The 57671-nt window shown below is 56.4% G+C and carries 44 protein-coding genes (1 of these 44 cut by a window edge); 27 read left to right on the top strand and 17 right to left on the bottom strand.

Going from position 1 to position 57671, the window contains the following annotated elements; all coding sequences use genetic code 11:
• A protein-coding gene (locus IB226_RS14105) for an NAD(P)-dependent alcohol dehydrogenase (protein ID WP_110868156.1) crosses the window boundary here: on the bottom strand, window positions 1-533 show its 5' portion. The gene continues 532 nt to the left of window position 1, outside the view; 533 of the gene's 1065 nt are visible here — the first part of the coding sequence; the start codon lies at window positions 531-533; its stop codon lies beyond the left edge, outside the window.
• 219 nt (window positions 534-752) lie between these two features.
• The gene (gene uvrA / locus IB226_RS14100; RefSeq protein ID WP_110868157.1) at window positions 753-3581 is read right to left on the bottom strand and encodes an excinuclease ABC subunit UvrA; all 2829 of its coding nucleotides are present in this window, start codon (window positions 3579-3581) and stop codon (window positions 753-755) included.
• A gap of 222 nt (window positions 3582-3803) precedes the next feature.
• Here uvrA and ssb1 point away from each other — a divergent pair, with 222 nt between their 5' ends.
• Window positions 3804-4358, top strand: a complete 555-nt coding sequence (gene ssb1 / locus IB226_RS14095) for a single-stranded DNA-binding protein SSB1 (protein ID WP_192236001.1) — start codon at window positions 3804-3806, stop codon at window positions 4356-4358.
• A 99-nt stretch (window positions 4359-4457) separates the two neighbouring features.
• On the opposite strand, the gene IB226_RS14090 is transcribed toward ssb1, so the two are convergent.
• Complete coding sequence (locus IB226_RS14090; protein ID WP_192235999.1) at window positions 4458-4985, bottom strand: isochorismatase family protein; 528 nt, start codon at window positions 4983-4985, stop codon at window positions 4458-4460.
• 121 nt (window positions 4986-5106) lie between these two features.
• Between IB226_RS14090 and IB226_RS14085 the strand changes: the two genes are divergently transcribed.
• Window positions 5107-5937: an AraC family transcriptional regulator gene (locus IB226_RS14085; protein WP_192235997.1), complete on the top strand. Its 831-nt coding sequence runs from the start codon at window positions 5107-5109 to the stop codon at window positions 5935-5937.
• Window positions 5938-6009: 72 nt separating this feature from the next.
• The gene (locus IB226_RS14080) at window positions 6010-6963 is read left to right on the top strand and encodes a DMT family transporter (RefSeq protein WP_192235995.1); all 954 of its coding nucleotides are present in this window, start codon (window positions 6010-6012) and stop codon (window positions 6961-6963) included.
• Between the two features lie 934 nt (window positions 6964-7897).
• On the opposite strand, the gene IB226_RS14075 is transcribed toward IB226_RS14080, so the two are convergent.
• Complete coding sequence (locus IB226_RS14075; protein ID WP_008109970.1) at window positions 7898-8293, bottom strand: IS3 family transposase; 396 nt, start codon at window positions 8291-8293, stop codon at window positions 7898-7900.
• A 526-nt stretch (window positions 8294-8819) separates the two neighbouring features.
• Between IB226_RS14075 and IB226_RS14070 the strand changes: the two genes are divergently transcribed.
• Both IB226_RS14070 and IB226_RS14065 read left to right on the top strand, forming a co-directional pair.
• Window positions 8820-10076, top strand: a complete 1257-nt coding sequence (locus IB226_RS14070; protein WP_101763052.1) for a polysaccharide biosynthesis C-terminal domain-containing protein — start codon at window positions 8820-8822, stop codon at window positions 10074-10076.
• Window positions 10077-10084: 8 nt separating this feature from the next.
• Entirely contained in the window at window positions 10085-11035 is a 951-nt protein-coding gene (locus IB226_RS14065) for an ATP-grasp fold amidoligase family protein (RefSeq protein WP_101763051.1), read from the top strand.
• Between the two features lie 55 nt (window positions 11036-11090).
• Here the strand turns inward: IB226_RS14065 and IB226_RS14060 are convergent, their stop codons facing one another.
• Both IB226_RS14060 and soxS read right to left on the bottom strand, forming a co-directional pair.
• Entirely contained in the window at window positions 11091-11372 is a 282-nt protein-coding gene (locus IB226_RS14060; protein ID WP_008109973.1) for a YjcB family protein, read from the bottom strand.
• Between the two features lie 253 nt (window positions 11373-11625).
• Window positions 11626-12057 carry a superoxide response transcriptional regulator SoxS gene (gene soxS, locus IB226_RS14055; RefSeq protein WP_036649992.1) on the bottom strand — a complete coding sequence of 144 codons (432 nt, stop codon included), beginning with the start codon at window positions 12055-12057 and terminating at the stop codon, window positions 11626-11628.
• 98 nt (window positions 12058-12155) lie between these two features.
• Here soxS and soxR point away from each other — a divergent pair, with 98 nt between their 5' ends.
• The 4 genes from soxR (at window position 12156) to IB226_RS14035 (ending at window position 16838) form a co-directional block, all read left to right on the top strand.
• Window positions 12156-12632: a redox-sensitive transcriptional activator SoxR gene (soxR, locus tag IB226_RS14050; RefSeq protein ID WP_101763050.1), complete on the top strand. Its 477-nt coding sequence runs from the start codon at window positions 12156-12158 to the stop codon at window positions 12630-12632.
• Window positions 12633-12675: 43 nt separating this feature from the next.
• A complete protein-coding gene (locus tag IB226_RS14045) occupies window positions 12676-13341 on the top strand; it encodes a glutathione S-transferase family protein (protein ID WP_101763049.1) in 666 nt (221 codons plus the stop codon).
• 358 nt (window positions 13342-13699) lie between these two features.
• Window positions 13700-15049 (top strand): NCS2 family permease, encoded by a 1350-nt coding sequence (locus tag IB226_RS14040; protein WP_101763048.1) that lies wholly within the window; start codon window positions 13700-13702, stop codon window positions 15047-15049.
• Window positions 15050-15188: 139 nt separating this feature from the next.
• Window positions 15189-16838, top strand: coding sequence for a Na+/H+ antiporter (locus IB226_RS14035; RefSeq protein WP_101763047.1), 1650 nt, complete (start codon window positions 15189-15191; stop codon window positions 16836-16838).
• 71 nt (window positions 16839-16909) lie between these two features.
• Here the strand turns inward: IB226_RS14035 and IB226_RS14030 are convergent, their stop codons facing one another.
• Window positions 16910-17812 carry a LysR family transcriptional regulator gene (locus tag IB226_RS14030; protein ID WP_192235993.1) on the bottom strand — a complete coding sequence of 301 codons (903 nt, stop codon included), beginning with the start codon at window positions 17810-17812 and terminating at the stop codon, window positions 16910-16912.
• Between the two features lie 104 nt (window positions 17813-17916).
• Between IB226_RS14030 and IB226_RS14025 the strand changes: the two genes are divergently transcribed.
• The 4 genes from IB226_RS14025 (at window position 17917) to IB226_RS14010 (ending at window position 20340) form a co-directional block, all read left to right on the top strand.
• Complete coding sequence (locus tag IB226_RS14025) at window positions 17917-18339, top strand: CidA/LrgA family protein (RefSeq protein WP_008109984.1); 423 nt, start codon at window positions 17917-17919, stop codon at window positions 18337-18339.
• Complete coding sequence (locus IB226_RS14020; protein WP_101763044.1) at window positions 18332-19027, top strand: LrgB family protein; 696 nt, start codon at window positions 18332-18334, stop codon at window positions 19025-19027. Before IB226_RS14025 ends, IB226_RS14020 begins: the two co-directional genes overlap by 8 nt.
• 153 nt (window positions 19028-19180) lie before the next feature.
• A complete protein-coding gene (locus tag IB226_RS14015) occupies window positions 19181-19654 on the top strand; it encodes a YfaZ family outer membrane protein (RefSeq protein WP_370579764.1) in 474 nt (157 codons plus the stop codon).
• 140 nt (window positions 19655-19794) lie between these two features.
• Window positions 19795-20340 carry a YfaZ family outer membrane protein gene (locus IB226_RS14010; RefSeq protein WP_008109987.1) on the top strand — a complete coding sequence of 182 codons (546 nt, stop codon included), beginning with the start codon at window positions 19795-19797 and terminating at the stop codon, window positions 20338-20340.
• A gap of 174 nt (window positions 20341-20514) precedes the next feature.
• Here the strand turns inward: IB226_RS14010 and actP are convergent, their stop codons facing one another.
• From actP to acs, 3 genes are all read right to left on the bottom strand, one after another.
• Window positions 20515-22167, bottom strand: a complete 1653-nt coding sequence (gene actP / locus IB226_RS14005) for a cation/acetate symporter ActP (RefSeq protein ID WP_101763042.1) — start codon at window positions 22165-22167, stop codon at window positions 20515-20517.
• On the bottom strand, window positions 22164-22490 hold the full coding sequence (locus IB226_RS14000) for a DUF485 domain-containing protein (RefSeq protein WP_008109989.1): 327 nt from the start codon (window positions 22488-22490) through the stop codon (window positions 22164-22166). The genes actP and IB226_RS14000 overlap by 4 nt, the downstream gene beginning before the upstream one ends.
• Window positions 22491-22636: 146 nt before the next feature.
• On the bottom strand, window positions 22637-24592 hold the full coding sequence (gene acs, locus IB226_RS13995) for an acetate--CoA ligase (protein ID WP_192235989.1): 1956 nt from the start codon (window positions 24590-24592) through the stop codon (window positions 22637-22639).
• A gap of 581 nt (window positions 24593-25173) precedes the next feature.
• Here acs and gltP point away from each other — a divergent pair.
• From gltP to IB226_RS13970, 5 genes are all read left to right on the top strand, one after another.
• A complete protein-coding gene (gene gltP / locus IB226_RS13990) occupies window positions 25174-26475 on the top strand; it encodes a glutamate/aspartate:proton symporter GltP (protein ID WP_007888562.1) in 1302 nt (433 codons plus the stop codon).
• A 197-nt stretch (window positions 26476-26672) separates the two neighbouring features.
• A complete protein-coding gene (gene murQ / locus IB226_RS13985) occupies window positions 26673-27584 on the top strand; it encodes an N-acetylmuramic acid 6-phosphate etherase (protein ID WP_192235987.1) in 912 nt (303 codons plus the stop codon).
• Window positions 27584-29014: a PTS N-acetylmuramic acid transporter subunit IIBC gene (gene murP / locus IB226_RS13980; RefSeq protein WP_192235985.1), complete on the top strand. Its 1431-nt coding sequence runs from the start codon at window positions 27584-27586 to the stop codon at window positions 29012-29014. Before murQ ends, murP begins: the two co-directional genes overlap by 1 nt.
• A 489-nt stretch (window positions 29015-29503) precedes the next feature.
• The gene (locus IB226_RS13975; RefSeq protein ID WP_192235983.1) at window positions 29504-35575 is read left to right on the top strand and encodes an autotransporter outer membrane beta-barrel domain-containing protein; all 6072 of its coding nucleotides are present in this window, start codon (window positions 29504-29506) and stop codon (window positions 35573-35575) included.
• A 372-nt stretch (window positions 35576-35947) separates the two neighbouring features.
• Window positions 35948-37492, top strand: a complete 1545-nt coding sequence (locus IB226_RS13970; protein WP_192235981.1) for a PAS domain-containing methyl-accepting chemotaxis protein — start codon at window positions 35948-35950, stop codon at window positions 37490-37492.
• Here the strand turns inward: IB226_RS13970 and IB226_RS13965 are convergent.
• Entirely contained in the window at window positions 37489-38439 is a 951-nt protein-coding gene (locus IB226_RS13965; protein ID WP_101763127.1) for an AraC family transcriptional regulator, read from the bottom strand. The genes IB226_RS13970 and IB226_RS13965 overlap by 4 nt on opposite strands.
• 104 nt (window positions 38440-38543) lie before the next feature.
• Here IB226_RS13965 and IB226_RS13960 point away from each other — a divergent pair, with 104 nt between their 5' ends.
• The 4 genes from IB226_RS13960 (at window position 38544) to IB226_RS13945 (ending at window position 43239) form a co-directional block, all read left to right on the top strand.
• Complete coding sequence (locus tag IB226_RS13960) at window positions 38544-39731, top strand: MFS transporter (protein WP_101763035.1); 1188 nt, start codon at window positions 38544-38546, stop codon at window positions 39729-39731.
• A 268-nt stretch (window positions 39732-39999) separates the two neighbouring features.
• Complete coding sequence (locus IB226_RS13955; RefSeq protein ID WP_101763034.1) at window positions 40000-40209, top strand: DUF1471 domain-containing protein; 210 nt, start codon at window positions 40000-40002, stop codon at window positions 40207-40209.
• Between the two features lie 214 nt (window positions 40210-40423).
• Window positions 40424-41476: a YncE family protein gene (locus tag IB226_RS13950; protein WP_192235979.1), complete on the top strand. Its 1053-nt coding sequence runs from the start codon at window positions 40424-40426 to the stop codon at window positions 41474-41476.
• Window positions 41477-41598: 122 nt separating this feature from the next.
• Window positions 41599-43239, top strand: a complete 1641-nt coding sequence (locus tag IB226_RS13945; RefSeq protein WP_192235977.1) for a dihydroxyacetone kinase subunit DhaK — start codon at window positions 41599-41601, stop codon at window positions 43237-43239.
• 147 nt (window positions 43240-43386) lie between these two features.
• Here the strand turns inward: IB226_RS13945 and sbmA are convergent, their stop codons facing one another.
• On the bottom strand, window positions 43387-44622 hold the full coding sequence (sbmA, locus tag IB226_RS13940) for a peptide antibiotic transporter SbmA (RefSeq protein ID WP_192235975.1): 1236 nt from the start codon (window positions 44620-44622) through the stop codon (window positions 43387-43389).
• Between the two features lie 296 nt (window positions 44623-44918).
• On the opposite strand from sbmA, the gene IB226_RS13935 reads away from it, so the two are divergent.
• The 3 genes from IB226_RS13935 to IB226_RS13925 are packed head-to-tail and all read left to right on the top strand — an operon-like array spanning window position 44919 to window position 48771.
• Window positions 44919-45653, top strand: a complete 735-nt coding sequence (locus IB226_RS13935; protein ID WP_101762365.1) for a gluconate 2-dehydrogenase subunit 3 family protein — start codon at window positions 44919-44921, stop codon at window positions 45651-45653.
• 2 nt (window positions 45654-45655) lie between these two features.
• Window positions 45656-47440 carry a GMC family oxidoreductase gene (locus tag IB226_RS13930; protein ID WP_101762364.1) on the top strand — a complete coding sequence of 595 codons (1785 nt, stop codon included), beginning with the start codon at window positions 45656-45658 and terminating at the stop codon, window positions 47438-47440.
• Between the two features lie 11 nt (window positions 47441-47451).
• Entirely contained in the window at window positions 47452-48771 is a 1320-nt protein-coding gene (locus IB226_RS13925) for a cytochrome c (RefSeq protein ID WP_192235973.1), read from the top strand.
• A 215-nt stretch (window positions 48772-48986) separates the two neighbouring features.
• Here the strand turns inward: IB226_RS13925 and IB226_RS13920 are convergent, their stop codons facing one another.
• From IB226_RS13920 to IB226_RS13905, 4 genes are all read right to left on the bottom strand, one after another.
• Entirely contained in the window at window positions 48987-50375 is a 1389-nt protein-coding gene (locus IB226_RS13920; RefSeq protein WP_225608298.1) for an MFS transporter, read from the bottom strand.
• A 229-nt stretch (window positions 50376-50604) separates the two neighbouring features.
• Window positions 50605-52125 (bottom strand): p-aminobenzoyl-glutamate transporter, encoded by a 1521-nt coding sequence (abgT, locus tag IB226_RS13915; protein WP_192235968.1) that lies wholly within the window; start codon window positions 52123-52125, stop codon window positions 50605-50607.
• 187 nt (window positions 52126-52312) lie between these two features.
• Window positions 52313-53758, bottom strand: a complete 1446-nt coding sequence (locus tag IB226_RS13910) for a M20 family metallopeptidase (protein WP_192235965.1) — start codon at window positions 53756-53758, stop codon at window positions 52313-52315.
• A complete protein-coding gene (locus tag IB226_RS13905; protein ID WP_192235963.1) occupies window positions 53755-55068 on the bottom strand; it encodes an amidohydrolase in 1314 nt (437 codons plus the stop codon). The genes IB226_RS13910 and IB226_RS13905 overlap by 4 nt, the downstream gene beginning before the upstream one ends.
• 113 nt (window positions 55069-55181) lie before the next feature.
• Here IB226_RS13905 and IB226_RS13900 point away from each other — a divergent pair, with 113 nt between their 5' ends.
• The gene (locus IB226_RS13900) at window positions 55182-56084 is read left to right on the top strand and encodes a LysR family transcriptional regulator (protein ID WP_192235961.1); all 903 of its coding nucleotides are present in this window, start codon (window positions 55182-55184) and stop codon (window positions 56082-56084) included.
• Between the two features lie 78 nt (window positions 56085-56162).
• Entirely contained in the window at window positions 56163-56594 is a 432-nt protein-coding gene (gene yjdN, locus IB226_RS13895; protein ID WP_192235959.1) for a VOC family metalloprotein YjdN, read from the top strand.
• A 124-nt stretch (window positions 56595-56718) separates the two neighbouring features.
• Here the strand turns inward: yjdN and IB226_RS13890 are convergent, their stop codons facing one another.
• Window positions 56719-57585, bottom strand: coding sequence for a nucleoside-specific channel-forming protein Tsx (locus tag IB226_RS13890; RefSeq protein WP_101762354.1), 867 nt, complete (start codon window positions 57583-57585; stop codon window positions 56719-56721).
• Window positions 57586-57671 lie beyond the last annotated feature (86 nt).

Raw genomic sequence — 57671 nt, 5'->3', positions numbered from 1 at the left:
TTTTTACCCGGACCGACATTCCAGTGGCGCAGCGGTGAGTAAGTGGTGATACCGGCACACAGCAGTGGCGCAACGCCCGCCAGATCGAGATTTTCTGGTACGCGCAGCACGAAGCTTTCATCTACTACCATGCTGGTGGAGTAACCGCCGTAAGTGATTGCGCCGGTTTCACGGTCTTCGCCGTTATAGGTGCCAACGAAGCCATTTTCGCAATACTGCTCCAGCCCTTCCTGACAGCTTGGACAGCTGCGGCAGGAATCAACCATACAACCAACACCGACCAAATCGCCCACTTTGTAGTTGTGGGTGTGAGCGCCAACGGCCGTCACGCGACCGACAATCTCATGGCCAGGCACCACAGGAAAAATGGTGTTGCGCCATTCGTTGCGCGCGGTATGCAGGTCCGAGTGGCAGACGCCGCAGTACAACACTTCAATCTGCACATCATGAGCGCGCAGTTCGCGTGGCTTAAAATCGAACGGGGCGAGTTTTGCTTTCGCGTCCTGTGCGGCATAGGCATGCGTAATATTCATGGTGTCTCCAGTAGGATGTGTCGTGATTTCTATGCGGGATCCCGTTCAGCGTACTGAAGGGATAAAGGGCGTAAGGGACGCCAAAAGGAACGTTGTAAGGATAGTCAGCAGGGGGTAATGCGTATATGCCTGAAGTTGTCTGATTCTTGCCTGTTCCTGCATTTCGTTGCGGAATCCGACAGAAAAAAACAGGCCCGCATTTGCGGGCCTGAGAGAAGTTTACTTCTTCAACATTGGCTTAAGGAAACGCGCCGTGTGTGATTTTTCACACTCCGCCACCGTTTCTGGCGTGCCGGACACCAGGATTTCACCGCCGCCGCTGCCGCCTTCCGGGCCGAGATCGACAATCCAGTCTGCAGTTTTCACCACGTCGAGGTTGTGCTCAATCACCACGATGGTGTTGCCCTGATCGCGCAGCTGATGCAGCACTTCCAGTAACTGCTGAATATCCGCAAAGTGCAGGCCGGTGGTCGGCTCATCGAGGATATAGAGCGTCTGGCCTGTGCCGCGTTTTGACAGCTCACGCGCCAGCTTGACGCGCTGCGCTTCACCACCAGAAAGCGTGGTAGCTGACTGGCCCAGACGGATATACGACAGGCCGACATCGACCAGCGTTTGCAGCTTACGCGCCAGCGCCGGCACCGCATCAAAAAATTCGCGGGCTTCTTCGATGGTCATATCCAGCACTTCGTGGATGCTCTTGCCTTTGTATTTAATCTCCAGCGTTTCACGGTTATAGCGTTTGCCTTTGCACTGGTCGCACGGCACGTAGATGTCGGGCAGAAAGTGCATCTCTACCTTGATCACGCCGTCACCCTGACAGGCTTCGCAGCGTCCGCCGCGCACGTTGAAGCTGAAGCGCCCCGGATTGTAGCCGCGTGAACGCGCTTCCGGCACGCCGGCGAACAGTTCACGCACCGGAGTGAAAATGCCGGTGTAGGTCGCGGGATTCGAACGCGGTGTGCGACCGATCGGGCTCTGATCGATATCGATCACTTTATCGAAATGCTCCAGACCGGCGATTTCACGATAAGGCGCGGCTTCGATGGTGGTCGCGCCGTTGAGCTGGCGCTGCGCAATCGGGAACAGCGTATCGTTGATCAGCGTCGATTTACCCGATCCGGACACGCCGGTGATGCAGGTAAATAAGCCGACCGGAATCGTCAGCGTGACATCTTTGAGGTTGTTACCGCGCGCACCGGTGAGTTTCAGCACTTTGGCTGGATCGCCTTTAACGCGCTCTTGAGGGATCGCAATCTCACGTTTGCCGCTAAGGAACTGGCCGGTCAGGGAATTTTCATTCGCCATGATCGCGTGCACATCACCTTCGGCAACCACCTGACCACCGTGCACGCCCGCGCCTGGGCCGATATCGATCACATGGTCAGCGGCACGAATCGCATCCTCGTCGTGCTCCACCACAATCACCGTGTTACCGAGATCGCGCAGGTGAATCAGCGTGCCAAGCAGGCGTTCGTTGTCGCGCTGGTGAAGGCCGATTGAGGGTTCATCCAACACGTACATCACGCCGACCAAACCGGCACCAATCTGGCTGGCCAAACGAATACGCTGCGCTTCACCGCCGGAGAGCGTTTCCGCCGAGCGTGACATCGACAGGTAATTCAGGCCGACGTTCACCAGGAAGCTCAGGCGATCGCCAATCTCCTTCAGGATTTTTTCCGCAATCTGCGCACGCTGGCCGCTCAGCTTCATGTTGGCGAAGAAATCCATCGCATGACCGATGCTCATTTCTGAGATGGTCGGCAGGTTGGTGTCTTCAACAAAAACATGACGCGCTTCACGACGCAGACGCGTACCTTCACAGCTGGCGCAGGCACGGTTGCTGATAAATTTCGCCAGCTCTTCGCGCACCGCGTTGGATTCCGTCTCTTTATAACGGCGCTCCATGTTGTGCAGCACGCCTTCAAACGGATGGCGGCGCACTGAGGTGTCACCGCGATCGTTGATGTATTTGAATTCGATATTCTCTTTGCCGGAACCGTACAGAATCACTTCGCGCGCTTTGTCGCTTAGGCTGTTAAACGGAGCTTCGACATCGAATTGCAGATGCTCTGCCAGCGAGCGCAGCATCTGGAAGTAGTAGAAGTTACGGCGATCCCAGCCGCGGATGGCGCCTCCGGCCAGCGACAGCTCGGGGTTCTGCACCACTCTATCGGGATCGAAATATTGCTGCACGCCCAGGCCATCGCAGGTCGGGCAGGCGCCAGCCGGGTTGTTGAACGAGAACAGGCGCGGTTCGAGTTCACGCATGCTGTAGCCACAGATTGGGCAGGCAAAGTTGGCCGAGAATAGCATCTCTTCGGCGCTGGGATCGTCCATATCGGCGACGATCGCGGTGCCACCGCTCAGTTCCAGCGTGGTCTCAAAGGATTCGGCCAGACGCGTTGCCAGATCCTCGCGCACGCGGAAGCGGTCAATCACCACTTCAATGGTGTGCTTCTTCTGCAACTCAAGCTTCGGCGGATCCGACAGATCGCACACTTCGCCATCAATACGCGCACGGATATAGCCCTGCGCAGCGAGGTTTTCCAGCGTTTTGGTGTGTTCGCCTTTGCGATCTTTCACCACCGGTGCCAGCAGCATCAGACGACGGCCTTCTTCCTGCGACAGCACCTGATCGACCATCTGACTCACGGTTTGCGCTGCCAGAGGAACGTCATGATCCGGACAGCGCGGTTCACCCACGCGCGCGAACAGCAGGCGCAGGTAGTCGTGAATTTCGGTAATGGTGCCGACAGTGGAACGCGGGTTATGCGAAGTCGATTTCTGCTCAATGGAGATGGCGGGCGAAAGACCTTCAATATGGTCAACGTCCGGTTTCTCCATTAATGAAAGAAACTGGCGCGCATAGGCCGAAAGCGACTCGACATAGCGACGCTGGCCTTCCGCATACAGCGTATCAAACGCCAGCGAAGACTTACCGGAACCTGACAGACCGGTGACCACAATGAGCTTATCGCGAGGGATGATCAGGTTGATGTTCTTCAAATTATGGGTGCGAGCACCGCGGACTTCGATCTTATCCATTCACCTTTCCCGGATTGAACAACACTCGCCATGCCTTGCCAGCACGACCAGCAGAAACGGTCCATTATGGCACAAAAAATAAACTGAATAAATATCCAGTGTTTTTGCTATTCTGTCCGCCGATAAATTTTGGAATCCCGCTCTAAAGTGGGCACACGCCAATGTGACGTGATACAATTTTTCGCTTAGACTTTTAGCATCAACTCATCGGGAGACAGCAACATGGCCAGTCGTGGCGTAAACAAAGTGATTCTAGTCGGGAATCTGGGTCAGGATCCGGAAGTGCGCTACATGCCAAATGGTGGCGCGGTAGCCAACATTACGCTGGCCACGTCAGAAAGCTGGCGCGATAAGACAACCGGTGAAAACAAAGAGATCACGGAATGGCACCGCGTTGTGCTGTTCGGCAAGCTGGCGGAAGTGGCTGGCGAATACCTGCGTAAAGGTTCTCAGGTTTACATCGAAGGTCAGCTGCGTACCCGCAAATGGACCGATCAGGCCGGCCAGGATAAATACACCACTGAAGTGGTGGTTAACGTTGGCGGCACCATGCAGATGCTGGGCGGACGTCAGCAGGGCGCGAACGCAGGTGGCGCACCAGCGGGCGGCCAGGGCGGCGGCAATAACAATGGTTGGGGCCAGCCACAGCAGCCACAACAGCAGCCGCAGGGCGGTGGCAACCAGTTCAGCGGCGGTGCGCAGCAGCGTCCACAGCAGCAGAGCGCGCCAGCCAACAACGAACCGCCAATGGATTTTGACGACGATATTCCGTTCTGATAACTCGCCTGAGCTATCTCAGGCCGGACGTTGTCGAATCCAGAAATGCCATTCCGTGAGGAGTGGCATTTTTTTTCTCAAGCCAAACAAGGTGCAGCCTTAATGCGGTCGCCATTCCCGCAATAACGCTTCCGTCTCACGTACCAGCACCGGGTTGCCCGGCATAATCAAATCGGCCCACACTTCGTTGTGCTGATTGATCTGCTGCTGCGCGGAAACATACGTGCGGTCGGCGGTGGTATGCGCATCGGCGGCGACGGTGATGTGATAGCCGAGGCTGGCGCCGACTTTGATGGTGGTATCGACACAGTAATCAGTCGCGCAGCCGCAAATAACGAAGCTTTTAATACCGCGTTGGTCGAGCTGAGCGGCGAGATCGGTTTGCCAGAAACTGTCGCAGGCGGTTTTATTGACAAAGATGGCGTTGGCCGGCTGCTGCAACTCGGGGACGATGGCCCAGCCTGCTGAATTGACCTCTAAACCTGGGCCAACGTGCTGGATGAAGATCACCTGATCGGCCGCAGCGGTTAACTGATTGATCCGCTCGCAGCGTCCGGCACGATCAAAACGCGGCGATGCCAGCACGCCGTTTTGCATATCCACTACCACAACCACACGATTAGCCATTTTTATCTCCTGTTAAGTCTTGTCAGTGTCCGGTGAACTTGCAACGAGGTAAAGCAAATCCGCTTTGCATTTATCGCCACTGCCGCGCATGCTTATAAGCGATTTATTCCGGAGGTGTGTCGTGAAGGTGGTTCCTGAAATCTTTCCTTGTGAGCAAGATCGTGCGCAGTTTCAGCATTTCGCTGAGCTGCCGGGCATCGAGCTGTATCAGGCGCACATCTCCCGCTACGCTTTTGAACCGCATACCCATGAAGCCTTTGGCATCGGCACTATCGAATCGGGCGCCCAGCGCTTTCGCTATCGCGGCGCCAGTTACACCGCGCCGCAGCATTCGCTGGTGATGATGAATCCTGACGAGCTGCACACCGGTGAATCTGCCTGCGACGAAGGCTGGCGTTATCGCATGATCTATATCGATCCGCAGGAGATGGATCGTCTCTCCGGCGATCGTCATTGGTGGTTCACCGATGCTCTGCGCACCGATGCGCGTCTGGCGCAGCCGTTTTCTCAATTGCTGGCGCAGATGTGGCAGGCGGAAACCCCGCTGGAGCGTGAAAGCATTTTGCTCGAACTGCTGGAGTTAATGCGTCCGCTGGCGCGTCAGGGACAGCAGCGACCTGTCGAAGGTGCACATCGCTTTGATGCGGTAAGAGACTATTTGCGTGAAAATCTCGCCGAACCGGTGCGCCTCGAAGAACTTGCGGCGCTGGCATCACTGTCGCCGTGGCATTTCCTGCGCAGTTTTAAACAACACTTCCACGTCACGCCGCATCAAATGCTGATGGCTTTTCGTCTGTTCGCAGCAAAACAGCAGCTGGCACGCGGCGACAGTGCGGCAACCGTCGCGGCATCGGTTGGTCTTACCGATCAGGCTCATCTCACCCGCGCCTTCGCGCATCGCTACGGCATCACGCCGGGCCGCTATCAAAAACAAGTGTTCCCTTCACGCTAACCGCAATCTGCTACAAGCCTTTAGCCCCCGCCTGCGTCACACTGCAGCGGAATGCATATAAAGGAAGAGTTTATGTTTGCTGGAATACTGTTTGCGCTGGCGGCGGGACTGATGTGGGGATTGATCTTTGTGGGCCCGCTGTTAATACCGGATTATCCCGGCACCTTGCAATCGGCCGGGCGCTACGTCGCCTTTGGTTTGGTGGTGTTGCCGCTCGCCTGGCTGGATCGCCGTCGTTTGCGTCAGCTGGCGCGCAAAGACTGGATTGAAGCGCTGAAGCTGTCGCTGATTGGCAATTTGCTCTATTACGCGTTTCTCGCCAGCGCGATTCAACGCACCGGCGCGCCCATTTCTACCATGATTATCGGCACCTTGCCGGTGGTGATTACCGTGACGGCCAATCTCTGTTATGGCCATCTTGAAGGGCGCTTGCCGTGGCGTAAATTGACGCCAGCGTTGCTGATTATTGCTGTGGGCCTGGCTTGCGTGAATGCCGCCGAACTCCAGACGCAAGGCCCCGATTTTGATTGGTCGCGCTATCTCACCGGTTTAGGGTTAGCGGTTTTGGCGGTGGCATGCTGGACATGGTATCCGCTGCGTAATGGTTTATGGCTACGCGCGCATCCCCAACACAAGCCATCCAGCTGGGCGACGGCACAAGGTTTGGTGACGCTGCCGCTGGCAATAGTGTTCTATCTATTAGTCTGCGTGCAGCTTCACTGGCAGCAACCTGCATTTGCGCTGCCATTCGGGCCGCAGCCGCAACGCTTTCTATTATTGATGTTAGGTATCGGGCTGTTTTGCTCATGGTTGGGCACGCTCTGCTGGAATGCGGCCAGCCAACGCGTGCCGACGGTGATCATGGGGCCGCTGATTGTGTTCGAAACCTTAGCCGGTTTGCTGTGGACATTCCTGTGGCGACAAAGCTGGCCGCCGTTGCTAACCGCGCTTGGCATTGGTTGTTTGATTATTGGCGTGATCTACGCGATGCGTATTAAACCCCAGCCGCACATCACTGCGGTATAGGTCATCAAAATCAGCGCTGCTGAAAAATCATTTCGGCAGCGTACTACGCTGTATTTTAAGAATTTGACCAACCCTTTTCACTCACCTCTTCGCCCATTCAGGCGCTCAGCTGGCCATCGATATAACATTTTGGCTAATTGCAGCCCTCTTTTTAGCGCTGATTTGTCATAAAAAGTCATACCGTTTCATCCGGCGCATGAGTGTTTAACCGTATTAAGGCTTCCTGAACCTTCACAAATCTCCGATCTTCCTGGCTATCGCAGGCCCTAAAGCGGAAAAAACCGACGCATTAACGCGCAAAAACATGCATCTAACCTACCGTTTATTGCCATTTGGCACTGAAGATTGGCACTTGAAAACCACTTTTTGCTTAAGGGAATCGAGAGATGTTAAGAAAGATTCCATTAACCTTTGGCAAAAAACCATTAAGCGTAGCGATGAATAGGGTGCAGGAATTTAACTTATTTCCCGCTTTTTGGCCGTTATTGTTTAGGGCAGGTAACCTTTGTTATCAGGATTATTCCTGGCAACAGAAGAGGGAATTATGGTCTACGCGCGTCAAACGATTGACGAATCGATCTCAGAACAGATCCAGATGAAAACAGAGGTTGTGTGTGAGCGGTTACACGCGGTTGTTCATTAATGCTTAACAGAACTATCCGCATTCAGGACTGATGATTAATGTTGGTAAAGTAATAATCGAAGCGCCAATCTCACCGAAATGAGATTGGACTTCGTTAGAATGGCTTGAATAGAGAGACTTTTGCTGATGTGAATCTATTTTACCGCAAAAAAGGAAGCAATTCCGCGATGGTATTCATCAGGAAAAATTGGTGCGAATTGTTATGTTGTGAACGCCGTATTAAATGATCTTCATATCTTCTGGTAAGAACAAATCTCAGCATTATGTCAAATAACATCGGCCTTAATGGTATTAGCGATTATCTGTACCTGCAGGATAATGATAAACGCTACGGCTAATATCCAGTAAACGGCAGCTACGACGGGTACCTATGTCGAATGTCGTTTGCAGAAAGTTAACCGCCTGACGCTTTTCATTGGTGGTGAAGAAGTTTTTCAATACGCTTTGCAGCATCTCTTTATCGGAACTCAGTGATTGCAGCTCACGCGTGAGGTTAAGTAGCTGATCTTCCAGCTCCTTGATTTTTCTACCTTCTTCGGAAGAGAGCCCAGAAAACTTCTTCTTCCAGCTATAGAAAGTGGCCTCGGAAATGCCAAGCTCCTCACAAATCTCCCTGACTTTCACTCCCGTTTCAGAAGCTTTAATGGCATTTGTGATTTGCTCTTCGCTATATCGTGACTTTCTCATAAATGCTATTACCTTTCTTATCAATTAGTGGATGAGAATTACTGTATTAATATCTGGCACTGCAAAAACACTATTAATGCAGTATTAAAGTGCGCGATTTGAATTGCGAGGGTTAAATTAAGATATTTAGAAGAAATATCATCATGGGATAAATCTTATTTTATTCCGAATGGCATTGAACGCCTTCCTGGCTTTAGGTTTTTGATATAAATTCTCTCCATCCCAAATGCAGAAAAATACTACATTCATTGGAAAATCGGCATAAACCACTTGCAGAAATGTCAGGGTATGCCAGTAAACTTTTGCTTAGAATTTAGGCTGAAATCGTTTACATCCACCGAGTTTCGCACCGGATATAATCGGAATTTTCCTGAATATAATTCCTAATTGCTGACGCGAGTCTCATTTTTCGGACCAGTTTGGTTTGAAGTTAATAAATTAAGTCAGGCCCACTGAGCGCTTGTTAATTCATTTCAAGGACGTTGTACCGAAAGTTGTTGTAGTTCGTAATACTAAGGATCAGTCAATGAAATTGAGCGTAATGTCGAATGCCGCCTGGATGATGTCTGAAAAGATCGTCTCCGTGTTCGGCGTCATATTTGTGACCTCCTACGTGGCAAAATCCTTTGGTCCAACCATCTTTGGCCAAATGGCGTTTTCGACCTCACTGTTTTCCATGGTGCAGACCGTGGCGATTTTCGGTACGGAAACCATTCTGTTTAAACGTATCAGTAAGAGTGCACCGAAAGGGCTACGCCTGATGACCGTAGCGCGCAACATGCGCATGGTTTTACTGTTGCTTACATCGCTGCCCGTCTTGATTTGGGTCTGGTACAACATGCAGGAAAACTTCCTCGCTTTTGCACTGGCCTCGTTTATCTCTTCGGTTTTCGTGACGCAGGACACCTTCAGTGTCTACAACAATGCGCGCTTAGCGTCGCGGCTGAATACCATCGCCAACTCTGTCGGATTGCTGCTGGGCTTCAGCTTAAGTTTCGCCATTGCCTGGCTGCACCTCAATCCGCTATGGCTGACCGTTTCGATTGTCGCCGTCACGTTGGTGCCGTACGTCATTAAGCGTTTTAACTTTTATCGCGAAAATCAGGATGTGGCGCCGCCGCAGGATAAGCGCAACACCTATCTGCGCTATTTGCTGTACGCCGGATTGCCGCTGGCCATCTCCAGCATCTTTATCTCGGTGCAGGTGAAAGCGGCACAGATGTTCCTGGCAGGCATCGCCTCAGCGCGCGATCTTGGGTTGTTCGCCGCCGCCAATACCATTTCGGCCTCCTGGATTTTTATCCCGGTCGCCATCATCACTTCCTGCTTTTCGGAAATCTTCCGTGAGCGTGGAGAAACCGCCATCAAGCTGACAGCACGGCTTAATGGTTATGTCATGGGTGTTTCATTGTTGTTGTTAGCGGTGATCGCGATGTACGGCGAAAAAATCATCATCGCTTTATATGGTCACGAGTACACACAGTCAGGAAGTCTCATTACGTTGTTGTCGTTAGCAACCTGCTTTTCGGCGATGGGGACCGTGGCGTATCGCTACATGGTCAAAGAAGGCGGGTTTAATTATCTGTTGAAGAAAATCGTTTGCCTGATGGTCATCAGCTTGCCGCTGTCGTGGTGGCTGATCCAGAGCTACGGCATCATGGGTGCCGCATGGAGCGTTTTCATCTCAGAATTGCTGTCTCTTACCGTAATGAATTACTTCTTCAAAAACGGCGTCATCCAAAAAATCCAGGTTTCCTCACTCAACTACAAAACCTACAAATGAGGTCAGATATGCTCAAGTTGAAAGATGAACTCAGAAGAAGCGTTCAGTACTTCATCAAGAAGATGCCCTGGGCATACCAGGATCGTATCTACTATTTTCACAAGTTCCGCAAATTGCCTAATCTGCGCGAGCCGAAAGTGTTTAACGAGAAGGTGCTGTATCGCAAATTCATCCATGGCGATTATCAGATTTATGGTCGTCTGTCGGACAAATATTCGGTGCGTGAATATATCGCCGAGAAAGTGGGCAGCGAATACCTGATCCCGCTGGTTTACGAGACCAGCGATCCCAGCTCATTGCACACGCTGCCGAGCTGGAAAAATACCGTTATCAAGCCGAATCACGCCTCCAACATGGTGGAGATCCTGCTGGAAGAGCCGGATGCGTTGAAGAAGCAGCAGATTATCAACGATTGCCATCGCTGGTTGAAGACCGATTTCGCCAACGAAGCGCGCGAGATTCACTATCGCTACATCAAGCCACGCATTCTGGTGGAGCAGTACATTGGCGATGGTAAATCGGCACCGATTGACTACAAGTTCCATATGTTCAACAAGCGCGACGGCAGCTTTGAGTATGTGCTGCAGGTGATCTACAACCGCTGCAATCCGCTGTTGTCGATGAACTTCTACGTCAACAACCTCAACGAGGCGTATCACAAAATTCGTGATACCGGCCTGGATGTGACGCCGCAAATGGCCTCGTTGCAGCACGCGTTGGCGTTGAGTAAAAAGCTGGCGAGCGATTTCGATTATGTGCGCGTGGATTGGTACATCGATAACGAGCAGATCTACTTCGGCGAATTAACCTTCACGCCGGGCGCGGGTTTGGTGACCGGTCTGGATCGCGGGCTAAATCAGATGATGGGTGATATGTGGATTCAGGATCGTCGCGGTACGAAGATACCGGGCATCACGGTGGCGGAAGTGACCATTCCGGCCGTATTGAAGAAAATTTAGAATCACACAGCAAAATAAAAAACCCCGCTTCGGCGGGGTTTTTTATTGGCTGCGATTAAGGCATTGGCCAATCGGTTGGCGTCTGGCTCATCACTTCGATAAAGGCGTTTTTGGAGATTTCCATAAAGTTATGCAAATTCTCCATGCTCAGCGTGATACCGAGCAGGCCAGTAACGAACCAGCATGACATGCCAACGCCGATGCCACCGCACAGCAGCGCCATCACGTGGTGACTGTTCTGACGCAGTCGAATTTTCATGGTGCTGGCGAAAAACATCATTACCGCACTCAGGAGTTCCCAGCGCATTACAATCAAACTGGTGGTTAGGGTGGCCATCTGCAAAAACCTCTTAGAATCAGTGATATCCCCGACATTCAATCGACATCACTGGCGGCTAAGAAGGAAGGTCAGGGAAGTCCTTCTGGCCGTCTAACTGAAGACAGAAAAGTGTGACTTGGCTCACATTATATCACTCGATTTTAAATTTTGAACAAAATTTATACCGGGTCAGGTAGAAAGATTTTTATCGAACTGAGGAAAAAACAGGCAGGAAGAGCGAGGTGCGCCCGCAAGGGGCGCGCAGAAAGGGTTAGCTAACCGGGCAACATTCGCCGGTGGTACGCTGGGCAAAACTGGTCATGTTATTGTCTGCACAGTCAAAACTGAGCAAGCGCGGACGCTGAATCATCGCCTGGCGACGCATGGTATGACGATAAGCGGTTGGCGTTTGCGAGAACTGACGGCGGAACACGCGCGAGAACGTCTGCTGCGAATCGTAACCGTATTGCATCGCGATATCGAACACCGGACGCTGGGTTTGACGCAGCGCTTCAGCGGCCAGCGTCAGACGACGTTCGCGAATATAGCCACCCAGCGTTTGTTTCGTGACGGCACGGAACATACGCTGCAGATGCCATTTTGAGTAACCTGATTTTGCCGCGACTTCATCAATTGACAGCGCTTTATCCAGATTCTGATCGATCCAGTTGGACAGCGAATGAATGATTTCCTGTTGCATCATAGCCTCATCCTTCTGATGTTTTTTGCCTGGTAAGAAATTCGAAGTTTTGCTGGGGTGCGAGTATAATTCCTCAAGTTAACTTGAGGTAAAGGCCCTAAATGAAAAAAGAACGCAATTACCCGAAGCCGGTTTTGACGCCGGGCGAAGTGGCGAAGCGCAGCGGCGTGGCGGTGTCGGCACTGCACTTCTATGAGACCAAAGGATTGATCTGTAGCTCGCGCAACGGCGGCAACCAACGTCGCTACAGCCGTGACGTGCTGCGTCGCGTTGCCATCATCAAAATTGCACAACGCATTGGCATTCCGCTGGCGACGGTGAGCGACAGCCTGACGCATGTGCCGGCTAATAAACGGATGTCGACACAAGAGTGGGACGCGCTGACGCAGCACTGGCGCGAGGAGCTGGATAAACGCATCGAAACCCTCACGCGCTTGCGTAACGATCTTGATGGCTGCATTGGCTGCGGCTGTTTATCGATGCGCGATTGCCCGCTGCGTAATCCCGGTGACCGGTTGGGCGAGCAAGGTTCGGGCGCGGTGTTACTCGATCCGGAACAGGACGAGCAAAAACGCTGATCGACTATACTTGGCGGAACACTTTTACCGGCAAGGAAACCGTATGATCACCGTTCACCATCTGGAAAATTCCCGCTCGCATCGCGTGTTATGGCTTCTGGAAGAGCTTGCGGTGCCTTACCAAATCAAACGCTATCAGCGTGAAAACAGCCTGCTGGCACCCGATTCCTTAAAGAAAGTGCATCCGCTGGGCAAATCCCCGGTGATTACCGACGGCAATCGCGTGATTGCCGAGTCAGGCGCAATTCTCGAATACCTGCAACTGAAGTACGACAGCGAGCATCAGCTGACGTTGAGTCATGAAGATGAGCAGATTCAGGCGCGTTACTGGCTGCATTACGCTGAAGGTTCGCTGATGCCATTGCTGGTAATGAAACTGGTGTTTGCGCAGTTTGGCAAAAAGCCGGTGCCGTGGCTGCTGCGTCCGGCCGGCATCGCCCTGAGCAAAGGGATTCAGAAAGCCTGGCTGAATAAACAGCTGGCTCTACATGGTCGGGTAATTGAAGAGCATCTCACGCAGCATGCGTTTTTTGCCGGTTCACGTTTTAGCATCGCCGATGTGCAGATGAGCTTCCCGCTGCTGGCGCTGCAACTGCGTGGTTCCCTGAGCGATACGCCCGCCACCGCCCGCTGGCTGGAAACCATGCAGCAGCGCGCGGCCTGGCAGCGGGCGATTCAGCAGGGCGGCGCGATTGAATTAAGCAATTGATTTATCGAATCTCGTACGCATCGTAGCGGCGCAATTTATTGCGCAATATATGGACGGGCACGGAGCCGCCATTTATGTGCGCGATAAATCGCGCCGCTACAAATTGTGCATGCCATTGCGACACGCCTAAAGGCGAACAATCGCCTGGATTTATCCTGTCATACCCGTGATTAAGAGTTGAAAACCCCAGGGCAAACGCCAGATAATCGTTTGCCTTTTTTCCGCGTCCCCCTTTACGGCCTGGAATACGCGGCGACGTAAACGTTTGCCTGGATTTTCATCATGAAAAACCGCCATCAGGGAACGGCAAACGTGCGCCGCGCGGCGACTCACATCACAAAAAAATTGAGGAAGAATTATGTCTGGCGAATCGCGCCCGGCCAGTGGAAAACTGGACGCCTGGTTCAATATCTCTGCACGCGGCAGCAGCGTGCGTCAGGAAGTATTGGCGGGTCTGACAACGTTTCTGGCGATGGTGTACTCCGTCATCGTGGTGCCCGGCATGCTGGGCAAAGCGGGCTTCTCGCCAACGGCGGTGTTCGTCGCTACCTGTCTGGTCGCCAGTTTTGGATCGATCATCATGGGTTTGTGGGCCAATCTGCCGATGGCGATTGGTTGCGCCATCTCGCTGACCGCCTTCACCGCGTTCAGCCTGGTGCTCGGCCAGCACATTAGCGTGCCGGTGGCGCTTGGTGCGGTGTTCCTGATGGGCTTGCTGTTCACGCTCATTTCTGTCACCGGCATCCGCGCATGGATACTGCGCAACTTACCAATGGGCGTGGCGCATGGCACCGGCGTAGGTATCGGCTTGTTCCTGCTGCTGATCGCCGCTGACGGCATTGGTTTAGTGGTGAAAAATCCGGCTCCGGGCTTGCCGGTGGCGTTGGGTCAATTCGCTTCGTTCCCGGTGATCATGTCGCTGGTGGGACTGGCGGCGATTTTTGGTCTGGAAAAACGCCGCGTGCCGGGCGGCATTCTGCTGACCATCATCGCCATCTCGATTCTCGGCCTGATTTTCGATCCGGCGGTGACCTATCAAGGTCTGTTTGCCATGCCGAGCCTGAAGGATGCTAACGGGCAATCAGCGATGTTTAGCCTCGATATCATGGGCGCGCTGCAACCGGTGGTGTTGCCAAGCGTGCTGGCGCTGGTGATGACCGCGGTCTTTGATGCCACCGGCACCATCCGCGCGGTCGCGGGGCAGGCGAATCTGCTGGATAAAGAGGGGCAGATCATCAACGGCGGTCGTGCGTTAACCACCGATTCCGTCAGCAGCCTGTTCGCCGGCTTGGTCGGCGCTTCGCCAGCTGCGGTCTATATCGAATCGGCGGCGGGCACGGCGGCGGGTGGTAAAACCGGTCTGACGGCGATTGTGGTGGGTTTGCTGTTCCTGGTGATCCTGTTCATGTCGCCGCTGGCCTATCTGGTTCCGGCTTACGCGACCGCGCCGGCGCTGATGTACGTTGGCTTGCTGATGCTGAGTAACGTGGCAAAAATCGACTTCAACGATTTTGTTGATGCGATGTCCGGCTTGCTGACCGCCGTGTTCATCGTGCTGACCTGCAACATCGTCACCGGCATCATGCTCGGCTTCGCTTCACTGGTGATTGGACGCCTGTTTGCCGGTGAGTGGCGCAAGCTGAACGTGGGCACCGTGGTGATTGCTGTCGCGCTGGTCGCGTTCTATGCCGGTGGCTGGGCCATCTGACCTGAAAGTTGAATAATTCCAGGATTATTCGCTTTCTGCATCACGCCGCACATCGGGTTGCTCCGCTGTGCGGCGTTTTGTTTTACACTTTCCCACGCAACAACATCGCTTTAATGAAATTGATTCGCCTAAGGAAAGCATGGAAATCTTCTTTACTATTCTCATCATGACGCTGGTGGTTTCACTCTCCAGCGTGGCGGCACGTATTCTGCCGTTTCAAATTCCCCTGCCGCTGGTGCAAATTGCCGCCGGTGCACTGCTCGCATTTCCCGTCTTCGGCCTGCATGTCGATTTTGATCCGGAACTGTTCCTCGTGCTGTTCATTCCGCCGCTGCTGTTTGCGGATGGCTGGAAAACGCCGATAAACGAGTTCCTGCATCACGGTCGCGAAATCATGGGGCTGGCGCTGGTTCTGGTGCTGATCACGGTGGTCGGGATTGGCTACCTGATCTACTGGCTGGTGCCAGGGATTCCGCTGATTCCCGCCTTCGCGCTGGCGGCGGTGCTTTCGCCAACCGATGCCGTGGCGCTGTCCGGCATTGTCGGTGAAGGACGCATCCCGAAAAAAATTATGTCGATTGTGCAGGGCGAAGCCCTGATGAATGACGCGTCGGGTTTGGTATCGCTGAAGTTTGCCGTCGCGGTGGCGATGGGCACCATGGTGTTTACGTGGGGCGGCGCCAGCGTTGAGTTTCTCAAAGTGGCGGTCGGCGGTTTGGTCGCTGGTGTGGCGATATGCTGGCTGTATGGCCGCTCGCTGCGTCTGCTGAGCCGCTGGAGCGGGGATGACCCGGCAACACAGACCGTGCTGCTGCTGCTGTTACCGTTCGCCTCGTACCTGATTGCGGAACACCTTGGCGTGTCGGGCATTCTCGCCGCCGTCGCCGCCGGTATGACCATTACGCGTTCCGGCATTATCCGCCAGGCACCGCTGGCGATGCGTCTGCGCGCGAACAGCGTGTGGCAGATGCTGGAGTTCGTGTTCAACGGCATGGTGTTCCTGATGCTCGGCCTGCAGCTGCCCGACATCCTTTCCACCTCGATTGCGCAGGCGCAAGCCGATCCTAACGTGGAACTGTGGATGCTGTTTACCGACGTTCTGTTGGTGTACGCCGCGCTGATGGTGGTGCGTTTCGGTTGGTTGTGGATCATGAAGCGCACCAGCATGCGTCTGCTGAAGAAGAAGCCGCTGGAGTTTACCAATTACTCACTGCGTGAATTGCTGATTGCTTCTTTTGCCGGCGTGCGCGGTGCCATTACCTTGGCCGGTGTGCTGTCGATTCCGCTGTTCCTGAGCAACGGCGATCCGTTCCCGGCGCGCTATGAGTTGGTTTTCATCGCTACCGGCGTGATTCTGGTGTCGCTGCTGGTTGGCGTGGTGCTGCTGCCGATTCTGCTGCGCGACGTAGAAAGCATCGATAAGGTCGGCCATCGTCGTGAGATTCAGTTTGCGCGTGCCGCGATGGCGGGTGTGGCGATTGAGAGCCTGCATAAAATGGAGCAGCGTCTTGAGAGCGACACCGAAGAGAACATCGATCCTGAGCTGCTGAAAGAGGTCAGCCTGCGCGTGATTGGTAACCTGCGTCGTCGCGCGGAGGGGAAAAACGATATCGAGCAGGCGCAATTTGCCGAAAATCTCGAGCGTCGTTTCCGCCTCAATGCGCTGCGCGCCGAGCGCGCCGAGGTCTATCATCTGCGCGCCACGCAGGAGATCTCCAACGAGACAATGCAGAAACTGTTGCACGATCTTGATCTGCTGGAAGCGTTGCTGATTGAGAAAGAGGAATAGCAGTAAGCCATATTGTTCATCGGTAGCGGCGCAAAACATTGCGCCGCTACGCTAATGTGCTGCGGTTGTTTTTACACCGACAGCCGCGGCGCACTATCCGGCCAGTGTTCACGGCAACACGCAATCCACGCCTCGGCGCTGCGCGACAGATAACTGCCTTCCCGCCAAATCAACCCCAAACTCCACTGCAGCTCCGATTCCAGTGGCAGCCACAGCAGCGACTGCTTATCCAGCCGCTGACAAATGGGCTCCGGCAGAATCGCCAGTCCCATGCCCGCCTGCACCATCGCGGCGAGAAAATCCCACTGCGCGCTGCGCAGCGCAATAGTTGGCGTCAGGTTCTGGCGTTGAAACGCTTTACGAATCTGGCGATTCAAGGCGAACTCTTCATTGAGGATCAGCAGCGGATGTTCGGCTAACTCTGCCAAACCGACTTTACGGTGATCGCGCCATTGTTCACTGAGCGGCAGCAGCACGCACAGCGGATGGTGCATTAACTCCAGCGTATTGAGCGGCAGTTCGGATTCGATCGGCAGCGCGGTGAGGGCGATATCCAGCGCGCCACTCAGCACCGCTTGCTGCGCCGTCAGTCCGCCGAACTCGGATATTTTCAGCTGTACGCCAGGATAACGGCGGCGAAAGGCGGAGATTGAACCGGCCATCTGCATGCCGACCATCGGTGGAATACCCAGCCGCAGCTCGCCGGTTTTCAGCTGGTTGATATCGCCCAACTGCGCTTCAAGCTGGTGGAACTCTTGCAGAATCACCAGTCCGCGCTGGTAAACCGCCTGACCGCTATCCGTTAGATGCAGTTTGCGGCCCTCGCGCAGCAGTAAGGTGCAGCCGAGCTCCTCTTCCAGCTGGCGCAGCATTTTGCTGATGGTCGGCTGTGTCACGAACAGCTTCTCAGCGGCGCGGGTGAAGCTTTGCTGGCGCACCACTTCAGTGAAGTAGCGCAGGGCGCGCACATCCATAAACATTCCTTTTTGGCATAGTTTGAATAATTTTAATTCATTTCTTTCACAGTTTGCGGCGGATTTATACTGGTCACCTCAATTCTTCATCCAGGTAACAAGCAATGATGGCATTAAGTCCGCGCAGAACGGATCTCCTGCAACGTACGTTTGTTCCGCTGCAGCTGGTGCTGTATGTCGGTTTGTTTATTTTCAGCGACAGGCTGGTGAGCTGGCTGCATCTGCCGCTGCCCGCCAACGTGGTGGGCATGGTGCTGCTGCTGGTGTTGATCATGACGCGCATCGTGCCGCTGCGCTGGGTAAAAGCTGGCGCCAACTGGCTGCTGGCAGAAATGCTGCTGTTCTTTATTCCTGCGGTGGTAGCGGTAGTGAACTACAGCGATTTGCTGCGCAGTGAAGGCTGGCGCATCTGCGTGGTGATCGGCGTCAGTACCTTGCTGGTGCTGGCTTCGACGTCACTGGTGGTTGATCGTTTATATCGCTTCGAATTGGCACGCGCCGCACGCAAGCAGGCGCATCATGAATGATCTGCTGATTAGTCTGCTGTGTCTGGCGTTCACGCTGCTGGTCTACTACCTCAACAAAATTCTTTATCGCCGCTGGCGCACGCTGCTGTTGATGCCGCTGGTATTGACGCCGCTGGTGCTGGTGGCGCTGTTGCTGCTCACTCACGTCAGCTGGAAAAATTACATCGCTGAAAGCCACTGGCTGATTTGGCTGCTTGGCCCGGCGACGCTGGCATTTGCCGTGCCGGTGTATGAGAATCTTGAGATCATCAAGCGTCACTGGCTGTCGCTGAGCGTGGGCGTGCTGACGGCCACGCTGGTGGCGGTATGCAGTTCGGTGTGGCTGGCGCGCTGGCTGACGTTACCGGAAACCATTCAGCGCAGCCTGGCGGTACGCTCAATCACCACGCCGTTTGCGCTGGCAGCCGCGCAGCCGATTGGCGGCCAGCCGGATCTGGTGGCGCTGTTTGTGGTGATCACCGGTGTGTTTGGTATGGCGGTGGGCGACGTGCTGTTTCTGCGTCTCGCCATCAAGCAGGGCGTGGCTAAAGGCGCGGGTTTTGGTGCCGCATCACATGGCGCAGGCACCGCGCGCGCGTATCAACTCGGCCAGCAGGAAGGCGTGGTGTCGAGCCTGGTAATGATGCTGTCTGGCGTCGTCACCGTCATTCTCGCGCCGCTGTTAAGCCACTTACTGTGGGTATCGTAATCCGCTGGTTTTGAGTCATTGCTCATACAGCAGCCCGATCGCTTTGCTTATTGTTTGCCCGCTTAAACGATAAGGAAGCGAAAAATGAAAAGTCAGTATTTTGCAATGGGGCTCCTGTTGGCCTCCGCTGGGGTAACTGCTCAGGAAATCGGCGTGAAGGGGGGCAGTGATTTCTTTGCGGCCGCCATCAACAGCCAAAAAACCGCGCCAGGCCTGCAATATGGCGTGGAATACGTGAATGCCAAACATCAGTCAGAATTGCTGGACGCCAATCTGGGTTACGGCGTGGCTGTAGGCGCAATGCGCATTGTGCCGCGCATCGGTTTGTTCTGGGCTGAATTGAACCATGATAAAACGTCCAGCTACGGCGTGAATGCGGGTATACGCGCGATGGCTCCACTGCCACAAGCGCGCCATACCTGGCTCTACCTCGATTTCAGCATGGCGCCTAACTTCAGCACCTATAAGCTGGATCATCTGCATCAGTTTGAGGCCGGAGTTTACTACCAACCGGCCTACTGGTTAACGCTGAGTTCCGGTTACCGCTATCTCGGCAGTGGCTTGCACGAATATAAAACCCATCGTGCGATTGATGGTCTTTTTATCGGCGCAGCCTGGCGCTTCTAATCTGAAAAGTGGCCTTTTAGGGCCACTTTTTTCCCCGCCGTAATCCATTTTTACGTAAAGCTTTCCAAATAATGTTGTCTCTCGTCGCCAGGCTGGTACCCTTGCCGCCGAATTAATTGTCCTTCATGGAGTGGAATCACATGTTAAAGCAACTTGTTACTGGAAGCGTTTTGGGTCTGGCACTGCTGAGCAGCGGCGCACAGGCAATTGAGGGCAGTGTTGACGTGGGTGAGCATAGCACCAACCTGAACCTTGGCCTTGGCACCACTTCACCGGGCCTGTTCCTGAAAGGCAACTGGCTGCGCAGCGATCACGATGGCAGCACCTACGGTGCGGGCCTCGGCTATAACATCGACGTGGGTGATTTCCGCATTGCGCCTACCGCGAAAGCGCTGTTCACCCATCCGGAAGATGGTCGTGATGGCTTCACCGTGGCAGTCGGTGGCGCAGCGCAATACAGCTTCAACAGCATGTGGGGCCTGTACGGCGAATATTACTATGCGCCAGAAGCGTTCTCCGATCGTCTGGATAGCTATCAGGAAGCCTCAGGCGGCCTGAGCTTTACGCCGATTTCGCTGCTGAACCTGCGTGTGGGTTATCAGTACATCGAGCTGAACAACAAAGGCAGCCGCAAAGATAACGTACTGGTCGATGGCCCGTATGTTGGCGCATCACTGCGTTTCTAATTGTTTAAATTAGAATGAAAAATGGCGGCCCAATGGGTCGCCATTTTTGTTTGGGTGCGGTCTGTCCCTCATCCCGGCCTTCTCACGCAAGCGGGAGAGGGAGAAAAACGAGCTCGATCGGTTCCCTCTCCCATTTATGGGAGAGGGTTAGGGTGAGGGAAGGCCAGCACGGACTTAATGCGATTTCCCCTGCGAAATCCCAATCCCCGTCTGTGAGCGAATAAACTGCCCACGGAAGCGGGCACGTTCCTGGGCACCGCGTGCAGAATGGTCGGTAATTGAGAACAGCCAGATACCGATAAATGCCGCCAGCATTGAGAACAGCGCCGGATACTCATACGGATAGATCGGTTTCTCATGCCCGAGCACCTGCACCCAAATCGTCGGGCCAAGGATCATCAGCAGTACCGCAGTAACGAGTCCCAGCCAACCGCCCACCATCGCGCCGCGCGTGGTCAGTTTTGACCAGTACATCGACAGCAGAATAATCGGGAAGTTACAGCTGGCGGCAATCGAGAACGCCAAACCGACCATAAAGGCAATGTTCTGTTTCTCAAACAGAATCCCCAGCGCAATCGCCACCACACCTAACACCAGCACGGTGATCTTCGAGATGCGCAGTTCATCGCGTTCGGTCGCTTTACCTTCACGGATCACGCTGGCATAGAGATCGTGTGAAACTGCCGACGCGCCCGCCAGCGTCAGACCTGCCACCACCGCCAGAATGGTGGCGAAGGCCACGGCCGAGATAAAGCCGAGGAACAGGCTGCCGCCGACCGCGTTCGCCAGATGCACCGCTGCCATGTTGGTGCCGCCGAGCAGCGCGCCGCTGGCGTCTTTAAAGGCTGGGTTCGATCCCACCAGCAAAATCGCGCCGAAGCCGATAATAAAGGTCAGGAAGTAGAAGTAGCCCATAAAGCCGGTGGCCCAGAACACGCTTTTACGTGCTTCACGCGCATCGGCCACGGTGAAGAAGCGCATCAGAATATGCGGCAAACCGGCGGTACCGAACATCAAGCCGAGACCCAATGACAACGCCGAGATGGGATCTTTCACCAGCCCGCCCGGCTGCATAATTGCCGCGCCTTTCGGGTGCACCGCCATCGCTTCGGTGAACAGCGTATTGAAGCTAAAGCCGGTGGCTTTCATCACCATAATCGCCATAAAGCTGGCACCAAACAGCAGCAGCACCGCTTTAATGATCTGCACCCAGGTGGTCGCCAGCATGCCGCCGAACAGCACGTACAGCACCATCAGAATCCCGACCATCACTACCGCGATATGGTAATCGAGGCCGAACAGCAGCTGGATCAGCTTACCGGCACCCACCATCTGCGCAATCAGATACAGCGCCACCACCACCAGCGAGCCGCAGGCTGACAGCGTGCGAATCGGTTTCTGCGCCAGGCGATAGGAGGCGACATCGGCGAAGGTGTAGCGCCCAAGGTTACGCAGACGTTCGGCTATCAAAAACAGGATCATCGGCCAGCCGACGAGGAAGCCGAGCGAGTAGATCAGCCCGTCGTAACCTGAGGTGTAAACCAGCGCAGAAATACCGAGGAAAGAGGCGGCGGACATAAAGTCACCGGCGATGGCGAGGCCATTCTGGAAACCGGTGATATTGCCGCCGGCGGTGTAGTAATCACTGCGCGAGCGGGTGCGTTTCGAAGCCCAATAGGTGATGCCGAGCGTCGCCGCGACAAACACCACGAACATGATAATGGCTTCATAGTTGGTGGCCTGCCGTTGCACCGCGCCGGTAATGGCATCGGCGGCAAACACGCTGGCGGGCACTACCGCGAGAAATATCGAAAGCAGGCGCTTCATGATTTTACCTCGCTCAGGATCTGTTTGGTCAGACGATCAAACTCGCCGTTGGCGCGCCACACGTAGACGCCGGTCAGCACGAATGACATCACGATCAAACCGACACCAATCGGAATGCCGCGCGTAACGTTAGTGCCCGCGTGCAGCGGCGTACCGAGCCAGGCGGGCGCAAAAGCGATCAGCAGAATAAAGCCGATATAGAGCACCAGCATGATCACGCTGAGCAGCAGCGCAAACGCCTGTCGCTTATGCACCAATTCATGAAAGCGCGGATTATTCTCGACTTGTTGCCAGACTGCTTCCTGTTCAGGGGTTTCGTTCATCACATTTTCTCCAGAGGCAAGGCAGACAGATATCTCACGATAAAGTGATTTAACTGGCTGAATATTCTAGTTTTATAAGTTGTGCGAACTCAGAAATACGTGGCATATAAGGGCGGCCAAATGGTCGCCCCTACAACAGAAGCCGGTTACGGCATGGTGATGGACTGTTTCTCCTCCAGCAATTTCTCTACCACGCCCGGATCGGCCAGCGTAGAGGTATCGCCGAGATTGCTGGTATCGCCCGTAGCGATTTTGCGCAGAATGCGACGCATAATCTTGCCGGAGCGGGTTTTTGGCAGCGAGTCGGTCCAGTGCAGCACATCCGGCGTGGCAATTGGGCCAATCTCTTTACGCACCCAGTTACGCACTTCGGTATACAGCTCTGGCGACGGCTCTTCGCCGTGGTTAAGCGTGATATACGCATAGATTGCCTGGCCTTTGATGCTGTGCGGAATGCCCACCACCGCCGCTTCGGCAATCTTCGGATGCGACACCAGCGCCGATTCAATCTCGGCGGTGCCGAGACGGTGGCCGGAGACGTTCAGCACGTCATCGACGCGGCCGGTGATCCAGTAATAACCCTCTTCATCACGGCGCGCGCCGTCACCGCTGAAGTAGCGATTTTTGAAGGTGGAGAAGTAGGTCTGTTCGAAACGATCGTGATCGCCATACAGCGTACGCGCCTGGCCTGGCCAGGAATCGACAATCACCAGGTTTCCTTCGGTGGCACCCTCGAGCGGATTGCCTTCGTTATCCACCAGCGCTGGCTGCACACCGAAGAACGGTTTAGTAGCGGAACCGGCTTTCAGTTCGGTCGCGCCCGGCAGCGGCGTGATCATGAAGCCGCCGGTTTCGGTTTGCCACCAGGTATCGACGATCGGGCAACGGCTGTCGCCAATCTTCTTGTAATACCACTCCCAGGCTTCCGGGTTGATCGGTTCACCCACCGAACCCATGATGCGCAGGCTGCTGCGATCGGTGCCTTCAATCGCTTTATCGCCTTCGGCCATCAGCGCGCGAATCGCGGTTGGCGCGGTATACAGCAGCGTCACTTTATGTTTATCCACCACTTCCGCCATGCGGCTCGGCTTCGGCCAGTTCGGCACGCCTTCAAACATCAGCGTGGTCGCGCCGCACGCCAGCGGACCGTAAATCAGATAGCTGTGGCCGGTGATCCAGCCGACATCGGCGGTACACCAGTAAACATCATCAGGATGATAATCAAACACATACTTAAAGGTGCTGGCGGCATACACCAGATAACCGCCGGTAGTGTGCAGCACGCCTTTCGGTTTGCCGGTGGAACCGGAGGTATAAAGGATAAACAGCGGATGTTCGGCATCGACGGCGACCGGTTCATGCTGATCGCTGGCCTTTGCCGCTAAATCGTGCCACCACAGATCGCGGCCTTCACGCCAGCCGGTATCTTTACCGGTGCGCTTAAACACCACCACATTTTTCACCGTGGTGACGTTTGGATTGTTCAGGGCATCATCAACGTTTTTCTTCAGCGGGATACTGCGTCCGGCGCGTACGCCTTCATCGGCGGTGATGATCAGTTTGGCGTTGGAATCGACCACGCGCCCGGCGACGGCTTCCGGTGAGAAGCCACCGAAGATCACCGAATGCACCGCGCCAATGCGCGCACAGGCCAGCATCGCAACGGCGGCTTCAGGCACCATCGGCATGTAGATCGCCACCACGTCGCCTTTCTTCACGCCCAGGCTGCCGAGCACATTGGCAAAGCGGCAGACGTCCGCATGCAGTTCGCGGAAGGTAATGGTTTGGCTTTCGCTGGCGTCGTCGCCTTCCCAGATGATGGCGGGATGGTCGCCACGCGTGGCGAGATGGCGATCAAGGCAGTTCGCGGCGAGGTTCAGTGCGCCATCTTCATACCAGCGAATCGAAATATTGCCGGGGGCAAAGGAGGTATTTTTCACTTTGCTGTAAGGCTTAATCCAGTCGAGGATTTTGCCTTGCTCACCCCAAAAGGTGTCGGGATCGTCAACCGATTGTTGATACAGCGCCGCATACTGATCGGCATTAATGAGAGCATTCGCTGCAATGGCAGCGGGTACGGGATGCTTGTGTATTTGGCTCATGGCTGACCTCCTTGAAGATGTTAATCATATGTCAATCAATGGTTAATTGAAGACCACGACAGGGCTTTGTTTCTGTTTTGTAGTCTGGATCACGACCTTTTATCACTGCCAAATCCCCGGCGAACGGCGGGCAAAAACGCCGCGCCAGCAGCGTGATCTTCTGCCTTAAGCCTACAAGATCGCTGCCTCTGTTGTGCAAATAATCAGCAAACGCGCCGGGCCGCTTTTTGCGCAATATTGCATAGCTATGCTGAAACTTATCGAATTAACACTTTTCATAACAGCGAGTTATGGCCGTTAACCTTCGTCAGCATTTTATGCTACTAACCTGAATAAGATTTGCGCTATCGCGCCGGGGGTTGCATTTACCGTAGTGAAAATGGTACTTATCTCGGCCCTGTTCAGCAGGTATCAACTCAGACTGCATCACCCCGCAGGCGCAAAATGCCTGCACAGCTGTAACCGACGTAGTCATAAATAACCCTCTATTTTATCGGGCTTTTGCTCACTTCCCTGTGTGACATTTCTCCTGCACCTTCGCAGCAGAGCAAAGGGGTTTTTAACTGAGGAAATAACGCGTTATGAAAGGTTTTAAGTTCACCCTTGCATGGCAGATTTTAGTCGCGCTGATTCTGGGCGTGATTGTGGGAACCGTGCTGCATAATCAGCCCGACGATCGTGAATGGTTAATCACTAACATTCTGACGCCAGCGGGTGACATCTTTATTCATCTGATCAAGATGATTGTGGTACCGATTGTTATCTCCTCACTGATTGTCGGCATTGCTGGCGTGGGTGATGCGAAAAAGCTCGGACGTATTGGTGTTAAAACCATTATCTATTTTGAAGTGATCACCACCCTTGCCATTGTGGTCGGCATCACGCTGGCCAACGTATTCCAACCCGGCAGCGGCATTGATATGTCAACGCTGGCAACGGTGGACATCTCTAAATACGAAGCCACCACCGAAGCGGTTCAGGGTGCACCGCACGGTCTGGTCACCACCATTCTGTCGCTGATCCCACAGAACATCTTCGCCTCGCTGGTGAAGGGCGACATGCTGCCGATTATCTTCTTCTCGGTGCTGTTTGGTATGGGCCTGTCGGCGCTGCCATCGGAACATCGCGATCCGCTGGTCACGGTATTCCGTTCGATTTCCGAAACCATGTTTAAAGTGACGCACATGATCATGCGTTATGCGCCAGTCGGCGTGTTTGCGCTGATTGCGGTCACCATTGCTAACTTCGGTTTTGCGTCGCTCTATCCACTCGCCAAGCTGGTGCTGCTGGTGTACGTGGCGATTCTGTTCTTTGCTTTCGTGGTGCTCGGCACGGTGGCGCGCTTCTGTAAGCTGCGCATTACCACGCTAATGCGCATTCTCAAAGACGAGCTGATTCTTGCCTATTCCACCTCCAGCTCAGAAACCGTGCTGCCGCGCATTATGCAGAAGATGGAAGCCTACGGTGCGCCGAAAGCCATCACCAGTTTCGTGGTGCCGACCGGTTACTCGTTCAACCTCGACGGTTCAACGCTGTATCAGAGCATCGCGGCGATCTTTATCGCCCAGCTGTATGGCATTGATCTGTCGCTGACTGACGAGATTATTCTGGTGCTGACGCTGATGGTGACCTCGAAAGGCATCGCTGGCGTGCCGGGCGTCTCCTTCGTGGTGCTGCTGGCAACGCTGGGCAGCGTGGGCATTCCGCTGGAAGGCCTGGCATTTATCGCTGGTGTCGATCGCATCATGGACATGGCGCGTACCGCGCTGAACGTGATCGGTAACGCGCTGGCGGTGCTGGTGATTGCGCGCTGGGAAGACCAGTTCGACACCAAACAAGCCGCCGCCTACGAGCAACAGCTGCGCACGCAAAGCGCCAGCTAATCTTCCAGGTGCGCATGAATGCGCACCCTACGAAAACCTCGCCATTCATGGCGACCGCTACGCACAGAAACCCGCTTCGGCGGGTTTTTTTATGTCCGCTGCGGCAAAAAGCAAAAAAATCCCGCGCAGCAGAGGAATTAACAATTCTGTGTGATATATAGTTTTACGAATAAATTATTCTCACACAGGAGTGTCTCATGCAGATCGATCTGAGCCAGATGATCACCGAAGGTCGTAATCCCGCCAGCCACAACATTGATGAGCTGACCACCGAAGCGATGCTGCGGGTGATCAATGATGAAGACAAAAAAGTGGCGCTGGCGGTGGAAGCCATCGTGCCGCAGATTGCGCAGGTGGTGGATGCCATCACCCACGCCTTCAGCAAAGGCGGTCGCCTGATCTATTGCGGCGCAGGCACGTCGGGTCGTCTGGGGATTCTGGATGCCAGCGAATGTCCGCCGACCTTCGGCACGCCGCGCAGCCAGGTGGTTGGGCTAATTGCCGGCGGCCACACCGCGATTTTGCAGGCGGTGGAAAACGCCGAAGACAACGTGGAGCAGGGCGCGCAGGATCTGCGTGATATCAATTTCAACGCTAACGATGTGCTGGTCGGGATTGCCGCCAGCGGCCGCACGCCCTATGTGCTGGGCGCGCTGGCGTACGCGCGTCAGCAAGGCGCATTTACCGCAGCGTTAACCTGTAATCCCAACAGTCCAATGTCGCAGGCCGCGGATGTGGCGTTGACCCCGGTGGTCGGCCCGGAAGTGGTCACCGGTTCTTCGCGCATGAAAGCCGGCACGGCGCAGAAACTGGTGCTGAATATGCTCACCACCGGCGCGATGATTCGCAGCGGCAAGGTGTACGGCAATCTGATGGTCGATGTGGAAGCCACCAACCAGAAGCTGGTGCAGCGCCAGGTGAACATCGTCAAACAAGCCTCCGACTGTGACGATGCTACCGCACAGCAGGCGTTGGCGGCGAGTAATGGGCACTGTAAAACCGCGATTGTCATGGTGCTGGCGGGATTAACGGCCGATGAAGCAAAATCGCTGCTGAGTCAGAATCAGGGCTTCATTCGCAACGCTTTGCGTGACGCAGGAGCGCAATAATGGCGGCCATTACCGAAGATCTGGTGCGCGACATTTTGCTGGCGGTGGGCGGCGCCAATAATGTGGTGCAGTGCGGCAACTGCATGACGCGCCTGCGTCTGACACTCAACGATGCCGCGCGAGTGGATAGCGCCACACTCAAAACGCTGCCGGGCGTGCTGGGCGTGATCGACAGCGATGCGCAGCTGCAGATCGTGCTCGGTCCCGGTAAAGCGCAAACTGCAGCAGAGAAAATGCAGGCACTGCTTAATCAACAGGCGCCGGGCGATCTGCAGGCCATCGCCAGCGCGCAAAAGCAGCAGATGAAGGCAAAGCAGACCAGCGCATTGCACCGTTTTCTCTCCTGCTTCGCCACCATCTTTACGCCGCTGATCCCCGGTTTTATCGGTGCCGGCTTGCTGCTGGGTTTCGCCACGCTGATTGAGCAGATCTTCCACCTTAATCAGCCTGGCGATCATGCACGCTGGCTGGTGGATACCGTGGCGTACATGAAGGTGTTCGGCAAAGGGTTGTTCACCTTCCTGAGTATTTTGATTGGCTATAACGCGCAGAAAGCCTTTGGCGGTACCGGCGTCAACGGGGCCATTATCGCCTCGCTGTTTGTGCTCGGTTATATCCCTGACGCGAAGGTCGGTTATTACAGCGGGATGCAGGATTTCTTCGGCATGGTGATCGATCCGCGCGGCAATATTATTGGCGTGCTGCTGGCGGCAATATTTGGTGCCTGGGTTGAGAAACAGCTGCGAAAAATCATTCCCGATAATCTCGATATGATCCTGACATCGTTGCTGACGTTATTAATTACCGGCGCGGTGACTTTCCTGGTGATTATGCCAATGGGCGGCGAATTATTTAAAGGCATGTCGTGGTTGTTCATTCATCTAAATAACAATCCGTTTGGTTGCGCTATTCTGGCCGGACTGTTTTTGATCGCGGTGATGTTTGGCATTCATCAAGGCTTTATTCCGGTCTATTTCGCGCTAATGGAAACCCAGGGCTTTAACTCGCTCTTCCCAATTCTGGCGATGGCCGGCGCCGGGCAGGTCGGCGCGTCACTGGCGTTATGGTGCAAAGCGGATAAAGACTCACTGCTGCGTAAACAGATCAAAGGCGCCATTGTGCCGGGCTTGCTCGGTGTCGGCGAACCGCTGATTTATGGCGTCACGCTGCCGCGTCTGAAACCCTTTATCACCGCCTGTTTTGGCGGTGCGCTGGGCGGCTTCTTTATCGGGCTGGTGGCATGGCTGGGATTGCCAGTGGGAATGAACACCGTGTTTGGCCCTTCAGGATTAGTCACATTGCCGCTAATGACCTCATCGCAGGGCATTTTTGCCGGCATGGCGGTGTATCTCGCCGGGCTGATCGTGGCGTGGATTGGCGGGTTCGCCTTTACCTGGTGGGGCGGCACCCGCAATGTGGATTTAAGTTAAGTGAAGTACGGATATCGACCAGGTCGGCATAAAGCGTGACCTGGTCTAACCGTGATCACGATCACGCTTTTAAACTCTCTCAAGTCGCTTAACCCGTCACAGCCACATTCACTGCTTAAGTACCGTTTGTAAGTAAAGCGTTAGCAAAAAATAAAGGTTTTATTAAGGAGATAGAAAGCCAGACCTAATATTTAAAATGGCCTCAAATTATTTAGAATATCCAACCTGCATCGCAATTAATTCCCCGAGATGACAATAGGTTACTCATAATTGTCTTTTGCACTCACCAGCGAAAAAGTCTATACCTAAAGCCAATTAATCTATAACAACAATTCCATCCTTTTTTCACTGCACCGTATTTCTTCACACAGTTGTTCTCAAATTAGATTGCTACACGGGATTGGTCATTATCTGCCGCTTTATCCCCACGCGAAGAATTTAACGCTGTTGCAATAACAGCGCGGACGCTGCACGCCCACTGGAGGAAGTATGAGGTTTACATTAAATCCTATCGCATTAGGGATGTTGGCGGCGCAATTGCTGATCTATCCAGCAATGCAAAGTCAGGCTGTTACGTTGGGGACTTACACACCAGAAAATAATGACAACCAAGCCGGTAAAATTACCGTTAGCAGCGGCAATGAAACTTTGACCGGCAATCAGGCATTCACGGCAGGAACGGATGGCGCGGTCACCACCACGCTCGGGCAAGTGGCGATCACCTCGGGATCGCAGTATCTCAATCAGGATCGCCTGGATCCCGGCCCGCAAAACTTTGCGATCACCACGCCCGATCCCGCGACCGGCACCAACAGCACATTCCAGGTATATAACTCCGCCAGTCTTGTCGCCTTAGCGCCCGTCACCAGCTCCACCAGCGTGCCGGATGTGCAGAACGTCAATGATGCGCAGTACATCGATGCGCGCGTTGCGGATGTTACCGGCGGTACGCTGGATGTGAATATCGGGCAGGCGAATGCGCTCAGCAGCGCCAGCACCAACAGCTGGACCATGGCCGCTAAACAGACACAGCTATTTGATGTGAGCGGCACCGGCACGGTGAACTGGAACAGCAATAACCGCATCAGCTTTTTCGGTGCCACCGCTACGCCGGACGGCGCGGGATCGGCCACCAGCAGCTATCAGGTGCAAAACCTCGCCACCTATAACGGCGCATTCAGCGTGCAGACGCTGGATGGCAAAAGCACCAGCTTTACCGTCACCAACGCCAGCCAGCTGCAAAGCTACAACAACTGGCTGATCGGTCAGCTGCAGGCGGGCAATCTTGATAAAACCCGTTATCTGCCTGAGTTCAACAAAGCCGTCACCTTCACCAATGCCAACATCGTCTACAACGTTAGCGCCACGCCGCCAGACGAGGTGACGCAGGCGATCGGCAATCGCATTGTGATCAATGCCAATGGCGCGGACGCGAGAGTCAATCTGGCGGCGGGTAAAACGCTGGAAGTGGTGGGCGCGACGGGCGGTGCGATCAAAGCCTCCAATGGCGCGCAAGCGGTGATTGATGGCAAACTTGCGAGTCGCGGCAGCATCACCAATAACGGCACGGCGCTGGTGTTAACCGATAACAGCACTGGAACCAATAATGGGGTAATTAACGGCGGCTTCCTCAATCGTCAGGATGGTACCGGCATTGGTTCGACCGGCTACGGTGCCAACGGCGTAGCCGTGCAAACCGGTAGCACCTTTAACAACAACGGCATCCTCAACCTCGCCACCACCGGCAGCAATTCACAGTATGGCGTGGCGGGCATCAATCTTGGCGTGTCCTCCACCGCCAATAACAGCGGCAATATCAACGTCGGCGTCAACGGTTCGAGCGCGCGCGGTACCGCGTCTGGCGTGTTACTGACCGACGCCACTTCCAGCTTCACCAATAACGCCAGCGGCAATATCTACATTGGTCGCGGACCGCAAAACAGCCTGGGTGAGGCGACGGCGGATACCGCGATGAACCAAAGCGGGTTGACCAGCGGTATCGCCCTGGTCGCCAACGGCAACGCGGTTAACAACGGCAGCATTACCCTCGGCACGAGAACGCAAAATGCGGCGGGGATGTCGGCGACCGGCGCGAATAACGCCACCATGATCAACACCGGCGCCATCAATGTGAACGGTGCGGCTGCCACCATTCCGCGTGAAAACGTCGGCATGCTGGTGACCAACAGTGCCGGCAACATCAATAACGCGGGTACCATTAACCTGAATGGCGTGAACGGCACCGGCCTGAAAGTGCTGGCGACCAATGGCAACACCGCCAGCGCCACCTCAACTGGCACCATCAACGTGGCAGGCGGCGCCGATCCGGCCAGCGGCACGCGCAACTATGGCGTGTGGGTGGAAGGGCAAGGTGCAACCGGCACGGCGCAGGCCACCGTCGATGGCCCGATCAATCTCAGCGGCAATGGCGCGATCGGCGTACATGCGCGCGGCAATTCCACGGTGACCGTGGATCCGGCTGCCGTGCCGACCTTTTCTAACGGTACCAATCAGATCGCCTTCTTTGCCTACGGCCCCAATGCGCTGATTAACGTGCTGGGCAACAATCCGTTTGATGTCACCACGCAGAACTCCACGCTGTTTCGTGTTGAGCAGGGCGCAGACTTCAACGGTAACGCCTTGTCGCTCACCGCGTCGGGTGCCGGTTCTACCGCCGTGCTCGGTAGCGGCGCAGGCACCGAAGTGAGCAGCGATGCGGCGGTGATCAACGTCAGCGGCAGCGGTGCCAATGGCATTACGGTGGAAGGGGGCGCAACGGGTGTTATTGATGCCGCAACCACCATGAATCTCACCGGTAGCAACGCAATTGGCGCGATCGTTGACGGACAAAAACACGATATCTTTGGCAGAAACAGCGGCTCGCCGGTGACCAGCACCCGCCTGAACTCTGCGGCGTCATTGAATGCGTCACAGAGTGGATTGACCGGTTATCTGGCCCGCAATCGCGCGCAGTTGACCAACAGCGGCGATATCACCTTCAGCGGCGCCAACGCCACCGGCATTCGCGTCGAGAGCGGTGCGACCGGCACCAACAGCGGCAATATCAACATCAACGATGGCGGCACCGGCATCGCGGTGAACAGCGGCAGCAGCACCTTTGCCACCACCGCCAATAACACCGGCACCATCAATGTTAATGGCGGCAGCACCACTAACCGCAGCCGAGGCGTCAGCGCCAGCGGCAATCGCGCGGTAGCCAACCTGAACGCTGGCACGCTGAATCTCAACGGCACCGGCGCGATTGGGGCGGAAGCGCTCAACGGCGCGCTGGTGAATATCGCCGCCGGTTCAGCGCCGGTATTCAACAACAGTGACCAAATTGCCTATCACGCGGCGGGCAGCGGATCGCGCATTAGCTCCGCCACCAATGCGTTAAATATCAACAGCAGCGGCTCAACCGGCTATCGCATTGATGACGGCGCGGCGCTGAGTTTCACCACGCCGACCACCCTCACCGCCAGCGCCAGCAGCAGCACCGGCGCGATTATCTCCGGCAGCAGCAGCAGCCTGAATAGCAGCAACGCCAACTTCACCGCCAGCGGCCAGGGCAGTACGGCGATCCGTGCTGAGGGCGGTGCGAACGCCACGCTCGATAGCGGCAGCAGCATCAATCTTAGTGGCAGCAACGCGGTCGGCGTGCTGGTCAATAATCTGCGTACCGATTTGAGTAACGCGCTGGATGGCAGCGCGGCGGCCACCCGCGTTACCAGCAACGGCAATGTGAGCGGCGCGGGCAATGGCGCGATGGGTTTTGATGTCACCAACGGCGCAGAGCTGGTCAACAACGGCAATGTGAACCTCACCGGCAGCAACAATATTGGGATCCGTTCGCGCGCCGGCAGCACGCTGACCAACAACGGCGTGGTCAACGTAGCCAACGGCACCGGGCTGGATGTCTCCGGCAGCGGCAGCACGCTGGCGAAAGGCGGCACCATCAATGTCGATAACGGTATCGCGGGCGTGCGCATCAGCGACGGCGCGCAGCTGGCGCTTACCGGCAGCGACACGGTGATCACCACGCGCGGCAATGCGCACGGCATCCTGCTGGACAGCGGTGCGACCGCTCTCAGCGCCAGCGACGCCACGGTGAACGTGCTGGGCAGTGGCAACGGCATCGAAAACCGCGCCGAACTGAGCAACGTTGGTCTGAGCAATCTCACCATTAACGTCGGCGACGGCAACGGGATTCGCACCGCCGTGCCATTTGATCCGGCTTCGACGGTGACCACCAACGTCTCCGGCAGCGGCAGCGGCCTGAATATCGCCAATGCCGATGGTTCCACCACCCGCGGCGATCTGACGTTGGGGTCGGGCTATCAATTTAATGTTACCGGCGCAGGCGGCACCGGTATTCGCGCCAATACCACCGGCAATGTCACCACCGCCGCCAATGTGAATATCGACAATGCGGCGGGCGGATCGGCGCTGGTCTCCAGCACGGCGGGCACCATCGTCAATACCGGCAACTTCACCTCCAACAGCCTGACGGCGCCGGTGGTGGATCTGCGCGGCGGTAAAACCATCTTCGAGAACCTCGGCAACATCATCACCGCTAATCCACAAACCGTGGCGGTAGCGGGCAGCAACGCCGATGACGAAATTCTGCTGACCGAAGGCGCGGTGCAGGGCGATATCAATCCGGGCGGCGGATCGGATCGGTTCCGCTGGACGGGCGGAACACTCAACGGCAGCCTGACCATGGGCAACGACAACAACAACACCGCTGAAGTGAGCAATGTCGATCTCGGCACCACCTACCATCTCACCAGCGGTAATGGCACCGGCAACACCTTGACCTTCAATCAGATTGGCGCGCGCGGCGGCAGCTTCAGCGCCGACGATCTCAGCAAAGGCGTTAATCTTGGCAGCGGCTGGAGCACCATCAACTTCGCCAATACCCAATGGACACTAACCGATAACCTGCAGCTGGCGCACAGCACCATCAATGTCGATGCGGATTCCACGCTGTATGCCGGCGATAACGTGCATCCGACGCTATCCGGCGGCACCGCCGATTCGCTGGTGGTGAACAACGCCGGTACGCTGGATCTCACCAACGGCGCGGGTTCACCGGGCAACACGCTGGATATCGCTGGATCGCTGGCGTCGAGCGGCGGCCAGCTCAATCTGGTCACTAACCTCAACCAGGGTGGTGCGCTAAGCAATCAGTTCACCGACCACATTAACGTCACCGGCAATGCCAGCGGTACCACGCTGGTGAATGTGAAACTGGCGGATGCCAGCACCGGCGCACTCACCGATCTCAATCAAAATGGAGGGGTAGAGGGCAACGAAGGGATCTCGCTGGCGCAGGTAGGCGGTAATGCCAGCGCCAACAGCTTCGCGTTGAAGGATGGCTATCTCGGTGCCGGGCCGTGGCAATATCGACTCTACACCTTTGCACCGGGCAGCAGCGATCCCAACCAGCGTTTAGTCAGCGGCAGCGGCAATAACTATTGGGATTACCGTCTGGCGAACTACTACGTGTGTGAGGATAGCGCTAACTGTCAGCCGACCTTCGTCACCGATGCCTTTGGCACGCCGCAAAGCTACGATTCGCGTCCGGCGGTGGTGCCGCAGGTGCCATCTTATGTGTCGGCACCGGTTGGCCTGGCCTATTACACCTCGGCGATTATCGACGATCTGCATAAACGCCTCGGCGAACTGCGCCACGAGCAGACACGTCCGCAAGGCAACGGCGGCGAGATGTTCCTGCGCTATATCGGCTCGAACCTGAAGTACAAGAGCGATAAGAGTTTTCGTGACTTCGGTTATGATTTTGACCTCGATTACAGTGCGGTGCAGGTGGGCGGCAATCTGCTGCGACTCGATGGCGAGCAGGATAGCCTGCGCGGCGGTTTAGCCTATACGCGCGGTAATACGCGCATTCGTCCGCATGCGGCCGACGGTTACAGCAGCACCACTTTCGACAGCGACAGCCTGGCGTTTTACGGCACCTGGCAGCGTCAGAGCGGATTCTATCTGGACGGTGTGTTGTCATTTGACTGGCATCGCGGCGAAACCGATATCGCCCGCACGCAAGAAGTTGCGAAGCTGAAAGGCCACGGCTGGACGGCATCGCTGGAGAGCGGCTATCCGTTTGCGTTGGGCGATGGCTATAAGCTTGAGCCGCAGGCGCAGCTGATGTACATGAAGCTGAATATGAATGATTTCACCGATAAAGACGGCAATAACGTGCGTTACGGCGACTATAACCAAACTATTGGTCGTCTCGGCGCGCGCCTCGATCGTACGTGGACCGACGACAGCAATCGTCAATACACCCCTTATCTGCGCGCGAACTACTACAAAGGTTGGGGCGGCAGCGCAGATACCTCGGTGTCATCGGTGGATAATCCGGCATTTGGCGCAACCTTCAGTAGCGGAAAATTTGGTCAAATGTGGGAACTGGGCGCCGGCGGCACTGCAACCTTGCAGAAGGATGTTTCGTTGTATGCGGAAGCGGATTATCGCAAAGAGATTGATGGTAATGGTGCCAAAGGGTGGCGGTATAACGTGGGGGTCCGCTGGCAATTCTGATTTCCCTGCGCCCTTTGCGTTGCAGGTGCGTTGGCTGCGCTCGCTCACCCCGGTCACAGAGTTCACTCTGCTCCCGGGGATGAGCGAGCTTGCCGCCTTCCTGCGACACAAATGGCTTTGGGAAATCCCATCTCCCTGCGCCCTTTGCGCTGCAGGTCTGCTGACTGGGTTTTTAATAAAAGATTGATTTGGTTTACTGTAAAACCCGGTTAATCGATGAGCTAAGTGAAAAAGTGTGAAAGCCGCTGCAAAGCGGCTTTTTTATTGCCCTGAATTTGAAACTGGTGCTAAAGCTCAAGCCGTACGATGCCGAAAAGATAAAAAAGTATTATCGATTGCTTCTTTTCGCCTGCGTATTGCAAGGACACACACATGCGTAACAACCAGCCCGTCACTCAGCGTGAATTCGCTTTTGACGATGACGCCACATTGATGTCGACTACCGATCTCAACAGCTACATCACCTATGCCAACGATGCCTTTATTGAAGTCAGTGGCTTCAGTCCGGAAGAGGTAAATGGCCAGCCACACAACATGGTGCGCCACCCGGATATGCCGCCGGAAGCCTTTGCCGATATGTGGGCGACCCTCAAACAGGGCGAACCGTGGACGGCGCTGGTGAAAAACCGGCGTAAAAATGGCGATCACTATTGGGTGCGCGCCAACGCCATTCCGGTGGTGCGTGAAGGCAAAGTGCAGGGTTTTATGTCGGTGCGCACCAAGCCGTCGGTGGAGGAGGTTCGCCAGACCGAAGCGCTGTACCGCGACTTCCGCGAAGGGCGCGTCAAAGGACGCCGCTTCCATAAAGGCTTGATGGTCGGCACCGGCTGGCGTCGCCTGGGCTCGATCCTGAAAACTCTGCCGCTGCGCTGGCGCATCCGCTCAACCTTATTAACGCTGCTGCCGCTCTCGGTGATTGGCGTCTGGCTGCTGGGCCTTGCACCTCTCGCCATTGGCTGCTTTGCCGGCGGCATGGCGGGCCTTTTACTGCTGGCGAGTCTGTGGCTGGAGCAGCAAATTTCACGTCCGATGGAGCGCATGTGCCGTCAGGCATTGAGCGTGGCGACCGGTGCCAGCCATAAAGTGGAGCAGATTGATCGCGTTGATGAGATTGGCGTGACGCTGCGCGCCATCGGCCAGCTTGGGCTGATGTTCCGCTGGCTGGTGGATGATGTCAGCGGCCAGGCGATCAACGTGCTGAGCGCCAGCGATGCCATTGCGCGCAGCAACGACGAATTGAGCCGTCGCACCGAACAAGCAGCGGCTAACGTGCAGCAAACCGCCGCCACCATGAACGAAATGACCGCCACGGTGAAGAGCAACACCGATACCGCCAAAGAGGTCAATGGGCTGTCGGAAAACACCAGTCATGCGGCGATCAAAGGCGGCGAAGTGATGCAGGAGATGGTGGGCATGATGGCGGAGATCGCCGACAGCTCGAAGCGCATCGCCAACATCACCAGCGTGATTGACGGTATCGCTTTCCAGACCAATATTCTGGCGCTTAACGCCGCAGTGGAAGCCGCGCGCGCCGGTGAGCAGGGCAAAGGCTTTGCGGTGGTGGCCGGTGAAGTGCGCAATCTCGCGCAACGCAGCGCCAAAGCCGCCAGCGAAATCAAACATCTGGTAGAAACCAGCGCCAGCCGCGTGCAATCGGGCAGCGATCACGCCGATGCGGCTGGGCACACCATGCAGGAGATTGTCGATCAGGTGCAGAATGTCACTGCGCTGATCGCGCAAATCAGCGGCGCGACCGCCGAGCAGGCCATCGCGCTGACGCAGGTCAGCACAGCGGTGGAAGATCTCGACGATATCACCTATCAAAATGCCGCGCGCGTGGCGGAAAGCGCCGAAGCGTCCGGTCGCATGAAGCATCAGGCCAATCGTCTGGTGGAAGCGATCAGCGTGTTCCGTTAACGCATGTCGCGTTCGGCGCGCAGTGCGCCGGGTGGCGTGCCAACAATGCGTTTGAAGGCGCGGCTAAACGCCGCCAGCGAACCGTAACCGAGGTGGAAGGCAACGCTTTCCACCGCTTCGCCCTCGTTCACGATACGTTCCACCGCCAGCCGCATGCGCAGCTCGGTAAGATAGCGCAGCGGCGTCATGCCGGTTGCCGTCTGGAAGCGCGCGGCAAACACCGAGCGTGAACTGCCGGATTCGCGCGCCAGCCGCTCCACCGTCCAATTTTCGCCGGGTGCGCGATGCATCGCCGCCATCGCTAGGCTGAGACGCGGATCGCGCAGCGCCTGCACCAGGCCGCTGCCTTTGCCGCAGCCGTTCTCCACCCAGCCCCGCACAATTTGCGCCGCCACCACATCCGCCAGCCGCGACAAAATCCCGGCGAAACCGGCTTTGCGCTGCCGCGTTTCACGTTCCATCGCATCGAGAATCGGCTGAATTTCCGGGTACTGCGCCAGCAGCGTACTCACCAGCATCACGTCGGGCATGGTGTGCACCAGCGGCTGCATGCCGCCCAGTTCAAACGCCATGCAGGCGCTGAACAGAATCACATCGCTGTTATCCGGGCAGAGTTCGGTGCTGTCGTCGATGGCGCAGACGCTGGCGCAAATCGGGCGGCTATTAAACGTCGAAATGGGTTCGCAAACGGCCTCTTCGCTGGAGATCAGCGCGTGCGGTTTGCCGTGCGGGATCAGCAGCGCATCGCCCGCCTGCAGCGGATAAATCACGCCTGACGCCGAGCGAATCAGTAACGATCCGCGCCCAACAAAATGCAGCTGCGCGCGACCAGGCGCGTCGTCATATTGCAGGCCAAAAGGCGCGTGCAGCGCGATACGCTGGTATTTGACGCCGTACAGGCGCATGCCCATCAGCAATTCACTGGTCAGATCTTCATAGCGACTCATACCAATCCCAGACGAATAATCAAAAAACAAAGTTTCTGCATCATAGATCGTCTGGTGATCAGTCACTATGCTTAACGCTAAATATTTTGTGATGGGGATCACAGATGAGCCTGGATACTGAAATAGTCGAAACACCGTTAGACGTGGATAAACCGGCGTGGGGCGCGGTGTTTGCCATGGCCTTTGGCGTGTTCGGCCTGATTACCGCAGAATTTCTGCCGGTTAGCTTGCTGACGCCGATCGCCGACACGCTGCGTATCAGCGAAGGGCAGGCGGGACAAACCGTGACCGTCACTGCGCTGGTGGCGCTGCTCACCAGCCTGGTGATTGGCAACGTGACGCGCCAGCTCGATCGTCGCGTGGTGATGCTGGCCTTTACGCTGCTGCTGATTGCCTCGGCGCTGTTGGTGGCTTTTGCCGAGAATCTGCCGATGATTCTGCTGGCCCGCGTGCTGCTGGGCGTGGCGATTGGCGGCTTCTGGACGCTCTCGACCGCGATTACCATGCGTCTGGTGCCGAGCGATCAGGTGCCGCGCGCGCTGTCCATCGTGTTCAGCGGTATTTCGCTGGCGACCATTATTGCTGCGCCGCTCGGCAGCTATCTGGGCGGCATTATTGGCTGGCGTAACATTTTCATTCTGACCGCCGCATTGGGCGTGCTGGCGCTGCTGTGGCAGTTCTTCACCTTGCCCGCGATGCCGCCGATTAATAAAGCGCGCAGCGGTGGCGTGCTGGATCTGCTGCGTAAAAGCGTGATGCGCTGGGGCATGCTGGCGGTGATCATGATGTTTACTGGCCACTTCGCCTTCTTTACTTATCTGCGTCCGTTCCTCGAAGGCAGCGCGCAGCTGAACGTCAATCAGCTGTCGCTAGTGCTGCTGGCGTTTGGCGTGGCGAACTTCTTCGGTACTTCGCTGGCGGGATATCTGGTGACGCGCAGCGTATCGCTGACGTTAACCGCGATGGCGCTGGTGATGAGCGTGACCGCGCTGCTGCTGGTGAGTTTCGGGGAGGTGTCGTGGCTGGTCGCGGCGGGCGTGGCGCTGTGGGGCCTGGCGTTTGGTTCGATGCCAACCGGGTGGTCAACGTGGATCTCCCGCGCGGTGCCAGACGATGCGGAATCAGGCGGCGGTTTGCTGGTCGCCACCATTCAGCTGGCGATCACCGCCGGTGCCGCAGCCGGCGGCTGGATGTTTGATCTGCAAGGCGCTGGCGGCGTGTTCCTCGCCAGCGGCGTGCTGATGCTGCTGGCGGCCATCACCATCTTCACCCGCGTTCGTCATCACGGTTAACACCTATGCCATCCGTCGCGGCGCGATTAATCGCGCCGCGACAGCGTTGTGCGCTCTGCCTATCACAGCCATATATCCTGCCTTTTAATTAAATGTCAGATTTTTAACCCTTTGCACAAAGGTTAATCCAAACGTGCTTTTTATATTCAAAATATTCGAATGACAACGGCAAAACTCTCCGCTTTTTACTGATCAATTCTGCGCCTATTATATCTCTCAACAAGGCGATGACGCCTTACTCAATCAAACGTACATTAAGGAATTGACCATGAAAACCATCAAAACTTTTGCTGCTGTTGTTGCTCTGACCGTTCTGCCATTCGCTACCTTTGCGCAAAGCATCACTGCAACCGCTTCAACGCTGGATGGAGCAGAAGCGCAAATCGCTGCTCAGGCGCATGAAGCTGGTGCTTCGTATAAAGTGACCGAAGCCAACTTCAACAACGGCGTGCACATGACTGCTGAACTAACCAAATAAGTTGCATTAACGTTCTGTGCTGACAGGGTGCCTTCGGGCGCCCTGGCGGCGTTGGTAAGCCGATAAAATCCTGTCACTTTCCCTTCGAAATGATTACTATTCTCAAAAAGTAGCACCCTTCGTCGGCTCGCCTCGGGCTGTCTTTTTAACATTGGTTGTAATGTCGGGCTTTCACTTCACTGCCATCAGGCGGTGTTTTTGCTATGGAGAAGTTATGAAGGCGAATAAAAAATCGTGGGCGCTGCGTCCACTGCTGCTGGCAACAGCGCTGTTCTCAACCTCTGCGGTGATGGCGGCGGAGTCTCAGCCGTTGAACCAGGCGATCTCAAAAGGCGCTTACGAGTTGGCGTTCAGCAACAGCGATAATGCGCTGTTCCTGGCGACCGCGCAGAGTACCACCGACAAAAAAGGCGGCACCGTTTATCGTCTCGATCCGCAGGATCTGGCGGTAAAGCAAACCATCAACACCGATCTGCCGACCTTTGGCGCGGCGATCAACCAGAAAACCAACATTCTCTATTTCGGTAACACCCGCGATGCTGCACTGACTGCAGTGGATGCCACCAGCGGCAAGGTGATCAACACGCTGGTGCTGGATGGTCGTCAGCGCAGTGAAACCGTGCGTCCGCTGCAGCCGCGCCAGTTGGCGGTTGATCCGGCGACCGATCGCGTTTACATCACTGGCCTCGGTGAGCAGAGCGTGGTGTGGGTGGTGGATGGCAAAACCCTGCAACTGATCAGCACCGTGCCGAACACCGGCAAAATGGGCACCGGTTTAGCGATCGATTCTGCGGCGCAAAAACTGTACGTCACTAACTCCGATGGCGAGCTGGTGACCATCAATACGCGCCTGAACGCGATTGAAAAGCGTCAGAAAATCGATGGCGACAAAGATCACTTCTTCCTCAATATCTCGCTGGATACCAAAGGCCATCGCGCCTTCCTCAGCGACTCAAAACAACCGCAGGTGCTGGTGCTGGATACCCGCACCCAGCAGGTGATCCACAAGATCGATGTGCCGGAATCGCTGGCGGTATTGTTTAATGCCGATCGTGATGAGCTGTACGTCACGCACCGTAAAGCGGGCGAAATCAGCATCATCGACGCCAGCAGTTACCAGGTAAAACGCACGGTGAAAGCGCCGGGCCTGCCAAACAGCCTGGCGGTTTCCGCCGATGGCAAAACCCTGTTTGTCAGCATCAAGCAGCCGGGTTCACGCAAAGAACCACCAAAAAATCCAGATAGCGTTCTGCGCATCGCTTTATAAGCGGTAATAGTCTGAATTAAAGGGCGGCTTGTGCCGCCCTTTGCATTTCCGCACTTCGCTGCGCCTATTCTTTACGCACATACGCTACCTTGTAGGACGACAACACCAATGGAGAGGATGCAATGAGCCAGTTTTTTATGCATGAGAAAAACGATCTGGTTAACGAAGCCATCGAAGGGGTTTTGCTGAGTACGCCGTGGCACAACCTCAGTCGCCTCGATCTCGGTGATGAGATTCGCGTGGTTGTGCGTTCGGACTGGGATAAAAGCAAAGTGGCGCTGATCTCGGGCGGCGGTTCTGGCCATGAACCGGCGCATGCCGGATTTGTCGGCAAAGGCATGCTGACGGCGGCGGTGTGCGGCGATATTTTCGCCTCGCCGAGCGTCGATGCGGTGTTGAACGCCATTGTTAACGTCACCGGCGATGCCGGTTGCCTGCTGATTGTGAAGAACTATACCGGCGACCGTCTTAACTTCGGACTGGCGGCAGAGAAAGCCAAAAACCTCGGCTACAAAGTTGAGCTGGTGATGGTGCAGGATGATATCGCGCTGCCGGAAAACCCGCAGCCACGCGGCATCGCCGGGACTGTGCTGGTGCACAAAATTGCTGGCTTTGCGGCGGAGCAGGGACAATCGCTGGATGAGGTCAAAGCGCTGGCGCAGCGCGCGATTGATGCCACATCGTCCATCGGTTTGGCTTTCGCCACTTGTCATGTGCCGGGCGAAAAACGCGATGAGCGCGTCGAGCCCGGGCACAGCGAGCTCGGCATGGGCATTCACGGCGAGCCGGGTGTAATCACGCTGGATACGCAAGACAGCCGCCAAATCACCAGCATCATGACCGATAAACTGGCGCAGGCGCTGCCGGACGGCAAGCAAGCGCTGTTGCTGATCAACAATCTCGGTGGCTTCTCGCAGCTGGAGCTGGCGCTGTTAACGCGTGAAGTGTTGCCGTCGCCGCTGGCGGCACGCATCACGCATCTGCTGGGGCCGGCAACGCTGGTCAGCGCGCTGGATATGAAAGGTTTTTCGCTGACGCTGCTGGCGTTGGAGGAGCCGTTCCTCGAAGCGTTAAACGCGCCGGTTCAGGTGCTGGGTTGGGTGCCGGTGTATGACTTTGCGCCGATCAGCCTGCAACGTGCAGAGAAAATCGGCAGCGTGCTGGATTTTGATGCCTCTGAGAATGCGGAGGTGGCGCGCATCGTCGCCAGCGTCACGCAGACGCTGATCGATCTGGAAAGCGAGCTGAACGCGCTGGATGCCAAAGTGGGCGATGGCGATACCGGCTCAACCTTTGCCGCCGGGGCGAAGAAAATTCAGCGCGGTCTGCAGGAAAAACAGCTGCCGCTGGATGAGCTGCCAACCTTGCTGGCGCTGATTGGCGAGCAGCTGGCGTCGGTGATGGGGGGATCGAGCGGCGTGTTGATGTCAATTCTGTTCACCAGCGCCGGCCAGCAGCTGGAAGAGGGCAGCGCGCTGCCGCAGGCCTTGATGCACGGGCTGGAGCGCATGAAACATTACGGCGGCGCGCAGCCGGGTCATCGTACGTTGGTGGATGCGCTGCAACCGGCGCTGGAAGCGCTAGTGGCGGGCGAGTCGCTGGCTGCGGCGGCAGAAGCGGCGCAGAAAGGCGCCGACGCCACTGCGCAGATGCAGAGCGCCAAAGCGGGGCGTTCCGCGTATCTGAACCAGCAGAGTCTGGATGGCGTGAAAGATCCGGGCGCGTATGCGATTGAGAAAGTGTTTGCGGTGTTGGCGGGTTAAACAGAGTGCGCCTGGCCCCTCACCCTAACCCTCTCCCGCAAGCGGGAGAGGGGACTGACCGAGCACATATTTAACATTTGGCAGCGTCTCCCTCTCCCCGTGGGAGAGGGCCGGGGTGAGGGCACCAGACCGCACCGCACTACCACCTTACTCCGCGGCTTCGTGCATCATCTCTTCGTGTGGAATATCTTGCAAAATCTGCTCGAAACTGCGCAGACGTTTATAGATCGACATCAGCGTAATCAGCGTTGACCACGACGTGATCAAATACTGGAACGACGAGCGCACCTGATCAAACACATTGGTGATCTGGTTCAGCAGACCGAGCGTAATGGTACCCGCCACAATCGACGGGAACAGCACAAACAGCCCGAACACGTTATCCACCTGCAGATACATAATGCGGGTGATGTTGAAGTACAAATAGTGGAAATAGAGGCGGAAATAGTTCTGACGCACGCGGCTAAACAGCTCATGCACCGTCGGCGGTGAGGCGCGTTCAGGATCGTCTTCGCCATATACCAGCTCTTTACGGTAGGCCGCTTCCACACGCTGATTGCGGAACTCCAGCCCCGGCAGTTTAATCCCCACCAGCGCCAGCAGCGCGGTACCAAACAGCGACCACAGCAGCGCGGCAATCACCAATGCATACGGAATGCTGCCAAGAATGGGCACCTCTTTCACATGGTGCGACAGCGTGACCAGCACCGGCAGGAACGCCACCAGCGTCATAATCGCCTTAATAAAGTTGATGCCCCAATCCTGCAACGTGCCAGCAAAGCGCATGGTGTCTTCCTGCACACGCTGTGCCGCCCCCTCAACCAGACGCAGACGCTGCCAGTTGTGCATATAGTAATTGTTCATCGCGGTACGCCAGCGGAATACCCAGTGGCTGACGAAGAACGAGTTCATCACGCCAATTACTACCGCAATCAGCGCGATACCGAGAAACGCCAGTACTTGCACATAGAACTGGTGGATGGCAACGGAACCGGCTTTGGTCAGCGCCTGTTGAATCATGTCGTAGAACGGGCCGTACCAGGCGTTAACGCACACGCCGACCTGCACGCCAAACCAGGTGACAAAGATGATCAGAATTGAACCCCAAACCGACCAGCGCTGCCACGGATGGTTATCAATCACGCGCCACGCCAGCGCAAAGAGGCCGGCAACGATCCAGTAATAGGCGTAAAACCACAGTTGGCTGATGTGAATAAAACGGCTGGCATTGGTTGGCAAAGGTTCGTGCATCGCCGCCTGTAGTGCAGGCCAGCGCGCCGGGAAATCACTGAAAAAGCCAAACCAGGCAAAAATCGCCAGCAAACTCCAAATCGCAGCTGAGCTGAAAAACAGCGTTGGCCGCGGAAAAAAGGACTTAAACATAGGCACTCCGCTGTTGTGTGTACGCTTTTATACCGCTTCAGACCTCTATCTGTCTGTTGTGGGTTGTATCAGACGATGTCAGTTTCGCCGCTGCGATGTAAAACGACAGCGGCAATTGTTAAGTAATTAGTGCGAATTTGTTTCTAGCAACTAAATTATCCACAGCAATGGTGTTACAATATTTGTACTGTTACCGGTAACAGTGCTGCTGTATCCCTTAAGCTATCAATAAAAAAACAATACAACGCAACTACTTAACTTTCATGCCGCATTATATGTGGTACTGAGGCAATGTCATGTCAGAACAAAAAAATGGTCACACTCGCAGGGATTTTCTGCTGAGAACCATCACCCTGGCGCCGGCAATGGCGGTGGGCAGTACGGCGATGGGCGCACTGGTGGCACCGATGGCCGCTGGGGCAGCAGAACAAAACGCATCACCACAACAGGCGCGTAGCTACCAGCCCACCTGGTTCACCGCCGAAGAGTTTGCCTTTATTACTGCGGCCGTGGCGCGCCTGATCCCCAACGACGAACGCGGTCCTGGCGCACTTGAAGCTGGCGTGCCGGAATTTATCGATCGTCAAATGAACACGCCGTATGCCACCGGTAACAACTGGTACATGCAAGGCCCGTTCAATCCCGATCTGCCAAAAGAGTTGGGTTATCAGCTGCCGCTGGTGCCGCAGCAGATCTACCGTCTCGGCCTCGCGGATGCCGATGGCTGGAGCAAAAAACAGCACGGCAAAGTGTTTGCCGAGCTGACGGGCGAACAGCAAGACGCGCTGCTGACCGCGTTTGAAAGCGGCACGGCCGAGTTCCCGCAGCTGCCAGCGAAAACCTTCTTCTCTTTCCTGCTGCAAAACACCCGCGAGGGCTATTTCAGCGATCCGATCCACGGCGGCAACCAGGGCATGGTGGGCTGGAAGCTGATTGGCTTCCCAGGCGCACGCGCTGACTTTATGGATTGGGTAGAACGCGGCGAACGTTATCCGTTCCCGTCAGTGGATATTCGCGGGGAGAGGACGTAAGCGTGGCAAATGAATTGAAAAAAGTGGACGCGGTCGTGGTCGGTTTCGGCTGGGCGGGTGCCATCATGGCGAAAGAGCTGACCGAAGCGGGCCTGAATGTGGTGGCGCTGGAGCGCGGTCCGCATCGCGATACCTACCCGGATGGATCTTATCCGCAGTCGATTGACGAACTGACCTATAACATCCGCAAAAAGCTGTTCCAGGATCTGTCGAAAAGCACCGTAACGATTCGTCACGATGCCTCGCAAACCGCCGTACCTTATCGCCAGCTGGCAGCGTTTCTGCCCGGCACTGGCACCGGCGGCGCGGGTCTGCACTGGTCAGGCGTGCATTTCCGTGTTGACCCGGTAGAACTGAACCTGCGCAGCCATTACGAGCAGCGTTACGGTAAAAACTTCATCCCGGAAGGCATGACGATCCAGGATTTCGGCGTCAACTATGACGAGCTCGAACCCTTCTTCGATCAGGCCGAGAAAGTGTTCGGCACCTCGGGCAGCGCCTGGTCAATCAAAGGCAAACTGCTGGGCAAAGAGAAGGGCGGCAACCCGTACGCGCCAGATCGTTCCAGCGACTTCCCGCTGCCGGCGCAGAAGCGCACCTACTCGGCACAGCTGTTCGCGCAAGCGGCGGAATCAGTGGGTTATCACCCTTATGATATGCCGTCGGCCAACACCTCAGGCCCCTACACCAACACCTACGGCGCACAGATGGGCCCGTGCAACTTCTGCGGTTTCTGCAGCGGTTACGCCTGCTACATGTATTCCAAAGCCTCGCCGAACGTCAACATCCTGCCCGCTCTGCGTCAGGAACCGAAGTTCGAGCTGCGCAACAACGCCTACGTGCTGCGCGTTAATCTGACCGACGATAAAAAGCGCGCCACCGGCGTGACCTATCTCGATGGTCAGGGCCGCGAAGTGGTGCAGCCTGCGGATCTGGTGATCCTGTCGGCGTTCCAGTTCCACAACGTGCATCTGATGCTACTCTCCGGCATCGGCAAGCCGTATAACCCGATTTCCAACGAAGGTGTGGTGGGGCGTAACTTCGCCTATCAGAACATCTCAACGCTGAAAGCGCTGTTCGACAAAAACACCACCACCAACCCGTTTATCGGTGCCGGTGGCGCAGGTGTGGCGGTGGATGATTTCAACGCCGACAACTTCGATCACGGTCCGCACGGCTTCGTTGGCGGTTCGCCATTCTGGGTGAACCAGGCCGGTACCAAGCCGATCTCGGGTTTGCCGACGCCGAAAGGCACGCCAAACTGGGGCAGCCAGTGGAAATCTGCGGTCGCGGATACCTACAACCATCACATCTCGATGGATGCGCACGGCGCGCACCAGTCGTATCGCGCCAACTATCTCGATCTCGATCCGAACTACAAAGATGCCTACGGCCAGCCGCTGCTGCGTATGACCTTTGACTGGCAGGATAACGACATCAAGATGGCGCAGTTCATGATCGGCAAGATGCGTAAAATCACCGAAGCGATGAACCCGAAAATGATCATCGGCGGCGCGAAAGGGCCGGGCTCGCACTTCGACACCACAGTGTATCAAACCACGCATATGAGCGGCGGCGCGATCATGGGTGAAGATCCGAAAACCAGCGCGGTGAACCGTTACCTGCAGAGCTGGGATGTGCCGAACGTGTTTGTGCCAGGTGCGTCGGCGTTCCCGCAGGGACTCGGCTACAACCCAACGGGCATGGTCGCCGCGTTGACCTATTGGTCAGCCAAAGCGATTCGTGAACAGTATCTGAAGAACCCCGGCCCGCTGGTACAGGCATAAGGAACACGGCGATGATCAAAAGCATTTTAGCCCTGTTTCTGGGCAGCATGACGTTCGCCGCAGTGGCGGACGAAGCAGGTTCGGACGCGTTGGTGAAGCGCGGTGAGTATCTGGCGCGCGCGGGCGACTGCGTGGCCTGTCACAGCGCGCAGGGCGGCCAGCCGTTTGCCGGTGGACTGCCGATGGCGACGCCGATCGGCACCATTTACTCCACCAACATCACGCCGGATAAAACCACCGGGATTGGTGACTACAGCTACGACGATTTCCAGAAAGCGGTGCGTCACGGCGTAGCGAAAAATGGCGACACGCTCTATCCGGCGATGCCGTATCCGTCTTACGCGGTGGTCAGCGATGACGACATGAAGGCGCTCTACGCCTACTTCATGCATGGCGTGCAGCCGGTGGCGCAGGCCAACAAAGAGAGCGACATTCCGTGGCCGCTGTCGATGCGTTGGCCGTTGTCCATCTGGCGCGGCATCTTCGCGCCGGACGTGAAAGCGTTCCAGCCGGCGGCACAGGGAGATCCGCAACTGGCACGCGGTCGCTACTTAGTGGAAGGTCTCGGTCACTGTGGCGCTTGCCATACGCCGCGTAGCATCACCATGCAGGAAAAAGCGCTCAACAACGGCGAAGGCAATAACTATCTCGCCGGCAGCAGCGCGCCGATCGATGGCTGGACCGCCAGCAACCTGCGTGGCGATAACCGCGATGGCTTAGGCCGCTGGAGCGAAGAGGATCTCAGGCAGTTCCTGCGCTTTGGCCGCAACGATCACACCGCCGTATTCGGTGGCATGACCGATGTGGTGCAGCACAGCCTGCAGTATCTGAGCGATGACGATATCAGCGCGATTGCTAAGTATCTGAAATCCCTAGGCGCGAAAGATCCGAATCAGGCAGTATTTAAGCAGGATGATGCGGTGTCTCAGGCGTTGTGGAAAGGTGACGACAGCCAGCCAGGCGCATCGACTTATGTCGATAGCTGCGCGGCGTGCCACAAAACCGACGGCAGCGGCTATCAGCGCTTCTATCCGGCGCTGCGCGGCAATCCGGTGGTGATGGCAGATGATCCGACCTCGCTGATTCACATCGTATTGGTCGGCGGCACTTTGCCTGGCGTGAAAGGCGCACCTACGGCGATCACCATGCCAGCGTTCGGCTGGCGTCTGAACGATCAGCAGGTGGCGGATGTGGTGAACTTTATCCGTGGCAGCTGGGGCAATGGCGTGAAGTCGAGCGTGTCGGCGAAAGATGTGGCCGAGTTGCGTAAAGACGAAACCGTGCAGCCAAAGCAGGGTAATGCGGATATTAAGGTGTTGGAAGGGCAGTAACCTGTTGTGTGCTCGCTGTCCCCTATACCGTGCTCGCTGTCCCCCTCCTCGGTCCTCCCCCATTAATGGGGGAGGAAGATGCTGCTATATGGTAGTTCTGAAGCTGCATGTGGCAGCGTCTCCTTCCCCCGCTAGCGGGGGAAGGCCGGGATGGGGGACAGCCAGCACGATCTGGGGCAGCCAGCACGATCCGGGACAGCCAGCACGCTCAACCTTCAAATATTCTCCAAATCCATCCCACGGGTTTTCGGCCCGTAAATCCCCACCGACAGCATCACAATCAGCATGCTCAGCACGATAAAGGCGATCACGCCCTGGCTGCCGGCATACTGCAAAATAAGGCCAATCAAAATACTGCTGAACACCGTCGACAGGCGGCTAAACGAGTAGCAGAAACCCACCGCGCGGGCGCGAATGTGCGTCGGGAAAATCTCGGTCTGATAAGCGTGATAGCTGAAGGTTAGCCATGCGTTGCTGTAGGTGATCAGGAAGCCGCAGATGATCATCAGCACCGGATTGGTCATAAACGCAAACAGCGTGCCGAACACCACCGTCATCAGCGATGAAAACACGATCTGCCATTTATTCTCGAGCTTATCGGCGTAGCGGCTGCAAATCAGCGAGCCGAGCGGATAGGCCAGCGTAATGAAAAACGCATACAGTAGGCTGTGCGTGACGGTCGCGCCTTTGCCCGACAGCAGCGCCGGCAGCCAGTTGCCGAAGCCAAAAAAGCCGATCGCCTGAAAGAAGTTCATCACCACCAGCATCAGCGTGCGCTTGCGATAGGCCGGTGCCCAAATCTCGCTGAAACGCCCTTGCTTAGGTTGCTCAGGTGCGAACTGTCCCCCATCCCGGCCTTCCTCCGCAACAGGGGGAAGGGGAGAAGCGATACCACAGCGCTTTTCCATCGCACTCAGCACCTGATGCGCTTCCTGATGTCGTCCTTGTTGCGCCAGCCAGCGCGCCGATTCGGGCAGGTTTTTTCGAATCAGCCAGATCACCAGCGAGCAGACCGCACCGGCAATCACCACCCAGCGCCAGCCTTCGAGGCTAAGAATGGTTTGCGGCACCAGCCACCATGACATCAGCGCCACCGTCGGCACCGACAGGAATTGGATAAAGAAGGAGAAGGCGAACGCGCGGCTGCGCAGATGCGCCGGTACCCATTCGGAAAGATAGGTATCGATGGTCACCAGCTCGACGCCGAGGCCAATGCCGACCAGGAAGCGGAACAGGATAATCATCTCTGCGCTCTGCTGGAACGCCATCAGCAGCGAAAACGCGCCGTACCACGCCAGCGCGCACATAAAGGTCAGGCGGCGACCAAAACGGTCGGCGTAGGGCGCAAGCAAACTCGCGCCGACAAACAGGCCGAGGAAAGTAGCGGAGGCAAATGCGGCCTGGTCGGCGATGCCGAACACGCCCGCAGAACCGGTATGAAACACGCCCGCCGCCACCAGGCCGGAGCTGATATAGCCGGTTTCAAACAGATCGTAGAGCTCAAAGAAGCCGCCCAGCGCTAGCAGCGTGATAAAGCGCCACAGGCCGGCGGACGAGGGCAGCGCATCAATGCGCCCGGCTAAGGTGCGGCGATCCGCGCTCATGTGATCGTTCGCCATCCCTGTCGACGTGATGGTTGTGATTATTATGTATACCTCGGTGTTTGCAGAACCCGCTGACGGCTGAGATGGGTTTTAAAAATAATTAACCGTTAGCAAGCGAAGGAATAGCAGGATAATAAATTCGCTGAGAGTTGCCGAGAGGCAGGACGGTGACATTTTGGCAACATACGTTGCAGTTCACAGAAAAGTGATCGCCATCCGTGGCGCAGGCTTAATGCAGGCTTGGGTAGACGCCGGGACCGATCGGTAAACCCAGCGCGTACCACGCCAGCAGCAGCACAATCCAGGTGGTGAAGAACACCAGCGGATAGGGGAAGATCAGCACGTAATAGGTGCCCAGTTGCGCATCTTTTTGATAACGCTGCAGGAAGCCGAGGAACAGCGGCAGGAACGGCGACATCGGTGCCAGCGGCAACACCGCAGAATCGGCGATGCGGAAGATCATCTGGGCAAACGCCGGATGGAAGCCAAGCAGCATAAACATCGGCACAAATACCGGCGCCAGAATCGACCAGATCGCCGAGCCGCTGGCGATAAACATGCACAGAAACGCCGACAGGAACATCAAGCCCATAAACGCCGGTGCGCCGCTGATGCCCGCGCTCTCCAGCACATCGGTCAGGCCGATGGCCATGAACTTGCCCATGTTGCTCCAGTTGAAGAAGGCCACGAACTGCGACAGCGGAAACACCATCACAATAAAGCCCGCCATGCTCTTCATCGGATCCACCAGCAGCTGCGGGATATCATCCGCGCGGCGAATCTGCTTGGTTACCGCGCCATAGGCAATCGCCACCACAAAGAAGAACAGGATGATGATTGGCACGATGCCCTGAATAAACGGCGAGGGAATAATGCCGCCGGTTTTCGGATTGCGCAGCGGCGCGTGTTCCGGCACCACCAGCAGCGCCATCAGCGCGATAAACACCAGCGCGGCGATACCGGCGGCTTTCAGGCCGCGATTCTCCAGCGCGGTGAGCGGCGGCAGACGATCGCTATTGCCGCCGTTCCACGCGGGCAGGCGCGGCTCGACAAACTTGTCGGTCAGCAGCGCACCGGCGATGGTCAGCACAATCACCGAACTGGCCATAAAGTACCAGTTGTCGATCACGCTAACGTGTACGGTGTCGCTCACCGCTTTGGCGGCTTCGCTACTGATGCCGGACAGCAGCACGTCGGTGGTGACAATCAGCAGGTTGGCGGTAAAACCGGACGCCACGCCCGCGATCGCCGCCATCAATCCCGCAACCGGATGACGTCCCACCGCGAGGAAGATCAGCGCGCCGAGCGGCGGCATTACTACCAGCGCGGCATCGGACGAAATGTGGCTGAAGAAGGCGATAAACAGCACCATGTAGCTGGCGTAGCGACGGCTCACGCGCGAAGCCATCTTCACCATCAGCGACTGCAGCAGGCCGACTTTTTCCGCCAGGCCAGCACCAATCACCAGCGCCAGAATCGATCCCAACGGCGTGAAGCCACTGAAGTTTTTGATGATATTGGGCAGGATCCATTGAATCCCTGCCACGCTCAGCAGGTTATTCACCCGCACCAGCTCGCCGTTGGCCGGGTTTTTCACCGCCACGTCGAGGCTGCTGAGCACGGCGGTGGCCACCATCAGCACCACAATCAAATAGACGAACAGTAAAAACGGGTTCGGCACTTTGTTGCCGACGCGTTCAATCCAGCTAAACAGCTTTCCAGGGCTGCGGTTCTCCGTTGTTATTTCCATGGCAGGTCCTCATCAGTCGTCTTATTGTGTTTGCAAGCCCGCTGAGGGCTATATTTTTTTATGTTTGGTCTTACAAATTTGCACATACCGTAGCGGCGCAATTCATTGCGCATTTTCTGGATGGGCACGGAGCCGCCATTGATATGCGCGATGAATCGCGCCGCTACGAATGGTGCGGGTTGATGCTTTACGACGTTAACTTCGACGGTGTGACATCCGCTGGAATCGGGCAGACGTAAGGCTGCTCGCGGCGTACGCGCTGGAACTCGTCGCGGCAGCGCGCCAGCGCCGCGTCATCCTGCAGCAAGGTCAGCGCGGTGGCGGCCATCACTTTGGCGGCCAGACACATGCCTTTGTGCGCAATGGACGTGCGCCCCTGCGCCACCAGCTGCCAGGTGTGCAGCGGCGTGCCGAAGGCGAAGCAGGGCGCAAAGCATTGCGCGGTGGGCGTCACCCAACTCACATCGCCAACGTCGGTTGAGCCGTAAAGGATCTCGCGCGTCACTGCATAGGGCGCCACTTCATCCATCAAAATCTTGTCGCCCAGCGCCGCTGCCCAGGCAACGCCCGCTTCACCGCCGGTGCGCGCCGCATTGAGACGTGCGTTACGCAGATCGTCTTTGCTTAGCGTGGAGCGCATCTCGGCGGCAAACGCCTGTTCCGCTTGACTGTAGTCAGGCAAACCAAACTGATGCAAATAGCGCTCCATCACGCTTTCCAGTGCGCGATTCGGCACGTAATTAGAGCAGGCTTTATCGAAGCGCACCGTCATCTGCGTGTCGGTCATCAGCGCCGCGCCTTTGGCGATGTTGATGACGCGCTGATAGATATCCTGCGCTTGATCGAGCTGCGGCGCGCGAATCAGGTACAGCACTTCGGCATCGGCTTGCACCACATTGGGGGAGACGCCGCCGGCATTGGTCACCGCGTAGTGCAGACGCGCTTCATGCACGATGTGCTCGCGCAGAAAGTTGGCGCCGGTGTTCATCAGCGTCACCGCATCCAGCGCGCTGCGCCCTAAATGCGGTGAGTTGGCCGCATGCGCCGCTACGCCTTTAAAGCGGAAGGCGGCCTGAATATTGGCCAGCGTGCTGAGGTTGAACATGCCGCTAAAACCTTCGGGATGCCAGGTCACCGCCGCGTCGACATCGTCGAACAAGCCTTCGCGCACCATAAAGGTTTTGCCGGAGCCACCTTCTTCGCCGGGACAGCCGTAAACGCGCAGCGTGCCGCGCTGGCCGTGTTGCGCCCACCAGGCTTTGATGGCGAAAGCGGCGGCCAAACCGGCGGTGCCGAGCAGATTGTGTCCGCAGCCGTGGCCGTTGCCGTTTTCCACCAGCGGCTGTGGCGTGGCGCACCCCGATTGCTGGCTTAAACCGGCCAGCGCATCGAACTCGCCGAGAATGGCGATCACCGGTTTGCCGCTGCCAATGCTGGCAATAAACGCGGTATCGATGTTGCCGACGCCGCGCTCCACGCGAAAACCTTCTTGCTCCAGCGCATCGGCCAGCAGTGCGGAGGACTTTGTCTCTTCAAAACGGGTTTCCGGTACGTCCCAGATGGCATCGCTGAGGGCGGTAAAACGCGGCTGGTTTTGGTTGATGTAGCGATCAACAAATTCGCTGTGGCTCATCGCTGGCCTCCAAACTGTGCGTGATTGAGGGCCAGCGTCGCCAGCGTTTGCACCGCGGTCGCCATGATCGCTTCGTCAAAATCGAACTTCGCGTTGTGATGGCCCGCCGCCAGATCGCAGCCGAAAATCACGTAGGAGGATTGGCCGCCGCGCTGCTGCACGCGCTCCAGCATGTAAGTGGCATCTTCCGAGCCCGCCGCCTGCTGTTTCGTATCGACCACTGAGGTGAAAATGCCCAGCGCCTCGGCCTGCTGGTGGATGAACGCCACCCACGGCGGGCTCGGCGTGCAGCTGCGCGCGCCGCCCATCAGCTTGACCTCATATTCCACGCCGTACATTGCTGCCGCACCGCCAATCACGCGCAGCGCCTGCTGATAGATATCATCGTTAACCTGGTTGCTGACGCCGCGCGTTTCCACCTTCATCAGCGCGCAGTCGGGCACCACGTTGCGTCCGGTTCCGGCCTGCAATACGCCGACGTTGACGCGCGCCACACCGCCGCTGTGCTGCGGCAGGTTGTGCAGCGCCAGCGTTGCCTGCGCCGCCGCCAGCAGGGCGTTACGGCCCTCTTCCGGTTTGCCGCCGGCGTGCGCGCCGACGCCGGTGAAACTGACGTCGAGTTTGGTGGTGGCGAGGAAGCTGTCGCTGCCACAAACGATTTCGCCGGTGGGCACGCCGGTACCAAGATGAATGGCGGTGAACAGATCGACATCATCCACCACGCCAGCGGCCACCATCGCCTTCGCACCGCGTACGCCTTCTTCCGCTGGCTGGAAAATGATTTTGATGCTGCCGCTCAGCTGCGCTTTCATCTCCATCAATACGCCCGCCAGCGCCAGGCCGATGGTGGTGTGGCCGTCGTGACCGCAGGCGTGCATCATGCCGGGGTTGCAAGAGGCAAAGCCTTCGCGCGTTGGCAGATGATCGGCGGCGCGGCTTTCGTTCTGATCGAGCGCATCCATATCCACGCGGAAACCCATCACCGGGCCGGGACGACCGGTTTCCAGCGTGGCGACCACGCCACAAAATCCGCCGGAGAAGTGTTTAATCCACTGCGGCAGCGCGCCTTGTTCCAGCGCGCGCGCCTCCTGCTGCGCCAGCACTTCCTCAGAGGGCAATCCCATGCGCGAGTCGGCATCGATCACCTCGCGGCCCAGCTTGAGTTGATAACCAAGACGATGCAGCTCTTCAGCCACCAACGTGGCGGTGCGGAACTCCAGCCAGCCCGATTCGGCAAAGTGGTGCAGATCGCGTCGCCAGGCCTGCATCTGCGGGATGCGCGCGTTGACGAGGTCAGAAAGGGTTTTCATCGGCATTTCCTTTGTGTTGGTTTTTTATGCATTCATTCGAATCTACACATTGGTTTTGCCGCGCATAAGATGCGAATATCTTGCTACTGATAAACAACGGTTATCACCAAACTATGTCTGCGAACCTCAAACTTCATCAGCTGCGCGCTTTTGTTGCTGTGGCGCGTCAAGGCAGCATCCGCGCCGCCAGCCGCTTGTCCGGGCTTTCACAGCCTGCGCTGACCAAAGCGATTCAGGAACTGGAGCTGGCGCTGGGCGCGCGCCTGTTCGAGCGGCGACAGCAGGGCGTTACGCTGACTGATATCGGTGATAACTTTTTCAAGCATGCCAGCCTGGTGCTGGAAGAGTTGCGGGTGGCGCAGGAAGATATTCAGCAGCGGCTGGGATTGGCCGGCGGGCGCGTCAATATCGGCGTGGGTGGCAGTATTGCGCGCACCGTCATGCCGCAGGTGATCAATCAGTTTCATCGCGAATATCCGCTGGTCAAGGTGCGGATTGTTGAAGGTCAGCTGGTTTCGATGGTGCATGAACTGCGTCAGGGCGAGCTGGATTTCACCATCAATACCTACGATAAAAATCATCTCGATCAGGAGTTAGTTTTTGAACGGCTGATGGAGCGCGATTATCGGGTGGTGATGCGCAAAGGGCATCCAATGGCGCATGCGCGCACGCTGGCCGAGCTGCAACACTGCGACTGGACCATGCCGACGCCGCAAGGCAGCTATTATCGGCTGCTACACGATCTGTTTGGTGAGCGCGGCATGGCGCCGAAAATTGTCGTCACCTGCGAGACCTTTATGGCCTGCACCAGCCTGGTGGCGCAGAGCGATTTCGTCAGCATTATTTCGCGCGATGTGATTGAAGATCCTACACACGGCGGCCAGCTGATTTCTCTCGTTCTCGACGAACCTTTACCGAAAGCCACTTTTTATCTTATCCAGCGTAAAGACACCGCGTTGACGCCGATGAGTGCCTACATGGCGCAGCTGTTCCGGCGCTACTGTCAGCAAAGGTAAGAGTGCGGCCCGGCTCGCAACCGATTAAATAATGCGCACTACACTTGCAGTGGACATTCCCTTTATGGAGAACAGACCATGCAAGTTACCCCGTATGTGTTTTACAGCGGTCGCTGCGAAGAGGCGATTGCCTTCTACCTCGACGCCACCGACGGCGAGCTGCTGTTCAAGATGACCTATGGCGATATGCCGGATGAAACGCCGGTGGAGGACGAAGGCTGCATCTCGGGCGTGAGCTTTTCGCCGGAGCGGATCATGCATGCCCATCTGCGTATCGGGCAGGGTGAATTGATGATGAGTGACGGCGCACCGCAGGCGGCGTATGGCGGTTTTGCCGTGAGTTTATCCACGCCGGATGAGGCGCAAGGCAAGCGTTGGTTTGATGCGTTGTCAGCGGGCGGTGAGGTGACGAAAAGCTGGGCACCGACGTTTTGGGCTAATGGCTTTGGCATGTTGACCGATAAGTTCGGCGTGCCGTGGATGGTGAATGCGTATAAGCCGCAGATTTGAGTGGATGGTGCGCGCTGGCCCTCACCCCAGCCCTCTCCCGCAAGCGGGAGAGGGAGTTGGTAGGGGCACGATCTGTTCCCTCTCCCACTTGTGGGAGAGGGTTAGGGTGAGGGAAACCAACAACTTAGAAGTTGTATCCCACCACCAAATAGTAACCCCAACCGGTTGATTTCACTTCAAATGGACCGTTACCGAAGTTCAGCTCCTGGCCGTCAGCCCACTGGCCGCCGTTGTGGAAGTAACGCGCCACGGTAGAAACATGCCAGTGATCGTAGTTCAGCGACAGAATGTGGCTGGACGCAATCGAGTTGCTGGTGCGTGAACGATCGGACTTATCACGCAGATCTGAACCCCAGTCGAAGTTGGTGAAGCCGATATAGCTCAGCTTGCCGCCCCACAGATCGGTAATCGGCACAAAGTATTTCACCTTAAAGCGATAACCATCCCAGCTGTTTTCGTTCGCCGCACCGTAGTTTTCCCACTGGTATTTAGCGTAAACGTTCAGCGACAGGCCGATATCGCTGTGCGTATCGATGTCGGTGCCAAGACCCATGTACCAGGTGTTCTGACGGTTATCGCTGTTGCGACCCATGTCATAGATGTAGTTGTTGGCGAAGTACCACTCTTTAAACGGACCAAAAGAGAGATCGGTGCCGGTCAGCTTATCGATGGAGAAACGTGGCTCAATTTCCATGAACATCGGCGAACCGTGGTCGAACACGCCGTTAGCGTTGCTGTTGCCCACGCCGAAGAAGTTGGTCAGATCGAGGTAGCCATAGAAATCGAACCAATCCTTTTTGGCAAAGGCTTCATATTCCAGGTACACGTCGTTGTTGAACTGGGGTCCAAAACGGGTGTGGTAACTGCCCACCACGTTCACGCTCTGATGCCACCAGTCAGAAACGTACTGCGGATCGCTGTCTGCCGCTTGTGCCGCACCAGTCCAGCTGCTGGCCAATAAGGCCCCTGCTATCAACGCTTTATATTTCATTATTGTTAACCACATGCTTTTGATCGCCGGGCCGTCGCCGCGATCGGGTGAAATTGATCCCAGGGGATGGGCAGTGAGTTGTCGTA

Origin of the sequence: Pantoea sp. PNT03 (genome assembly GCF_014852515.1) — a bacterium.
Taxonomy (GTDB): domain Bacteria; phylum Pseudomonadota; class Gammaproteobacteria; order Enterobacterales; family Enterobacteriaceae; genus Pantoea; species Pantoea leporis.
This window is presented reverse-complemented; position numbering and strand designations above follow the sequence as displayed.

Excerpts from the sequence above, each read along its gene's own strand:
- uvrA (WP_110868157.1), bottom strand. The coding sequence starts at position 3,581 with ATGGATAAGATCGAAGTCCGCGGTGCTCGCACCCATAATTTGAAGAAC.
- ssb1 (WP_192236001.1), top strand. The coding sequence starts at position 3,804 with ATGGCCAGTCGTGGCGTAAACAAAGTGATTCTAGTCGGGAATCTGGGT.
- IB226_RS14090 (WP_192235999.1), bottom strand. The coding sequence starts at position 4,985 with ATGGCTAATCGTGTGGTTGTGGTAGTGGATATGCAAAACGGCGTGCTG.
- IB226_RS14080 (WP_192235995.1), top strand. The coding sequence starts at position 6,010 with ATGTTTGCTGGAATACTGTTTGCGCTGGCGGCGGGACTGATGTGGGGA.
- IB226_RS14075 (WP_008109970.1), bottom strand. The coding sequence starts at position 8,293 with ATGAGAAAGTCACGATATAGCGAAGAGCAAATCACAAATGCCATTAAA.
- IB226_RS14070 (WP_101763052.1), top strand. The coding sequence starts at position 8,820 with ATGAAATTGAGCGTAATGTCGAATGCCGCCTGGATGATGTCTGAAAAG.
- IB226_RS14065 (WP_101763051.1), top strand. The coding sequence starts at position 10,085 with ATGCTCAAGTTGAAAGATGAACTCAGAAGAAGCGTTCAGTACTTCATC.
- IB226_RS14060 (WP_008109973.1), bottom strand. The coding sequence starts at position 11,372 with ATGGCCACCCTAACCACCAGTTTGATTGTAATGCGCTGGGAACTCCTG.
- soxS (WP_036649992.1), bottom strand. The coding sequence starts at position 12,057 with ATGATGCAACAGGAAATCATTCATTCGCTGTCCAACTGGATCGATCAG.
- soxR (WP_101763050.1), top strand. The coding sequence starts at position 12,156 with ATGAAAAAAGAACGCAATTACCCGAAGCCGGTTTTGACGCCGGGCGAA.
- IB226_RS14045 (WP_101763049.1), top strand. The coding sequence starts at position 12,676 with ATGATCACCGTTCACCATCTGGAAAATTCCCGCTCGCATCGCGTGTTA.
- IB226_RS14040 (WP_101763048.1), top strand. The coding sequence starts at position 13,700 with ATGTCTGGCGAATCGCGCCCGGCCAGTGGAAAACTGGACGCCTGGTTC.
- IB226_RS14035 (WP_101763047.1), top strand. The coding sequence starts at position 15,189 with ATGGAAATCTTCTTTACTATTCTCATCATGACGCTGGTGGTTTCACTC.
- IB226_RS14030 (WP_192235993.1), bottom strand. The coding sequence starts at position 17,812 with ATGGATGTGCGCGCCCTGCGCTACTTCACTGAAGTGGTGCGCCAGCAA.
- IB226_RS14025 (WP_008109984.1), top strand. The coding sequence starts at position 17,917 with ATGATGGCATTAAGTCCGCGCAGAACGGATCTCCTGCAACGTACGTTT.
- IB226_RS14020 (WP_101763044.1), top strand. The coding sequence starts at position 18,332 with ATGAATGATCTGCTGATTAGTCTGCTGTGTCTGGCGTTCACGCTGCTG.
- IB226_RS14010 (WP_008109987.1), top strand. The coding sequence starts at position 19,795 with ATGTTAAAGCAACTTGTTACTGGAAGCGTTTTGGGTCTGGCACTGCTG.
- actP (WP_101763042.1), bottom strand. The coding sequence starts at position 22,167 with ATGAAGCGCCTGCTTTCGATATTTCTCGCGGTAGTGCCCGCCAGCGTG.
- IB226_RS14000 (WP_008109989.1), bottom strand. The coding sequence starts at position 22,490 with ATGAACGAAACCCCTGAACAGGAAGCAGTCTGGCAACAAGTCGAGAAT.
- acs (WP_192235989.1), bottom strand. The coding sequence starts at position 24,592 with ATGAGCCAAATACACAAGCATCCCGTACCCGCTGCCATTGCAGCGAAT.
- gltP (WP_007888562.1), top strand. The coding sequence starts at position 25,174 with ATGAAAGGTTTTAAGTTCACCCTTGCATGGCAGATTTTAGTCGCGCTG.
- murQ (WP_192235987.1), top strand. The coding sequence starts at position 26,673 with ATGCAGATCGATCTGAGCCAGATGATCACCGAAGGTCGTAATCCCGCC.
- murP (WP_192235985.1), top strand. The coding sequence starts at position 27,584 with ATGGCGGCCATTACCGAAGATCTGGTGCGCGACATTTTGCTGGCGGTG.
- IB226_RS13975 (WP_192235983.1), top strand. The coding sequence starts at position 29,504 with ATGAGGTTTACATTAAATCCTATCGCATTAGGGATGTTGGCGGCGCAA.
- IB226_RS13970 (WP_192235981.1), top strand. The coding sequence starts at position 35,948 with ATGCGTAACAACCAGCCCGTCACTCAGCGTGAATTCGCTTTTGACGAT.
- IB226_RS13965 (WP_101763127.1), bottom strand. The coding sequence starts at position 38,439 with ATGAGTCGCTATGAAGATCTGACCAGTGAATTGCTGATGGGCATGCGC.
- IB226_RS13960 (WP_101763035.1), top strand. The coding sequence starts at position 38,544 with ATGAGCCTGGATACTGAAATAGTCGAAACACCGTTAGACGTGGATAAA.
- IB226_RS13955 (WP_101763034.1), top strand. The coding sequence starts at position 40,000 with ATGAAAACCATCAAAACTTTTGCTGCTGTTGTTGCTCTGACCGTTCTG.
- IB226_RS13950 (WP_192235979.1), top strand. The coding sequence starts at position 40,424 with ATGAAGGCGAATAAAAAATCGTGGGCGCTGCGTCCACTGCTGCTGGCA.
- IB226_RS13945 (WP_192235977.1), top strand. The coding sequence starts at position 41,599 with ATGAGCCAGTTTTTTATGCATGAGAAAAACGATCTGGTTAACGAAGCC.
- sbmA (WP_192235975.1), bottom strand. The coding sequence starts at position 44,622 with ATGTTTAAGTCCTTTTTTCCGCGGCCAACGCTGTTTTTCAGCTCAGCT.
- IB226_RS13935 (WP_101762365.1), top strand. The coding sequence starts at position 44,919 with ATGTCAGAACAAAAAAATGGTCACACTCGCAGGGATTTTCTGCTGAGA.
- IB226_RS13925 (WP_192235973.1), top strand. The coding sequence starts at position 47,452 with ATGATCAAAAGCATTTTAGCCCTGTTTCTGGGCAGCATGACGTTCGCC.
- IB226_RS13920 (WP_225608298.1), bottom strand. The coding sequence starts at position 50,375 with ATGAGCGCGGATCGCCGCACCTTAGCCGGGCGCATTGATGCGCTGCCC.
- abgT (WP_192235968.1), bottom strand. The coding sequence starts at position 52,125 with ATGGAAATAACAACGGAGAACCGCAGCCCTGGAAAGCTGTTTAGCTGG.
- IB226_RS13910 (WP_192235965.1), bottom strand. The coding sequence starts at position 53,758 with ATGAGCCACAGCGAATTTGTTGATCGCTACATCAACCAAAACCAGCCG.
- IB226_RS13905 (WP_192235963.1), bottom strand. The coding sequence starts at position 55,068 with ATGAAAACCCTTTCTGACCTCGTCAACGCGCGCATCCCGCAGATGCAG.
- IB226_RS13900 (WP_192235961.1), top strand. The coding sequence starts at position 55,182 with ATGTCTGCGAACCTCAAACTTCATCAGCTGCGCGCTTTTGTTGCTGTG.
- yjdN (WP_192235959.1), top strand. The coding sequence starts at position 56,163 with ATGCAAGTTACCCCGTATGTGTTTTACAGCGGTCGCTGCGAAGAGGCG.
- IB226_RS13890 (WP_101762354.1), bottom strand. The coding sequence starts at position 57,585 with ATGAAATATAAAGCGTTGATAGCAGGGGCCTTATTGGCCAGCAGCTGG.